This is a genomic window from Terrabacter sp. FW104-15G4B, assembly GCF_058790095.1.
Genome location: NZ_JBYTCI010000005.1, coordinates 45820 through 101551, shown reverse-complemented (window position 1 = coordinate 101551; position 55732 = coordinate 45820). Strand labels below are relative to the sequence as shown.

General features: G+C 72.0%; 57 protein-coding genes and 1 riboswitch (1 of these 58 cut by a window edge). Of the genes, 24 read left to right on the top strand and 33 right to left on the bottom strand.

Going from position 1 to position 55732, the window contains the following annotated elements; all coding sequences use genetic code 11:
* The 3 genes from AC3WRT_RS06250 to AC3WRT_RS06240 all read left to right on the top strand — a co-directional run.
* Positions 1-550, top strand: partial view of a TetR/AcrR family transcriptional regulator gene (locus AC3WRT_RS06250; protein ID WP_492720420.1) — the 3' portion only. It extends 221 nt beyond the left edge of the window; only the last 550 of its 771 coding nucleotides appear in the window; its start codon lies beyond the left edge, outside the window; its stop codon occupies positions 548-550.
* A 9-nt stretch (positions 551-559) separates the two neighbouring features.
* Positions 560-1384: a thioesterase family protein gene (locus AC3WRT_RS06245; protein ID WP_492720418.1), complete on the top strand. Its 825-nt coding sequence runs from the start codon at positions 560-562 to the stop codon at positions 1382-1384.
* Between the two features lie 159 nt (positions 1385-1543).
* Positions 1544-2971 (top strand): L,D-transpeptidase family protein, encoded by a 1428-nt coding sequence (locus AC3WRT_RS06240; protein WP_492720415.1) that lies wholly within the window; start codon positions 1544-1546, stop codon positions 2969-2971.
* A 111-nt stretch (positions 2972-3082) separates the two neighbouring features.
* On the opposite strand, the gene AC3WRT_RS06235 is transcribed toward AC3WRT_RS06240, so the two are convergent.
* The 4 genes from AC3WRT_RS06235 to AC3WRT_RS06220 all read right to left on the bottom strand — a co-directional run bounded on the left by AC3WRT_RS06235 (position 3083) and on the right by AC3WRT_RS06220 (position 6080).
* Positions 3083-3508, bottom strand: coding sequence for an OsmC family protein (locus AC3WRT_RS06235; protein WP_492720413.1), 426 nt, complete (start codon positions 3506-3508; stop codon positions 3083-3085).
* A gap of 69 nt (positions 3509-3577) precedes the next feature.
* A complete protein-coding gene (locus AC3WRT_RS06230) occupies positions 3578-4591 on the bottom strand; it encodes an LLM class flavin-dependent oxidoreductase (protein ID WP_492720411.1) in 1014 nt (337 codons plus the stop codon).
* Between the two features lie 87 nt (positions 4592-4678).
* Positions 4679-5311 carry an MBL fold metallo-hydrolase gene (locus AC3WRT_RS06225; protein ID WP_492720409.1) on the bottom strand — a complete coding sequence of 211 codons (633 nt, stop codon included), beginning with the start codon at positions 5309-5311 and terminating at the stop codon, positions 4679-4681.
* Between the two features lie 127 nt (positions 5312-5438).
* Positions 5439-6080: a hemerythrin domain-containing protein gene (locus tag AC3WRT_RS06220; RefSeq protein WP_492720407.1), complete on the bottom strand. Its 642-nt coding sequence runs from the start codon at positions 6078-6080 to the stop codon at positions 5439-5441.
* Positions 6081-6593: 513 nt separating this feature from the next.
* On the opposite strand from AC3WRT_RS06220, the gene AC3WRT_RS06215 reads away from it, so the two are divergent.
* On the top strand, positions 6594-7577 hold the full coding sequence (locus tag AC3WRT_RS06215; RefSeq protein WP_492720405.1) for a M48 family metallopeptidase: 984 nt from the start codon (positions 6594-6596) through the stop codon (positions 7575-7577).
* Positions 7578-7591: 14 nt separating this feature from the next.
* On the opposite strand, the gene AC3WRT_RS06210 is transcribed toward AC3WRT_RS06215, so the two are convergent.
* The 7 genes from AC3WRT_RS06210 to AC3WRT_RS06180 all read right to left on the bottom strand — a co-directional run bounded on the left by AC3WRT_RS06210 (position 7592) and on the right by AC3WRT_RS06180 (position 13934).
* Positions 7592-7714: a hypothetical protein gene (locus AC3WRT_RS06210; protein ID WP_492720403.1), complete on the bottom strand. Its 123-nt coding sequence runs from the start codon at positions 7712-7714 to the stop codon at positions 7592-7594.
* A complete protein-coding gene (locus AC3WRT_RS06205) occupies positions 7711-8364 on the bottom strand; it encodes an O-methyltransferase (RefSeq protein ID WP_492720400.1) in 654 nt (217 codons plus the stop codon). Before AC3WRT_RS06205 ends, AC3WRT_RS06210 begins: the two co-directional genes overlap by 4 nt.
* Positions 8365-8468: 104 nt before the next feature.
* The gene (locus AC3WRT_RS06200) at positions 8469-9425 is read right to left on the bottom strand and encodes a proline iminopeptidase-family hydrolase (protein WP_492720396.1); all 957 of its coding nucleotides are present in this window, start codon (positions 9423-9425) and stop codon (positions 8469-8471) included.
* 142 nt (positions 9426-9567) lie between these two features.
* Positions 9568-10317, bottom strand: coding sequence for an alkaline phosphatase family protein (locus AC3WRT_RS06195; protein ID WP_492720394.1), 750 nt, complete (start codon positions 10315-10317; stop codon positions 9568-9570).
* Between the two features lie 272 nt (positions 10318-10589).
* Positions 10590-11522, bottom strand: coding sequence for an acetamidase/formamidase family protein (locus AC3WRT_RS06190; RefSeq protein WP_492720392.1), 933 nt, complete (start codon positions 11520-11522; stop codon positions 10590-10592).
* Positions 11519-12970 (bottom strand): APC family permease, encoded by a 1452-nt coding sequence (locus tag AC3WRT_RS06185; RefSeq protein WP_492720390.1) that lies wholly within the window; start codon positions 12968-12970, stop codon positions 11519-11521. Before AC3WRT_RS06185 ends, AC3WRT_RS06190 begins: the two co-directional genes overlap by 4 nt.
* Positions 12971-13007: 37 nt before the next feature.
* Positions 13008-13934, bottom strand: a complete 927-nt coding sequence (locus AC3WRT_RS06180) for a proline iminopeptidase-family hydrolase (RefSeq protein WP_492720388.1) — start codon at positions 13932-13934, stop codon at positions 13008-13010.
* Positions 13935-14022: 88 nt separating this feature from the next.
* Here AC3WRT_RS06180 and AC3WRT_RS06175 point away from each other — a divergent pair, with 88 nt between their 5' ends.
* Entirely contained in the window at positions 14023-14778 is a 756-nt protein-coding gene (locus AC3WRT_RS06175; protein WP_492720386.1) for a FadR/GntR family transcriptional regulator, read from the top strand.
* A 59-nt stretch (positions 14779-14837) separates the two neighbouring features.
* Here the strand turns inward: AC3WRT_RS06175 and AC3WRT_RS06170 are convergent, their stop codons facing one another.
* A complete protein-coding gene (locus AC3WRT_RS06170; RefSeq protein WP_492720384.1) occupies positions 14838-15287 on the bottom strand; it encodes a hypothetical protein in 450 nt (149 codons plus the stop codon).
* Between the two features lie 15 nt (positions 15288-15302).
* Here AC3WRT_RS06170 and AC3WRT_RS06165 point away from each other — a divergent pair, with 15 nt between their 5' ends.
* On the top strand, positions 15303-15584 hold the full coding sequence (locus AC3WRT_RS06165) for a hypothetical protein (RefSeq protein WP_492720382.1): 282 nt from the start codon (positions 15303-15305) through the stop codon (positions 15582-15584).
* A 12-nt stretch (positions 15585-15596) separates the two neighbouring features.
* Here AC3WRT_RS06165 and AC3WRT_RS06160 read toward each other — a convergent pair whose 3' ends face one another.
* The 7 genes from AC3WRT_RS06160 to AC3WRT_RS06130 all read right to left on the bottom strand — a co-directional run bounded on the left by AC3WRT_RS06160 (position 15597) and on the right by AC3WRT_RS06130 (position 23289).
* Complete coding sequence (locus AC3WRT_RS06160; protein WP_492720655.1) at positions 15597-16811, bottom strand: pyridoxal phosphate-dependent aminotransferase; 1215 nt, start codon at positions 16809-16811, stop codon at positions 15597-15599.
* Between the two features lie 112 nt (positions 16812-16923).
* A complete protein-coding gene (locus AC3WRT_RS06155) occupies positions 16924-17502 on the bottom strand; it encodes a hypothetical protein (RefSeq protein WP_492720380.1) in 579 nt (192 codons plus the stop codon).
* 12 nt (positions 17503-17514) lie between these two features.
* Positions 17515-19116: a polyprenol phosphomannose-dependent alpha 1,6 mannosyltransferase MptB gene (gene mptB / locus AC3WRT_RS06150; protein WP_492720378.1), complete on the bottom strand. Its 1602-nt coding sequence runs from the start codon at positions 19114-19116 to the stop codon at positions 17515-17517.
* Positions 19109-19705, bottom strand: coding sequence for a histidine phosphatase family protein (locus AC3WRT_RS06145; RefSeq protein ID WP_492720376.1), 597 nt, complete (start codon positions 19703-19705; stop codon positions 19109-19111). Before AC3WRT_RS06145 ends, mptB begins: the two co-directional genes overlap by 8 nt.
* Positions 19706-19707: 2 nt before the next feature.
* Positions 19708-20262 (bottom strand): hypothetical protein, encoded by a 555-nt coding sequence (locus AC3WRT_RS06140; protein WP_492720374.1) that lies wholly within the window; start codon positions 20260-20262, stop codon positions 19708-19710.
* A 56-nt stretch (positions 20263-20318) separates the two neighbouring features.
* Positions 20319-22652, bottom strand: a complete 2334-nt coding sequence (locus tag AC3WRT_RS06135) for an ATP-binding cassette domain-containing protein (RefSeq protein WP_492720372.1) — start codon at positions 22650-22652, stop codon at positions 20319-20321.
* Between the two features lie 22 nt (positions 22653-22674).
* Positions 22675-23289, bottom strand: coding sequence for an ECF transporter S component (locus AC3WRT_RS06130; protein ID WP_492720368.1), 615 nt, complete (start codon positions 23287-23289; stop codon positions 22675-22677).
* Positions 23290-23378: 89 nt separating this feature from the next.
* A riboswitch (TPP riboswitch) is annotated at positions 23379-23494 on the bottom strand.
* Positions 23495-23557: 63 nt separating this feature from the next.
* Here AC3WRT_RS06130 and AC3WRT_RS06125 point away from each other — a divergent pair.
* The 4 genes from AC3WRT_RS06125 (at position 23558) to AC3WRT_RS06110 (ending at position 26177) form a co-directional block, all read left to right on the top strand.
* Positions 23558-24010, top strand: coding sequence for a DUF4235 domain-containing protein (locus tag AC3WRT_RS06125; protein WP_492720366.1), 453 nt, complete (start codon positions 23558-23560; stop codon positions 24008-24010).
* A gap of 316 nt (positions 24011-24326) precedes the next feature.
* On the top strand, positions 24327-25181 hold the full coding sequence (locus AC3WRT_RS06120) for a hypothetical protein (protein WP_492720364.1): 855 nt from the start codon (positions 24327-24329) through the stop codon (positions 25179-25181).
* Positions 25182-25211: 30 nt separating this feature from the next.
* Complete coding sequence (locus AC3WRT_RS06115) at positions 25212-25664, top strand: HNH endonuclease signature motif containing protein (RefSeq protein WP_492720362.1); 453 nt, start codon at positions 25212-25214, stop codon at positions 25662-25664.
* 300 nt (positions 25665-25964) lie between these two features.
* Positions 25965-26177 (top strand): DUF1918 domain-containing protein, encoded by a 213-nt coding sequence (locus tag AC3WRT_RS06110; protein WP_492720360.1) that lies wholly within the window; start codon positions 25965-25967, stop codon positions 26175-26177.
* A gap of 43 nt (positions 26178-26220) precedes the next feature.
* Here the strand turns inward: AC3WRT_RS06110 and AC3WRT_RS06105 are convergent, their stop codons facing one another.
* The 4 genes from AC3WRT_RS06105 to AC3WRT_RS06090 form a co-directional block, all read right to left on the bottom strand.
* Complete coding sequence (locus tag AC3WRT_RS06105) at positions 26221-27243, bottom strand: zinc-dependent alcohol dehydrogenase family protein (protein WP_492720358.1); 1023 nt, start codon at positions 27241-27243, stop codon at positions 26221-26223.
* Positions 27244-27349: 106 nt separating this feature from the next.
* Positions 27350-28546, bottom strand: coding sequence for an imidazolonepropionase (gene hutI / locus AC3WRT_RS06100; RefSeq protein ID WP_492720356.1), 1197 nt, complete (start codon positions 28544-28546; stop codon positions 27350-27352).
* A complete protein-coding gene (locus AC3WRT_RS06095) occupies positions 28543-29877 on the bottom strand; it encodes a formimidoylglutamate deiminase (RefSeq protein WP_492720354.1) in 1335 nt (444 codons plus the stop codon). The genes hutI and AC3WRT_RS06095 overlap by 4 nt, the downstream gene beginning before the upstream one ends.
* A complete protein-coding gene (locus tag AC3WRT_RS06090) occupies positions 29874-31127 on the bottom strand; it encodes an allantoate amidohydrolase (protein WP_492720352.1) in 1254 nt (417 codons plus the stop codon). Before AC3WRT_RS06090 ends, AC3WRT_RS06095 begins: the two co-directional genes overlap by 4 nt.
* Positions 31128-31188: 61 nt before the next feature.
* On the opposite strand from AC3WRT_RS06090, the gene AC3WRT_RS06085 reads away from it, so the two are divergent.
* The gene (locus AC3WRT_RS06085; RefSeq protein WP_492720350.1) at positions 31189-31755 is read left to right on the top strand and encodes an aminoacyl-tRNA deacylase; all 567 of its coding nucleotides are present in this window, start codon (positions 31189-31191) and stop codon (positions 31753-31755) included.
* Between the two features lie 130 nt (positions 31756-31885).
* Entirely contained in the window at positions 31886-32263 is a 378-nt protein-coding gene (locus AC3WRT_RS06080; protein WP_492720347.1) for a DUF3253 domain-containing protein, read from the top strand.
* A 30-nt stretch (positions 32264-32293) separates the two neighbouring features.
* On the opposite strand, the gene hutU is transcribed toward AC3WRT_RS06080, so the two are convergent.
* Both hutU and hutH read right to left on the bottom strand, forming a co-directional pair.
* Positions 32294-33949 (bottom strand): urocanate hydratase, encoded by a 1656-nt coding sequence (gene hutU / locus AC3WRT_RS06075; protein ID WP_492720345.1) that lies wholly within the window; start codon positions 33947-33949, stop codon positions 32294-32296.
* A gap of 42 nt (positions 33950-33991) precedes the next feature.
* Positions 33992-35605, bottom strand: coding sequence for a histidine ammonia-lyase (gene hutH / locus AC3WRT_RS06070; RefSeq protein WP_492720342.1), 1614 nt, complete (start codon positions 35603-35605; stop codon positions 33992-33994).
* 100 nt (positions 35606-35705) lie between these two features.
* On the opposite strand from hutH, the gene AC3WRT_RS06065 reads away from it, so the two are divergent.
* From AC3WRT_RS06065 to AC3WRT_RS06040, 6 genes are all read left to right on the top strand, one after another.
* On the top strand, positions 35706-36476 hold the full coding sequence (locus tag AC3WRT_RS06065; protein ID WP_492720340.1) for an IclR family transcriptional regulator: 771 nt from the start codon (positions 35706-35708) through the stop codon (positions 36474-36476).
* A 49-nt stretch (positions 36477-36525) separates the two neighbouring features.
* On the top strand, positions 36526-37242 hold the full coding sequence (locus tag AC3WRT_RS06060) for a Type 1 glutamine amidotransferase-like domain-containing protein (protein WP_492720338.1): 717 nt from the start codon (positions 36526-36528) through the stop codon (positions 37240-37242).
* A 10-nt stretch (positions 37243-37252) separates the two neighbouring features.
* Positions 37253-38230 carry an NAD(P)H-quinone oxidoreductase gene (locus AC3WRT_RS06055; protein WP_492720336.1) on the top strand — a complete coding sequence of 326 codons (978 nt, stop codon included), beginning with the start codon at positions 37253-37255 and terminating at the stop codon, positions 38228-38230.
* A 130-nt stretch (positions 38231-38360) separates the two neighbouring features.
* Positions 38361-38972: a hypothetical protein gene (locus AC3WRT_RS06050; protein WP_492720333.1), complete on the top strand. Its 612-nt coding sequence runs from the start codon at positions 38361-38363 to the stop codon at positions 38970-38972.
* A gap of 92 nt (positions 38973-39064) precedes the next feature.
* Positions 39065-39733, top strand: a complete 669-nt coding sequence (locus AC3WRT_RS06045) for a bacterial proteasome activator family protein (RefSeq protein WP_492720331.1) — start codon at positions 39065-39067, stop codon at positions 39731-39733.
* Positions 39730-40755 (top strand): alcohol dehydrogenase catalytic domain-containing protein, encoded by a 1026-nt coding sequence (locus AC3WRT_RS06040; protein ID WP_492720326.1) that lies wholly within the window; start codon positions 39730-39732, stop codon positions 40753-40755. Before AC3WRT_RS06045 ends, AC3WRT_RS06040 begins: the two co-directional genes overlap by 4 nt.
* Positions 40756-40781: 26 nt before the next feature.
* Here the strand turns inward: AC3WRT_RS06040 and AC3WRT_RS06035 are convergent, their stop codons facing one another.
* Both AC3WRT_RS06035 and AC3WRT_RS06030 read right to left on the bottom strand, forming a co-directional pair.
* Entirely contained in the window at positions 40782-41465 is a 684-nt protein-coding gene (locus AC3WRT_RS06035) for a histidine phosphatase family protein (protein WP_492720322.1), read from the bottom strand.
* Positions 41462-41665: a hypothetical protein gene (locus AC3WRT_RS06030; RefSeq protein WP_492720320.1), complete on the bottom strand. Its 204-nt coding sequence runs from the start codon at positions 41663-41665 to the stop codon at positions 41462-41464. Before AC3WRT_RS06030 ends, AC3WRT_RS06035 begins: the two co-directional genes overlap by 4 nt.
* 103 nt (positions 41666-41768) lie before the next feature.
* Here AC3WRT_RS06030 and AC3WRT_RS06025 point away from each other — a divergent pair, with 103 nt between their 5' ends.
* Complete coding sequence (locus AC3WRT_RS06025; protein ID WP_492720318.1) at positions 41769-43484, top strand: metallophosphoesterase family protein; 1716 nt, start codon at positions 41769-41771, stop codon at positions 43482-43484.
* Here AC3WRT_RS06025 and AC3WRT_RS06020 read toward each other — a convergent pair.
* A complete protein-coding gene (locus AC3WRT_RS06020; RefSeq protein WP_492720316.1) occupies positions 43474-45237 on the bottom strand; it encodes an AMP-binding protein in 1764 nt (587 codons plus the stop codon). The genes AC3WRT_RS06025 and AC3WRT_RS06020 overlap by 11 nt on opposite strands.
* Positions 45238-45256: 19 nt before the next feature.
* Positions 45257-45886 carry a PH domain-containing protein gene (locus AC3WRT_RS06015; protein ID WP_492720314.1) on the bottom strand — a complete coding sequence of 210 codons (630 nt, stop codon included), beginning with the start codon at positions 45884-45886 and terminating at the stop codon, positions 45257-45259.
* A gap of 225 nt (positions 45887-46111) precedes the next feature.
* Here AC3WRT_RS06015 and AC3WRT_RS06010 point away from each other — a divergent pair, with 225 nt between their 5' ends.
* Together AC3WRT_RS06010 and AC3WRT_RS06005 are read left to right on the top strand one after the other, a co-directional pair.
* Positions 46112-47185, top strand: a complete 1074-nt coding sequence (locus AC3WRT_RS06010) for an SGNH/GDSL hydrolase family protein (protein WP_492720311.1) — start codon at positions 46112-46114, stop codon at positions 47183-47185.
* Positions 47186-47285: 100 nt separating this feature from the next.
* Positions 47286-48842, top strand: a complete 1557-nt coding sequence (locus AC3WRT_RS06005; protein WP_492720308.1) for a phytoene desaturase family protein — start codon at positions 47286-47288, stop codon at positions 48840-48842.
* A 6-nt stretch (positions 48843-48848) separates the two neighbouring features.
* Here the strand turns inward: AC3WRT_RS06005 and AC3WRT_RS06000 are convergent, their stop codons facing one another.
* On the bottom strand, positions 48849-49436 hold the full coding sequence (locus AC3WRT_RS06000) for a DNA-3-methyladenine glycosylase I (RefSeq protein ID WP_492720304.1): 588 nt from the start codon (positions 49434-49436) through the stop codon (positions 48849-48851).
* Between the two features lie 51 nt (positions 49437-49487).
* Here AC3WRT_RS06000 and AC3WRT_RS05995 point away from each other — a divergent pair, with 51 nt between their 5' ends.
* On the top strand, positions 49488-50201 hold the full coding sequence (locus tag AC3WRT_RS05995) for a hypothetical protein (protein ID WP_492720301.1): 714 nt from the start codon (positions 49488-49490) through the stop codon (positions 50199-50201).
* Between the two features lie 21 nt (positions 50202-50222).
* Here the strand turns inward: AC3WRT_RS05995 and AC3WRT_RS05990 are convergent, their stop codons facing one another.
* From AC3WRT_RS05990 to AC3WRT_RS05980, 3 genes are all read right to left on the bottom strand, one after another.
* A complete protein-coding gene (locus tag AC3WRT_RS05990; RefSeq protein ID WP_492720298.1) occupies positions 50223-50603 on the bottom strand; it encodes a hypothetical protein in 381 nt (126 codons plus the stop codon).
* A gap of 17 nt (positions 50604-50620) precedes the next feature.
* Positions 50621-50848 carry a hypothetical protein gene (locus AC3WRT_RS05985; RefSeq protein WP_492720296.1) on the bottom strand — a complete coding sequence of 76 codons (228 nt, stop codon included), beginning with the start codon at positions 50846-50848 and terminating at the stop codon, positions 50621-50623.
* Positions 50849-50995: 147 nt separating this feature from the next.
* Positions 50996-53200: a glycogen debranching N-terminal domain-containing protein gene (locus AC3WRT_RS05980; RefSeq protein WP_492720294.1), complete on the bottom strand. Its 2205-nt coding sequence runs from the start codon at positions 53198-53200 to the stop codon at positions 50996-50998.
* Positions 53201-53367: 167 nt separating this feature from the next.
* Here AC3WRT_RS05980 and AC3WRT_RS05975 point away from each other — a divergent pair, with 167 nt between their 5' ends.
* A complete protein-coding gene (locus AC3WRT_RS05975) occupies positions 53368-54438 on the top strand; it encodes a LacI family DNA-binding transcriptional regulator (RefSeq protein ID WP_492720292.1) in 1071 nt (356 codons plus the stop codon).
* The gene (locus AC3WRT_RS05970) at positions 54425-55684 is read left to right on the top strand and encodes a sugar ABC transporter substrate-binding protein (RefSeq protein WP_492720289.1); all 1260 of its coding nucleotides are present in this window, start codon (positions 54425-54427) and stop codon (positions 55682-55684) included. Before AC3WRT_RS05975 ends, AC3WRT_RS05970 begins: the two co-directional genes overlap by 14 nt.
* Positions 55685-55732 lie beyond the last annotated feature (48 nt).

The following is a 55732-nucleotide window of genomic DNA, read 5'->3' as shown; positions in this document are numbered from 1 at the left end:
ACGGGCCGGGGTCTCGGCCAACGCGGCCTACCGTCACTTCGCGGACCGCGACGCACTTCTCGGTGCGGTCGTCTCCCGGGCCCAGGCCGCCGCAGCCGACGTCATCATCGCGACGATGGACGCCGTCCCGGAGAACCTCCACGCAGGGCTTCGGGCGCGCGCCCGCTTCCGTGCCGTCGGGGTCGGCTACCTGCGCTTCGCCATGGAGGAGCCGGGCCTGTTCCGGGCGGCCTTCGCGGTGCCCGTCGACCTCAGCCGCGCGGCGTCGAGCGACGCGGCCGGCGCGGCCGGGCGCACTCCCTTCCAGCTGCTCTCCGACTCGCTCGACGCCATGGTCGACGCCGGTGTCATGTCCGATGACGAGCGCCCGGGTGCCGAGCTGCTCGCGTGGTCGGCCGTGCACGGCCTGGCGATGCTCGCCCTCGAGGGCCCGCTGCGCGACCTCCCCCCCGGCGCTGTCGGTGAGCTCGCACCACGCCTGGTCCGCATGGTCGACCTCGGGCTCGGCCTCTCCGACGGCGCCGGCCAGCCGGAGCGCGAGCAGAACTAAGGTGTCCCGGTGACCAGCCAGACCCGCGACAGCACCGCCCACGACCTCGACCGCGAGACGCCTGCCTTCTACCGGCGGCTCGGGCCCGGGCTCTACGCCCCGACGGTGCACGTGCAGGGCGCCTGGCGCGACGACGAGCAGCACATGGCGCCGGTCAGTGGGATCCTGGCCCACGAGATCGATCTCCACGAGCCGCGCGAGGGCATGCAGCTCGCCCGCCTCTCCTTCGACATCCTCGGCATGATCCCCGCCCGAGAGAGCCGGGTCGAGGTCCGCACGAGGCGGCCAGGCCGCACCATCGAGCTCGTCGAGGCGACGATGCTGGTCGACGACCGCGCGGTCGTGCGCGCCCACGCGTGGCGTCTCGCCTCGCACGACTCCGAGCCGGTCGCCGGCGTCGAGCTCGAGCCGATCCCCGGGCCGGACGAGCTGCAGCCGTGGGTCGGCACCGACACCTGGCAGGGCGGCTACATCGAGGGGCTCGAGTTCCGGGTGGACCGCGAGCGACGGCCCGGGCGCACCCGCGCCTGGATCCGCGCGCTCAACCCCTTGGTGGACGGCGAGACATGCTCTCCCACAGCCGATCTCGTGCGCCTCGCCGACACCGCGAACGGCATCGCCGTGCGGGTGTCACCGCGCGAGTGGATGTTCCCCAACGTCGACCTGAGCGTGCACCTCTTCCGCGAACCGGTCCGTGGCTGGGTGGGCTTCGACACTCGCGTGACGATGGGACCGACCGGTCTCGGGCTCACGTCGACGACGTTGCACGACGAGGTCGGTCCCGTCGGGCGCGCCGAGCAGATTCTCACGGTGCGGCGCCTCGCGGGAGCCTGACAAGGCCGTCCTGCGCCGACCGACAATTTCTCCACCCGACGACGCGTCCAAAGGGTGTCGGTACGCCGCGCCGAAGCGGCGTCCGCCTGCCACACTGAAGCGGCGCGACCGCGCCGACTCGACACCCGCCGCAGCGCGGTCCGGACACAGGGGAACACCATGAGGACCATCCGCATGGACAGGCATCGCACCGTCGGCTCCGTCGCCACGGGTCTCGTCATTGCCGCGCTCGTCGCCACCGGGTCGGCGGCCCACGCCGACACGGTCACGGGCACGCCGACGCCGCCGGGCACCTCGACCGCGGGCACCGGTGCCGCCATGGGCGATTCGACCGACCCGACCTCCACCACGACGACGTCCACCACGACGACCTCGACGGGGACCGCGAGCACGACCACCGTCCCCACCACGACCGCTGCGACGACGTCCCCGACGACGACTCCGACGACCACGACTCCGACGACGACGCCGAGCCCGACCACCTCGACGATCCCCCCGAGCCCGATCGTCCTCGCGGCCGGCACGATCTCGGACCGGGTCAAGGACGTCCAGGTGCGGCTCCGGCTCGTCAAGCCGGCCTACTGGATCTACGCGATCAACGGCCGCTACGGCATCCTGCTCGGGCAGAGCGTGAAGGCGTTCCAGCGGGACCAGAAGCTGCCGCTGTCGGGCGTGCTCGACCAGCGCACGTGGAACCGGCTCGTCTCGCTGACGGCGACGCGCACCCTGCTCGAGCGCGACGACTCCGGCAACGCCGTCAAGGACCTCCAGTCACGTCTGCGGATGCTCAGGCCGACCTACTGGACGTATGCCGTCAACGGCTATTTCGGCTGGACCGTGGGTCAGTGCGTCCGCACCTTCCAGCGCGACCAGAACCTGCCGCAGTCGGGCGTGCTCGACCAGCGCACGTGGAGCCGGCTGCTGGCCCTCACCGGCTCGCCGGTCGTGCTGAGCGCCACCTCGCCCAAGGCCAACATCCAGGAGCTCCAGCGGCGCCTTCGGGCCAAGGGCCTCTGGCCGTACGCCTACTCCGGCTCCTACGGCGTCACCCTCGGCCAGAAGGTGCTCGCCTTCCAGCGGGCCTACGACGTGCCGCAGTCCGGACGCGTCGACCAGCGCACGTGGGCGCGGCTCGTGTCGCTCACCTACACGCCCGGCACCTTCGACAAGCACCGCTTCTACGCCGGCCTGCGCCCGCTCATGCCCCCGGCGTCCTCCCTCGACAAGCGCTGCCGCACCGGGCGGGTCATGTGTGTGGACAAGAGCACCCGCACGCTGACGTGGGTCGTCGACGGCAAGCCGCTCATGGTGATGTGGGCCCGCTTCGGCGGCCCCGGGCGCGAGACGCGAGAGGGCACCTTCCATGTCTCCCGCAAGTACGAGTACGTCATCTCGAACCTGTACTTCACGCCGATGCCCTACTCGATGTTCTTCTCCGGCGGGCAGGCCGTTCACTACTCGTCGAACTTCGCGCGGCTCGGCTACGCGAGCTCCAGCCACGGCTGCGTCAACATCGCCGACCACGCCCAGGTCAAGTCACTCTTCTTCAAGGTGCGTGTCGGCGACAAGGTCGTCGTCCACCCCTGACGGTGACCGGGCGACCGGACCGCGACCCTCGCTCGAGGAGCACGAGTCGCTGACGTCGGTGAGACGGCGCCCACCGCGCCTGACGGCATACGCCATCGGTCTGTCGGTCGGTCACTCGACCTTCGCGGTGACCTTCGCGCCGAGCTCGATGGTGCGGCTCACGGTGCACCACTCGTCGTGGGAGCGCTGCACCAGCTTCGGCAGCATGTCGCGGGCAGCGTCGCCGCCCTTACCCTCCGGGAAGCGCACGTGGAAAGTCACCGTGATGTCCTGCAGGTGGTTGCCGTTCTCGTCCTTGACCTTGTCGGCGGTGACCTCGACCTCGAAGTCGTCGGGCTCGGCGCGGCGGGTCGTCACGGTGTCGACGTCGACGGCCGTGCAGGCGGCGATGCCGGCCAGCAGCAGCTCGACGGGTGAGAGCTCGTCGGTGCCGGAACTGGTGGTGATGGAGCCGCCACGACGGTTGCGGGCGGTGTAGCGGCCCACGCTGTCGCGGGTCAGCGTGATGGAGCGCAGGTCGGGGGCGTCGGTGCTCATGGAGGCAGCCTTCCAGAGGTGGTGGGTGTGGCGATGGGGCGGCCCAGCCGGCGGTCGGCCGGGGCCCCGTCAGCTCCAGGCGTCGGCGAGCAGCTCGTAGGAGCGCAGCCGCGCCTCGTGGTCGTGGGCGCCGCAGGTGACGATGACCTCGTCGACGCCCGTGGCCTCGACGAAGCCGGCGAGGCCGTCGCGCACCTGGTCGGGTGTGCCGACGAGCGAGACGCGCGTCATCTCCGAGACGGCCTGGCGCTCGGCCGGGGACCACTGGGCCATGAGGCTGTCGATGTCGCCCTCCGGCTCGGGCAGGCCGGTGCGGCGTCCGGTGACGATGCCGTGGAAGCGCTGGAGCACGCTGGTGAAGAGACGCTCGGCCTCGGCGGTCGTGTCGGCGACCATGACGTTGACGCCGGCCATCGAGCGCGGGGCGTCGAGGCCGCCGGGCTCGGTCGACGGTGTGAAGCGCGAGCGGTAGACCTCGAGGGCGCTCATCAGCGCGGCCGGCGCGAAGTGCGACGCGAAGGAGTAGGGCAGGCCCAGCGCGGCTGCCACCTGGGCGCCGCCGTGGCTGGAGCCGAGGATCCAGATCGGCACGTGGGTGCCCTCACCGGGGATCGCGCGCACCTTGGCGTCGGGGTCCGGGTCCCCGAGGTAGCCGATGAGCTCCTCGACCTCGCCGGCGAAGTTCATCGCGGCGGCCTCGTTGCGGCGCAGCGCGCGCGTCGTGAACGGGTCGGTGCCAGGGGCGCGGCCGAGCCCGAGGTCGATGCGGCCGGGGTGGATCGTGGCGAGGGTGCCGAACTGCTCGGCGACGACGTACGGGGCGTGGTTGGGCAGCATGATGCCGCCCGCGCCGACCCGGATCGTGTCGGTCTGGTCGGCGACGTGCCCGATGAGCACTGCCGTCGAGCTGGAGGCGACGCCTCGCATGTTGTGGTGCTCGGCCATCCAGTAGCGGCCGTAGCCCCACTTCTCGGCGTGCCGGGCGATGTCGACGGTCGAGGCGATGGCCTCACCGGCGGTGCCCCCGTCGAGGACGGGCACGAGGTCGAGGATGTTCAGCTGGGCTCTGGCGGCAGGACTCACGCAGGTGCCAACGGGACAGGCGCGTCGCGATATTCCATCGGGCCGCTTCGTCCTGGTGGAGGGTCCTGACTCGAGCGAGGACCTTGGCTACTCCGTCCAGGGGCGCCGATGGTCGCTCGACGGGCGCCACGGCTCGTGCTGGTGCGAGAGCCAGACCTCGCGGGGAGCGAGTGCCCGGATCAGCCGCTGACCCTCGGTGCGTGGATCGTCGAGCTCGTCGAAGAAGACGGCCGTGTCACCGGCGATGACGACTGAGTGGCCGCCCGTCTCAACCACCACGACCTGCGAGCCTCGGGTGTGACCTGGCGTCGGAACGAGCCGGATGCCCGGCAGCAGCTCTAGTGTGCCGTCGACGGGGACGTACTGCACTCCGGGAGCCTCGACCCATTCGCGGATCGTGTAGTCGTCCTCGCTCCGCGCGTCGTTGAGCTCTGCCCGTTGGACGTAGACCGGTTTGTCGGTGAAGAGGTGGTTGCCGCCGCAGTGGTCGAAGTGCAGGTGCGTGTTGACCACGACGTCGATCCCGGCCAGGTCGAAGTCGGTCTGCGCGCTCAGTGGGGTCAGGTGAGGATCCATGTCGGCAACCGCTGGGTGCAGCTGCGTCATGCCGGTGTCGACCAGCACGCGTGCATCTGGATGGTCGATGACGTGCACGTAGACCGGCATCCGTTCGCCCTCGGCGAGCAGCTCGGCGACGAGCACTGGCGTGATGGTCAGCATCGAGACCTCGCTTCCCGGTCCCTCGCTCTTTCGAGGGTCGTGCGGTTCGGAGCTGACGCACTGCCTGAGCCGCCAGCTCGATGGGCATGCCGGACGGGTCTCCGACCGGTTCTCGGCGGCGGGACTCCTACCCGGTGGGCTGCCAGGCGGGCGCGACGTCGCGGTAGTACGACCTGCCGGCAAGTCTGCTGAGCAGGAAGGTCACCGGCGCTGGAATCGTCGAGCGAAGGTAGGCACGCTCCTGCTCGGGCATCCCGTCCTGGACCCAGGCCATGAACCGGCCCGACTCGGCGAGGGATGCGGGTCGCAGCTGCTTCTCGACAGCCTTCCACTCGGGCGTCTCGAGGTGCGGCAGCATGAGCGGCTCGAGGTCGTTCTCCTCGTGATGCAGGTGCCGCTCGACGACCTCGTTCGCTCTCACGACGGCGTCCCTGGCGGCGTGGGCGTCGCCGGCAGTCCCGGTCGCGGCGTAGGTGTCCATCGCAGCGCGCGCACCGGCGAGTGCGTCAGCCATGGCCTGATGCTCTGTCTCCATGACCCCGACCAGCTCCGTGGCCCCTTCCACCCTGGCCAGGAACGGGAACACGAGCGTGTCCTCCCCCTCGTGGTGGTGCTTGAGCTGGTCGTGGAGGTTGGCGTAGGCAACCTGAAGCTGCCTGGCGCGGGCCCGGTCACCGTCGGGAGCGGTTGCGAGGGCAGACTCGAGGCGAACGAGGTCGCGACGCACTGCCGCATGGATGACGCGGTTCATCGTCATGGGGCCTGTCATGGCCGAGACGATATCCGTCCGAGCCCGTGGCAAGGGCCGGAATCGGCGCGGTTGCGGTCAGGCCCGGGGACCAGCCTGCTGCGACGAGCGGCATACCGACGTCAGCCGATCGACCACCCGGACGCCGGAATGTGCGGGTGATCTAGCTGGATCCGCCTGATCGCCAGCGCTGCGCGTAGCCTGTACGGGTCACGGCCGGGCGGGTTTCGATCAGGCAGTGTCAGGTGCAGGGGAAGGGGCGGCCGTGACCCCGAGAGGGTGGGCCCTTGCGGCGCTGATCGCGCTGGCCGTCGCGCTGGCTGTCGCAGCGATCACGCTGGTGCCGTGGCGGGTTCCCCGGCCGTGCCCGGCTGACCGGGCGGCGGCGCTGCGCGACGTACCCGCTGACGTGGTGACCAGAGGTCAGTCCCTGCACGCCGCGCTGCGGCCGAGCTCGTATGGTTCCTTGCTGGCCGGACTGGCGGCCCCTTGTTGCTCGGTTTCACACCGGCCGGTGCCCGCATCGTCACCTGGGTGAACCAGCCGTTCGGCGGCCACTGGCTGGCAGAGGCGGTGCTGGGAGGCCTGGTCATCCTGATGCTGCTGTGGTTGGTGTCCTTGCCGTTCGGCGCCTGGCGCCACACCGTGCTCCGCGAGTACGGGCTGTCCACCCAGAGCTGGCAGGCCTGGGCGGTGGACCGGTTCAAGGGCTGTGCCGTCGGCGCCGTGACCGGCGCCGTCGTGCTCGGCGGGTTCTACACGGTGACCCGGTTTGCGCCGGACTGGTGGTGGGCGTTCGGTGCGGCGGGGGCCGCCGCCGTGGTGCTGGTCGTGTCTTTCGTCTTCCCGGTCCTGGTCGAGCCGGTGTTCAACCGATTCACCCCGATGCCGGCTGGGCCGCTGCGTGACGAGCTGGTCATATTGGCGGGCCGGGACGGCATGCCGGTACGGGAGGTGCTCGTCGCGGACGCGTCGCGGCGTACCACCGGACTCAACGCGTACGTATCCGGATTCGGGGCCACCCGACGGATCGTCGTGTACGACACGCTGCTGCGTGAGGCGGCTGCCGGTGAGGTGCGCAGTGTCGTCGCGCACGAGCTGGGCCACGCCAAGGACCGCGATCCCGAGGCGGGCACGCTGCTGGGGGCGATCGGCGCCGCGGCGACGGTCGTGGCGCTCTACCTGTTGGGGCAGTGGGAGACCCTCCTGCGCCGAGCCGGGGTGGACTCCATCGGCTCGCCCAGGGCGATCGGGCTGGTCCTCGCCGTGATGGCGGTGGCGGGCCTGGTCACCGGCCCGCTGGAGAACCTCGTCTCCCGCCGGGTCGAGGCCCGTGCCGACCGGCATGCGCTACGGCTGACCGGTGACTCCGCCGAGTTCGCCGCGATGCAGCTGCGTCTGGCCGAGGTCAACATCGCCGATGTCCATCCGCCCCGGCTCGAGTACGTGCTCTTTGCCACCCACCCCGACACCGTCGAACGCCTGGCCGCAGCACGGGAGTTCGCCGCGAGCCCCTGAGGCGTTCACCACGTTCAGATGCCGGTGAGCACCGAGATCACGAGGGATGGCCAAGCGACTCGGTCGAAGGCATTGGCCGCGGCCTTGGGCACGTCGGCGCCGGCCTCGCTCCGCCGGATCTCGGCAGCACGGGTCACTGCCGTCGAGCGATCGTCAGCCCATCGAAGGCGGTCAGGACCACGGTCTCGACGCGATCATCGGCGGCCACCATGTCGTTGAAGGCGCGCAGCGCGGTGGTGTTCGCATCAGCGGCCTCGGGGTCGGCGATCCGGCCGCTCCACAGGACGTTGTCGGCAAGCAACAGGCCCCCGGGACGAACCCGCGGCACCAGCTCTGCCCAGTAGGCGGCATACCCGGGCTTGTCGGCATCGATGAAGACCAGGTCGATGTCTGCCACCTCGGGCAGGGCCCGCAGGGTGTCCAGCGCTGGGGCGATACGCAACTCGATCCGGTCGGCCAGACCGGCCGCCTCCCAAGCGCGTCGGCCGACCTCGGTCCACTCTTCGCTGATGTCGCAACACAGCAGCGAACCTCCCTCGACGAGGCCGCGGGCGATGCACATGCTCGAGTAGCCGGTGAACGTCCCGACCTCGACGGCATGGCGCGCGCCGATCAGCCGCGCGAGCATGGTCAGCAGCTGCCCCTGGTCGTCGCCGATCTGCATGCCTGCCGCGTCCCCGAGCGTGGCTGTCTCAGCTTGAAGTCCACTCACCACACGGTCGGGGCGCCAACTTCCATGAGCAACGGCGTAGGAGCGAATCACGTCCGTCACCGGGAAGCTGCGCATCCTTGGACGCTACGCCGCCGGCCTCCTCTCGCGGGACCTCACGCACGAAGCCGGCCTCAAGCCCACGACTCGTCAGGCAGCATGACGGCGGTCCGGCGGGGCCACTACAAGGACTGCAGGAATCGGATCAGCCCCGGGAAGTAGTGCTGCGGATCGTCGAACTGCGAGAGGTGGCTCCCATCGGGGCAGTGCAGGTAGCTCCCTTCGGGAAGCTGCTCAGCCATCCACTTCATGTGCGCCGGATCCATCGTGTCGTGAGTCGCGCCGATGACGAGGGTCGGCACGTTGATGTCCTTGAGGTCCGCCGAGCGGTCCCAGTCTTCGAGAGTGCCGCTGAGGCCGAGCTCGCTCGGCCCCTGCATGGGCACGTAGATCGCCGAGTTGATGTGAGCGAGTGAACGAAAAACCGGTTCCGGCCACTCCTCGACCGGAAGCCGACAGACGTGCAGGACGTAGTGGTGCTCCATGAGCAGCTGCTCGTACAGCGGGTCATCGGTGCGCCCGTCGGCCTCGAACCGCTTGATCTGAGCAAGAACCGACGGGTCCATGGTGGGCATGAGGACGTCGTGGGCATACGCGTTGTAGAGCGGGGCGCTCGACATCATGTTGGAGATCACCAGACCCTTGAGGTGCTCCTGGTGGTGGACCGCGTACTCCATGGCGAGGATCCCGCCCCATGACTGCCCGAGGAGAACGAAGTTGCTCGCGTCCAACCCGAGGGCCTCACGGACCTGCTCGACCTCGTCGACGAACCTGCCGAGGTCCCACAACGCCGGGTCGTCGGGCTGATCGCTGCGGAACGAGCCCAGCTGGTCGTAGTAGTAGTACTCGATCCCGGCACCGGGGAACCAGGTGTCGAAGCACTCGTACAGCTCGTCAGTCGCCCCGGGTCCCCCGTGCAGGAGGAGCACCTTCACGTCGGGGTTGGTGCCCACGCGCTTGGTCCACACGCGGAACTCGCCACTCGGTGTGCTGACCGGCACCATCCGCGACCCGCCGGAACGCACGTCACGAGGATCCCAACCGGACGTGTCGAAGTAGGACCCGGGCGGCGCACTCATCGACGGAATCTACCAACGGAGGGTCCTTGGCCGCAGGTAGCGCCGCGACGTCGCCACGAATACGAGAAGTTGCCACGACGTCGCGAGGCCGTGACGTTCCCCCGCGTGACGCGGACGATGCAGGGCCGACATGCGGCGCGCTTCAGTCCCAGATGCCGCTGATCGGGGTCGCGTCGCCGCTGTTGGCGATGCGCGGCAGCCGGTACATGTCCTCGATCAGCCGCAGCAGCGAGTACAGGCTGTAGCGCTGTGCGTACTGCCCCGCCTTCACACCCGCTCCCGAGATGATCGCCGGGATCCGGTTGTCACCGCGCTCGTCGTCCTCGTCGGCGGCGACGATCAGCAGGCTGTTGTGGGCCTGCGCCCAGCTTGCGTATCCCGACAGGTGCTGCTGCAGCCAGTCGTCCGCCTGCGCCACACTTCCGTCGTGCATGTCGTGCTGCAGGTTCGGGATGACGAACGAGACGGTCGGCAGCGAGGCGTAGTCGCTCGGGAAGGAGCTCATCGGCTGGCTCAGTTGCGGCGGCACGTTGGTGAAGTCGATCCACGGGGAGTGCCTCCGGGCGTAGTCCCCACTCCGGCAACCAGTGAACCCGGACTGCGGTAGGTCCTCCGCGAATCCGGTGAACGACTTGCCGGCGTCCAGGAGCGAGCTGGCCAGGTTCGCACCGGCGTAGCGCACCGGGCACGCGTCGCTGGACAGGCCCTGCGTCGAGCCGGAGAACAGGGCCAGGTAGTTCGGCTCGCTCGGATGGGTGATCGCGTAGAGCTGCGTGAAGGTGGCTCCGCGGCCGGCGAGGCCGTTCAGGAACGGAGCGCTCGAGTTGCCCAGCACCTCGCCGACGGCGTGGTTCTCGATCACGACCACCACGACGTGCGCAGGCTGCGGCATCCCCGACACGACGGGGGCGCTCGAACCGGACGCCGAGGCCCCGGACGACTGCGGCGACGACGCAGGCGGCGGGGACCGGACCATCGCTGCGGACGCCGCGGTGGCTGCCGTGGAGGCCCCCGGAGGCGTGGAACTGCTGCAGCCGCCGAGGACCAAGGCGATGACAAGACCGACAGCCGGCGCAATCATCCGCATGGGTCAAGCATGCCGCGAGGCGACCTCCCGCGCGGGCAGTGGCTTCCGCCCAGAGCCGCTCACCCACCCAGCTCGGTTCAGGCCAGCTCGAGGATGTCCTTGGCGATGCGCGCCAGCGTCACCTGCCCGATGGCCCGGAACGGGTGCAGCGGGTCGGGCGTCACCGACCCCGTGGGACCGCCGAGCTCGGTGTGCGCGAGGGCACTCATGACCGTGTAGGCATCCCCGCGACTGAACCCGTGCTCGTCCGTCAGCACCGCGAAGAGGTCCTCGTACGCGTTGTCGATCGAGTCCTGGACGGGGTCGCCCAGACCAACGCAGACGAGCTCGTCGCCCGTGTCGATCCGCGGCGCCCGCAGCTGCTTGCCCTTGACGAGATCGACGCTGACCGTTGCGCGCCCGGCGATCTCGATGGCGACGAAGGAGCTCTCACCGCGGCTCATCACGGCGTGCAGGTCCCCGATGGCGAGTCTGGCGCCCTCGACCTCGACCGGGAGGTAGACGGTGCTGCCCGGCTTGGCGTCGGTGAGGTCCATGTTCCCGCCGGTCGGATACGACGGCATGACCGTCGACATCGCGCCCGCCGCGGGGGCCACGCCGATGCAACCGATCATCGGCGCGACCGCGCAGCTCACGCGGTCCGTGAGCTGCGCCATGCCCTCACGAACGGGCACGCGGCGTACGTACCACTCCTCCCCCATGGGACGAGCGAGCGCGCCGGCGCCCGGGATGTAGACGGACCAGCCGTGCTCCGCCATCTCGATGTCGTGGATCGTCACCGCCAGCGCGTCGCCGGGCTCGGCTCCCGTCACGTGAACCGGTCCGGTGACGGGGTTGATCGTCGCGGTGACCTTCGCGAGGTCGCGCAGCTCCTCCATCTGGGCGTATGCCCCGTCGTCCGTCTCGAAGGTGATGCGCTGGCCCGTGCCGGGCTCGATGGTGAGCACCGGCTTGTGGCCCGCCGAGTAGTCGGCGTGCGCGTGGTCCTTGGTGATGAGGTGAGTGGTCATGCTCGACCCTTCCGCTCGCCGGTGGTCTGGAGCTCCGTGGCCACACCCGGTGAGACGTCGGAGGCATCCGCCCGGTGCTCCGGCAGGATGCCGATTCCTCTGCGGCTGTAGTAGATCAGCACGAGGACGCCGATGACGAGCCAGGCCACGCCGCCGATCTTCGCGGCGGGCTCGGCGTTCCAGAGCACGAAGCCGATGATGAGGAAGCCGATGATCGGTCCCACCCAGTGCAGGAGGATGTTGGACGACTTGCGGCGCACACCGTAGTAGGTCATGACCGACAGGTGCAGCAGCAGGAACGAGGTCAGGGCGCCGAAGTTCACCAGCGAGCTGATGAGCCCGATCTGGCCGACGAAGAAGAGGCCCAGCACCAGCGTGATGCCGGCGACGAGCAGGATCGCGCGCTCGGGGACCTTGCTGCGGCTGTTGATGTGCGCCAGGAAACGCGGGAGCTGGCCGTCGCGGCTCATCGAGAAGAGCAGGCGGGACGTGGCGCTCTGTGCCGCAATGGCATTCGCGATGCCGACGGCGAGCGCGTTCATGGCAAGGAACGCGATCTGCCACCCGTTGTTGCTGATCCGACCGACGATGTCGAAGAACGCGTTGCCCGCTTCGTCCTCCGGGAAGGAGGTGGTGTTGGGGATGAGCATGCCCGCGAGCCAGGTCTGGCTGACGAAGAAGATCGCGACGAGGAAGAGGCCGCCGATCATGGCGATCCCGGCCGAGCGGTGCCCGCCCTTGCTCTCCTCGGAGAGGGTGGCGATGCCGTCGAAGCCGAGGAACGACAGCACCGCGATGGACAGTGCCGTGCCGACGAGCGGTGCCGAGAAGTTCGCGGCGTCGAAGATCGGCTTCGTCGTCACGTGAGCCCCGCCGGTGCCGTGGGCGATGGCGACGATCGCCATGACGGCGAAGATGACGATGAAGAGGATCTCCGCGGTGAGGAAGATCCGGTTCACGACCGCCGTGAAGGAGATGCCGACGTAGTTGATCGCGGTGTTGACGGCCAGGAAGAGCAGGATCCAGGCCCACTTCGGCACCGCCGGGAAGATGCCCGACATCGACTCGGCCGCGAAGACGTAGAGCAGCGTCGGCACGAGCAGGTAGTCGAGCAGGATCGTCCAGCCGGCGATGAAGCCGAGCTTCGGGTGCATCCCGCGCCCGACGTAGGAGTAGACGGACCCGGCGATCGGGAACGCCCGGCTCATCTGCGCATACGACAGGGCGGTGAAGATCATCGCGACGAGGCCGATGAGATAGACCAGCGGCACCATGCCCTTGGCCTCGTTGTACACCGTGCCGTAGATCGCCCACGGCGCGATCGGCACCATGAAGACGAGGCCGTAGATGAGCAGGTCGGCCGTGGAGAGGCCCCGGCTCAGCTCCTGCTTGTAGCCGAACTGGGTGAGGTCTCCCTCACCGATGGTGTGACGGTCGTACGAGGACATGCGTGACCTCCGGTCGGGTGGGCGTTGTGACGCAGGATCAGTCGTGCTGGCGCAGGAAGGACTCGACGACCTCGAGGAAGGCGTCAGGCTCCTCGACGTGCGGCATGTGGCTGGACTCGGGGAAGACGTGCGAGCGCACGTGCGGGATGCGGTCGACAAAGGGCTCCCACACCATCGGCAGCGCCTCGTCGTGCGCGCCGGCGATGACGAGCGTCGGGGTGCGTATGCCGTCGAGCCGGTCCACGACCGACCAGTCCTTGAGCGACCCGACGACGTGGAACTCCGAGGGCCCGTTCATGGTGTGGTAGACCGTCGGCTCCTGCTCGATCTGGGCGAAAGAGTCGGTCACCTCGGGCGGGTTGGGCACCACACGGCATACGTGCCGGTCGTAGAAGACCTTCTCTGCCTGCGCGTACTCAGCGGAATCCGTCGTGCCGGCCTTCTCGTGCTCGAGCAGGGTGTGCTGCACGGCGTCCGGCAGCTTCGCGCGCAGGCTGTTGGCCGCCTCCAGCCACAGCGCCATGGATGCCGGGGAGTCGCAGATCGTCAGGCTGCGGATCCCGGAGTCGTCGGCGAGGACCACCTCGGGGCCGAGCATCCCGCCCCACGACTGGCCCAGGAGGTGGAAGCGCTCGTCGATTCCGAGGGTGCGCACGAGGGTGCGCAGCTCCTCGACGAACAGGTCCGGCGTCCAGAAGTCCGCCGGGGCGTCGGGGAGGTGGGTGCTGCCCCCGCAGCCGAGCTGGTCGTAGTGGATGACGGCCCGCCCGTGCCGGACGAGATTGGCCATCATCAGCGTGTAGTTGTGCGCCGCGCCGGGGCCGCCGTGGAGCACGACGAGGGGCGCCTGCTCGGCCTCCGAGTCGAGGTCACCGGTGATCCGGTACCACGTGCGGTGGCCGCGGAAGTCGACCTCGCCCTCCGTGGTGGGGTCGGGAAAGCGCGCGTCGCGCGTGGTTGCCATGCGTCCTCCTCGGTGAATCGGACCAAAGTGGACCATGTAAATGGTCTGCTGACAAGACCTTTCTCGCCGCGACGCCTAGACTGCCCGCGTGCAGAACGATCGGGAGGTGACGGACGACGCGGAGGCGGCCGACCTCCTCGGTGGCGTACCCCGCACCAAGGCGACGACGCTGACCGACCGGCTCGTCACCGCCATCGCGGTGGGCGAGTACTCACCGGGCGAGCGCCTACCCCCCGAGAGGGAGCTGGCCGCTTCCCTGGGTGTGAGCCGGGCGACGGTGCGCCAGGCGCTGCAGCAGGTGACCGACCTCGGCCTCCTCGAGACGCGCCGGGGCCGCTCCGGCGGCGCCTTCGTCGCCCTCGCGTCCTGGGAGGACGTCGCGCCGGACGTCGCGCGCCGAACGCTCGAGACCGAGATCCCACGGCTGCTCGATCTCTACGACTACCGCTGCATGGTCGAGGGCATGATCGCCCGCGCGGCAGCGCAACGTCGCACCGGCGACGACGTGGCCGCGCTGGAGACGGCGCTCGAGGAGTTCCGCGCTGCCACGTCGATGACGGAGGCGCGCAACGCCGACCGCCGGCTGCACGGGCTCATCACGGCGGCCGCCCGCAACCCGCACCTCACGTCACTGAGCGCCCACCTGACGGCCGCGGCCACCCTCGGCTTCGGTGTCGAGCCCTACACCCAGGAGTTCTACGACGAGGCGCTGGCCCAGCACACCGAGCTGGTCGGCCACGTCGTCCGCCACGAGGCCGACGCCGCCAACCGCAGCGCCCAGGCGCACTTCGCCCTGACGCTCGAGACGATGCAGGCCGGCCTCCGCCGGGCGCGCGGCGACTGACGGCCGCACGACCACCTCGCCGGGTCAGGGCTCCGGCCCGACGCGCGGGCCGCAGCGCGTCACGGCAGGTGCAGCTGGGACACCTGGTCGTCGTAGTCGGGGCAGAAGCTCTGGACGCCGGCGGCCATGAGCTGCTTGGTGCGCAGCGCCTCACCGGTGTTCGGCAGCGGCTTGTCGTCCTCGTCGACCGCGATCTGGGCCAGGTCGACCCCGCCGTTCTTGAGCGCCCAGCACGTCGTCGTCCCGGTCTCGATGTCGTCGTTCACCGTCTCGCCGGTGACCGTCGCCCCGAGCTTGTGCGCGGCGAGCACGAAGTCAGCCTCCTCGGCTGAGATCGTCGGCCGCGCGCTCGCCACCCCCGACGGCAGGTCGGACATCGTCGGCTCCGAGCCACCACAGGCAGCCAGCGAGAGCACGACGAGGAGACCGGCCCCGGCAACGAGCGCTCGGCGCGGAGCCCGCCGGACGGCATACGCGATCGGAGCAGCCGCCCCATTGGTCACCTTCATCGTTACGCTGAACGCGTGAGCGAACCCGATCGTCCCCGCGACGCCGCGTCCACGCAGCTCGCCATCGAGGCGCCGCTCGCGCGGGGCGCCGTGGTCGCGTCGCTGTCGGCCGTCGTCTTCGGGTTCGTCCTCCTGCCGCAGCTGCTCGGGCTGGCGCTGGCCGGGCTGAGCCTGGCGCGCCGGGAGACGGGCGGGCGCCGGCCGGCGTTCCTCGCCGTCGCCATCAGCCTGGGCCTCACCGTCGCGTGGGGCATCGTGCTCGCCCTGCTCCTCAAGTGGTGGGCCACCTCCCGCTGAGCCCCGCGCCACCTACTGGGAGTACGTCGACAGGAACTTCTCGAGGCGGCCGACGGCGTCCTCGAGGTCCTCGACGCGGGGCAGGAAGACGAGCCGGAAGTGGTCGGGGGTGGCCCAGTTGAAGCCGGTGCCGTGCACGACGAGCAGCTTCTGGTCCCGCAGCAGGTCGAGGGCGAAGCGCTCGTCGTCGCGGATGTCGTGGACCTTCGGGTCGAGCCGCGGGAAGAGGTAGAGCGCCCCCTCGGGCTTGGTCACGGACAGCCCGGGGATCTGGTTGAGCATCTCCCAGGCGACGTTGCGCTGCTCGAGCAGCCGCCCGCCGGGAAGGATCAGCTCGTTGATCGACTGGTAGCCGCCGAGCGCGACCTGGATGGCGTGCTGCGCCGGTACGTTGGCGCACAGCCGCATGTTGGCGAGGATCTCCAGGCCCTCGAGGTAGTTGCGCGCGTGCTCCTTGGGCCCGGTGATGACGAGCCATCCGGAGCGGAAGCCGGCCACCCGGTACGCCTTGGAGAGACCGTTGAAGGTCAGGCACAGCAGGTCGGGCGCGAGCGAGGCGATCGAGGTGTGCGTCGCGCCGTCGTAGAGGATCTTGTCGTAGATCTCGTCGGCCATGACGATCAGCTCGTGCTCTCGGGCGACCTGCGCGATGGCCTCGAGGACCTCGCGCGGGTAGACCGCGCCGGTCGGGTTGTTGGGGTTGATGACGACGATGGCGCGCGTGCGGTCGGTGACCTTGCTGCGGATGTCGTCGAGGTCGGGCGCCCAGCCGGCCTGCTCGTCGCAGACGTAGTGGACGGCGTTCCCGCCGGCGAGGCTCGCGGCAGCCGTCCACAGCGGGTAGTCGGGCGCCGGGACGAGCACCTCGTCGCCGTTGTCGAGCAGCCCCTGCATGGCCATGACGATGAGCTCGCTGACGCCGTTGCCGAGGTAGATGTCCTCGACTCCGAGCGGGGGGAAGTCGCGGACCTCGTAGTGCTGCTTGACCGCACGCCGCGCCGAGAGGATCCCCTTGCTGTCGCTGTAGCCCTGCGCCGTCGGCAGCTCCTGGATGACGTCGACGAGGATGTCCTCCGGCGCCTCGAAGCCGAACGGCGCCGGGTTGCCGATGTTGAGCTTGAGGATGCGGTGTCCCTCGTCCTCGAGCCGCTTGGCCTCGGCCAGCACGGGTCCACGGATCTCGTAGCAGACGTTCTGCAGCTTCTTGCTCTGGGTCACCGCGCGCATGTCCACCAGCGTCCCACTTGCGTACGCCGTGGGCCGCGCCATTCCCACCATGTGGCCCGTCGCGTCGCTCACGTCCCAGGCCTCGCGCCCGCAGCGCGGGCAGCGGGCCGGGTCAGCGGCCGAGACAGCCGAAGGCGCTGGCCTCGCTCGTGGCGGTGATGGACTCGGCCAGCGAGCTGGCCGTCCGCGCGACGACGTCGAGCGTCAGGACGTGGTCGCCCTCGGTGCGGGTCAGGCGCAGCAAGGTCGGCGGCGTGGCCGGCGATGGCGTCCAGCCCTGCTGCTGGAGGTGGCCGACCAGCTCGGCGGCCTGCGGGCCGGTCGTCGGCGGGTAGGTCCGCGTGACCCGGCCGCCGTCCGAGTCACGGCAGGGCGAGATCTCGCTGTGCCCGAGCGGCGTCAGGGTCCGGTCCATCACCGTGACCTCCTGGGCGAGGGCCCCGTAGGCGGCGACGTCGCCGGCGTGGACGCGGCCGGCCCAGGCCCACCCGGCGAAGCCGAGCAGCGCGGCGACGAGCAGGACGAAGACGGCGGCGATCGCGCCGCCTCGGCGGCGACCGGCACCGGGCGGCGTCCCTCCCCCGTCGGCCGGGATCCCCGGAAGGTCGGTGGAGGACTGGCTGTCCGAGGGGGCTCGCGGAGGTCGCGCCCGTCCCGACGGGGCCTCGTCCACGAAGCCGGAGTCACTCACCGGCTCAGTGTGTCAGCCGCTCGTGCGCCGCAGGTCCTCGTCCGCCACTGTCGCGGCTCCGTGTGCGCCGCGTTGCACGAGCGCACGGTCGAGGTCGAGCAGGTGGCGCCAGTCGGTCCTCCCCGCCGTGCGCAGACCGCGGCGCAGCAGCAGGACGAGGACGACGAGAGCGACCGGCACGCCCACGGCGGTGGTCGTCAGGCCCAGGCTGTAGCCCTCGGGCAGGGTCGCGAAGCACACGACGGCGGCGACCGCTGCGAGCGGCAGTTCGAGACGGCCCTGCCAGAGTGCGCCCATCGAGACGGCGAAGACGGGCAGCATCCAGAGGTAGTACCACCCGAGGAAGACCGGCGACAGCACGACGACGGCGAGCAGCGCCCAGGCCAGACCGCGGACGGGACGCAGGCGCGCCTCGGCGGCGAGGGTCGCGTCGTCGAGGCCACGCGGGTCGACCGGCTTGAGGGCGGCCAGCCAGACGAGCACGAGCAGCAGGGCCAGCACGACGAGGGCGATCGCGCGCGCCGCAGCGATGCCCGTCTCCCGCCAGTCGTCATGACCGACGAGGTGCCCGACGGCGCCGACGGCCACGCCGACGGCCGTGGGCAGCGACGTCCACTGTTCGTTCTTGCCGGGCGTCGAAGCCGGGTTGAGCCACGCGAAGCCCAACCCGGTGACGAGCCCGCCGACCGCCATCGGCACCCCCGCGGAGACGACGGTGAGGGCGCCACCGCGCAGCACGTCCGACCAGCGTGCGTATGCCGTCCCGTCCCTCCCCGTGCCGCGCGCGGACGCGAGGTGGCGGGCCCAGAGGATGGCGACGAACGGCAGGGCGACGACGGCGGTCACCTTCACCATGGCGCCCACGGCGATCACGACGCAGGCGATGACGAACCGGCCGCGCAGGGCCAGGGCCAGGCCGGCCAGCATCGCACCGATCATCAGGGCGTCGTTGTGCGCACCCCCGACGAGGTGGGCGCCGACGAGGGGCACGGCGACCCCGAGCCAGAGGGCGCGCACAGGTGACCAGCCGAGCCGCCGGGCCACGTCGGGCACGGCCCACGCCAGAACGACGCACCCGACGACGGCGAGCAGGCGCAGCAGCAGCAACGCCACCCAGAGCTCACCGGACACCGAGGCGACGGCGCGGGCCAGCAGCAGCCAGACCGGGCCGTACGGCGTCGTGGTGTCCAGCCACGTCGGCGCCGTCGACGCGCGCCACGGCGAGTCCAGCTCGCGCACGACGTGGTCGTAGGGACTCAGGCCCTGGTCCCAGAGCAGGCCCTGTGCGGCATACGAGTACAGGTCGCGGCTGTAGAGCGGCATCGCGGCGACGAGTGGGGCGAACCACAGCGCGATCGTCGCCCACCACCAGCGCACCGAGACGTCGGCGTCGCGCAGCCGCCACCAGGCGAGCACGAGCGCCGCCATCGCGAGCACCGACACGGTGGCCAGCAGGGGCGAGCCGCCCCTGGGCGACCACGCGGCCACGCCCGGCCAGAGCACGCCGACGTGGAGGCGGGGCAGCGCGCCCGAGCCCCAGGAGGCTGCCGCCAGGACGACGCCGGCAGCGCACCCGGCCCAGCGCCACCTGCCGGCAGGGTGCGCCTCAGCCATGGGTGACCGGCTCGTCACCCCACGCCAGCAGGCGCCAGCCGGAGTGCGGCTCGCCCTCCATGGTGACGACGTGCGCGTTGTCGAGGCGGCGCCCGTCGAAGAAGTCGGCGGGAAGCCCGAGGGAGGCGGTGCACCAGACCCGCATGGCCGCGCCGTGGCTCACCGCGACGGCGGACTCGTGCCCGTCGGAGGCGATGCGCGCGATCGCCGCGTCGTAGCGCTGCATGAAGGCAGCGCCGCTGTCGCCGCCGGGGATCGTGTGACCCGGCTCGTCGCGCCAGCGGATCACCGCGTCGATGTAGGGCTGCCAGTCGGTCGACATCTCGTAGTCGCCGGCCTGGATCTCGCGCAGCCCGGGCAGCACGACCATCTCGAGGCCGAGCAGGTCCGCCAGTGGCGCCGCGGTCTGCTGGGTGCGCACGAGGTCGGAGGTGTAGATCGCCCCGAGGTCCTCGCCGCCGAGCCGCTCGGCCAGCGCTCGGGCCTGCGCCCGTCCCTCCTCGGTGAGGTCGAGCCCGGGGACGGCAGTGTCGAGCTGCCGGGCGACGTTGGCGTGCGTCTGCCCGTGCCGGACGAGGAAGAGCCGCACGGTCAGAGGCCCTTGACCGTGACGCCGCTCAGGCACTCGACGCCAGCCTTGGGACCGGTGTGGAAGCCCTTGATGGACACCGGAGTGGTCGCCCCGGCTGCCAGCTTGACGTCGACCTCCTTGCCGGCGACGTCGGACCCGTCCGAGGTCTTGACGAGAAAGACGGCCACGGTGAAGGTGTGCTCCTGCGTGTCGGAGTTGGTCAGGGTGCCGGTGAAGCTCCACGACTCGCCCGCCGGCTCGCAGGTGGTGCCGGTGAGGCTCGAGGAGGCGTCGAAGAGGCTGCCGTCGCTCGCGTTCGTCGTGTCCGCCGGGTCGGGCACGGCGTCGCTCGGCGTCTCCGGCGTGATCGTGGGCTGCACCGGCACGCTGACCGTCGGGGCGACCGAGTCGTCGTTCGACGGCGCCGGCTGGCCACACGCGGCGAGCGCGAGGACGAGCGAGGCGGGCACGGCCATCGCGAGGGACGGCACGGCATACGCCCGCTTGGCGTCGCGGCGCACGCCGGTGGTGCGGCTGGTGCGGCAGGCGGCGCGGGGTCGGCCTGGCATGGGCACGGGCGGCCCCTTCCTTGTCGGCAGGTGTGCGCCGCCCATTGTGCCCCGCCGGCAGGTCAGGGCAGCAGCAGCCGGGCCGCGACGGCCGCGCCGACCACGAGCAGCCCGGCGAGGAGGGCCAGCGTGTCGGGCAGCCGCCACGGCGCGGGGCCGGCCCATGTGCGTCGCCGCGCCTGGGCGAAGCCGCGCGCGTCCATCGCGAGCGCGAGTGCCGAGGCCTGCCCGAGGGCGCCGATGAGCAGCCCGCCGGTGACGACGACCGCCTCGCGGCCCCTGGCGACCGGGCCCCGGTCGGCCCGGACACCGCGCACCCGGCGCGTCGTCATGAGCTCGGTCCAGAGCGTGCCGAAGGACTGCACCCGCTGGAGCGCCGCAGTGGCCGCGACGATCGCGCGGGCGGGCAGCCACAGCCGCTGCGCGAGGTGGTCACCGAGCCCTTCCGGGTCGAGGAAGCCGACGACGAAGGCCGACGGCACGAGCAGGCAGAGCACGCGCACGGCAGCTCCGGCCGCGATCTCGAGGTCGTGGCCGCCGAGCAGCCACGCCGACCATCCGACCCCGACGACGGCGAGCGCCGCGGGGGCGAGCCGCGCGAGGACTCCGCGCAGCCGACCACGTGGCCTTCGACCGCGGCCGGGGGCGAGCAGGCCGACGAGCCCCAGCAGGACCTCGACGGTAAGGACGGCGAGGCCCTGGCGCCACGTGTCGAGCAGGGCGGGCAGCGGCAGCACGCACAGGGCCGCGGCGAGCAGGGCGAGCGGCCCGACGCGGGCGAGCAGCGGTCGGCGCTCGGGCTCCGGGTCGGGCTCTGGCTGCACCGGGGCGGACAGCCGGACCACCCGGTCGGCGTCGTCGACCACCCCGGCGTCGTGGGTGGTCACCACGACGGCCGCCCCCTCGGCGCGCGCGGCGGCGAGCACGCCCGAGACGGCCGCCCACGTGAGACGGTCCTGCCCGACGGTCGGCTCGTCGGCGAGGACGAGGGCCGGCCCGTGGGCCACTGCGGACGCCATGGCGAGGCGACGCTGCTCCCCGCCGGAGAGCTGGCGCGGGTCGGCGTCGGCGAGGTGGCCGAGGCCCAGGGCCTCCAGCAGGGCGTCGGCCCGGCGGCCCGCGACGACGGGGTCGTGCCCGAGCGCGAGCGGCGTGGTGAGGACGTCGTCGCGAACCGTTCGCCCGACGAGGCTCGTGGCGGCGCGCTGCGGCACCCACGCCGTGACCCGGGCGAGATCCCGCGAGGACCACTCGTGCGGTGGCGCCAGCCGGTCGCGCGCCGTCGCGCGGGGCGCGGTCTCGGCAGGCGTCAGGGCCAGGGCCACCTCGATGCTCCCCCGTGCCGGTGCGACCAGACCGCCGAGGACGGTCATGAGCGAGGACTTGCCCGCGCCGCTCGGCCCGACGAGGGCGACGGCCTGGCCGGCTCGGGCCTCGAGGTCCGCGCCGTCGACGGCCAGGGTCGTGCGCGAGGGCTGGCCGAGGCGCCGGCTGCGGTGCTCGACGCGGACCCCGGAGGCGGCGGCCACGAGCCGCCCCTGCTGCACGCGTCCGGCCGCGGCGTCCGGGGCCGGCTCGAGCTTGAGCCGGAGCGGCTCGGGGCCGGGCAGCCCCGGGACCCAGATGCCTTGGGCGGCAAGCGCCCCCGCGCGCTGCGCGAGGACCTGGTGCGGCTCGCCGTCGGCGACGACGGCACCAGAGGCATCGAGGACGACGAGGCGGTCGACGAGGTCGACCCAGCCCTCGAGCCGGTGCTCGACGACGACCAGCGTCAGCGAGCGACGCTCGACGACGTCGTCGACGACCGCCGTGACCTGCGCGGCCGTGGACGCGTCGAGCATCGCCGTCGGCTCGTCGAGCAGCAGCACGGACGGCTCCATCGCGAGGGCCCCGGCGAGCGCCAGCCGCTGCGACTCACCGCCGCTGAGGGTGGCCGGCGAGCTGTCGGGCGACATGGCGAGCCCCACCTCGCCCAGCGCGGCCCGCACGCGGGAGGGCATCTCCTCACGGGGCAGCGAGACGTTCTCCAGGCCGAAGGCGACGTCGCGCCCGATGCTCGACGCGACGACGCCCGCGCCGGGGTCCTGCAGCACCAGGCCCACCGAGCCCGGTGCGTCCTGCGGCTCCCGGCCGCCCACCGTCACCGTGCCCGACAGGTCGCCGGCATCGGCGGTCAGCAGCAGACCGGCCACGGCTCGCAGCAGCGTCGACTTGCCGGAGCCGCTCGGCCCGGCGAGCAGCACGCGCTCGCCGGGCCCGACGGTGAGGTCGAGGCCGTGCAGGACCGGACGCGCGCGCCCGAACGGTCGCCACGTCAGGTTCCGCACCTGAACCTCGGCGCCGCCCCCGGTCCGGGCCGCGTCCCGGCGTGGGTCGTCGTGGGTCCGCGTCGTCACCGGAGTGTCCGCGTGCACGGGGTCAGACGGCGCGCTGCTCACGGACCTCCTGGCCCGGCGGGAACGGGTTGAGCGCCCCGGCGCCTGCGAGCAGTCGCGTCAGGCCGACCGCGAGGAGCGAGCCGAAGACGGCCACGGACCCGCCGAGCAGGAACAGGTAGGCGATCTTGTAGCCCCATCCCCAGTCGGTCCAGTAGGAGTACCACTCGTAGACGGCCTCGAAGGCCCCGCCGAGGAAGCCACCGAGCAGCAGCGGCGCCCAGCGGTAGACGGCATACCCGAAGACTGCGAAGCCGAGCTCGACGCCGAGCCCCTGCACGAAGCCGGACACGAGGGTTGCCAGGCCCCACTGGGTCCCGATCAGCGCCGACACGATCGCGGCGAGCAGCTCGGTGAAGACCGCCGCGCCGGGTCGGCGGATGATCAGCATGCCGACGATGCCGGCCACGAGCCAGGGCCAGTTGAAGAGGGCGCCCAGCGGGGGGAAGCCCGCCGAGACAGCGGCCGAGGGGACGGCGTAGACGAGCCCCCAAGCCCAGTAGGCGACGCCGAAGGCGACCCCGAGGAAGGCGCAGGTGAGCAGGTCGATGGTGCGCCAGCGGGTCAGCGGCCCGCTCGCGGTGATGGACGTGGACATGGTGGTGTCTCCCGGGTTCCAGTGGATACGTGTGGATACCTGGGGGAAGCCGCCCGGACGGACACGTCGCTGACGTATGCCGTGCGGTGGCCTGAGAAATACCGACTTCCTTCGCCGGTGCTAACCGGAGCAGGTTCGAGGGTCTGCGGCTCGGCCCGTGGGCTGCCGCACTCTCAGCGCGTGTCGCGCTCCCCTGTCGTGATGGGTGGGTGGTGCTCTTCAGTTGTCCGGTCGACTCTACCTCCGGCCGCGTGGGTACGGTCACTGCATGGGTTCCAAGAACACGAAGAAGGCCTTGGCGCAGGCCAAGGCCGAGGTCACCACCCCACCGCGCACCCCGGTGGGCGGTCCGATCTGGAAGATCCTCAGCATCGGCACGACGATCATCGCGACGAAGGTCGCGACCGACGCCACCCAGAAGGGCTGGAAGCTCGCCACCGGCCGCAACGTCCCGGTCAAGGGGGACTTCGAGCGGGAACGCAACCGCGACGTCATCCTCTTCACCGCGCTGTCCTCGATGGCCGTGGCCGCGGCCCGCGTCGCCGCCGAACGCGGCGCTGCCGCCTACTACCGGCACTCCACCGGCCGCCTGCCCAAGGCGCTCGAGGACGAGCAGGTGTCGCCCACCGACAAGAAGGCGGCGCGCAAGCTCGCCAAGGCGCAGGCGAAGGCCGACAAGGCGACGCAGAAGGCGATCGACAAGGCCACCGGCCACCGCTGACGGCAGAGCCGGGCACCATCCGGTGTGCTCCCTCCGGATGGTGCCCCTTCACGACCACCACGAGGTGGGAGAAGGCCGATCTCACTCAGATTCTCGGCCCCGCTACCACCTCCGTTGGTTGAAACCCTTGCCTTTCGTTCGAACAGGTGTTCTACTACAGGTAGTCGGCGTTCCGGGTGAGGGGAGTGAGTTCGTGCCATTCCTCGAAGCCGGGCGCCCGTCCGATGCGGATGGCCAGGGCGGTCACCTCAACCCGCGGATCGTCGCGGTGCTTCGCCGTGGCGGCGTCGGGACCGCCGGCGCCGCAGGTTCTGGGGTGCAGCGTCCACCTGTCTCGCTGGAGGACGAGGCTGACGGCGTGCTGTCGCAGATCGAGCGGCTCGAGGTCGACAAGGCGCGCCTCGAGGGCCGGCTCATCGACGCGTATGCCGCGCTGCACTGCGTCGAGGAGCAGCTGCTGGCCCGGCTGACGACGACCTCGCCGGTCCCGATCACGGCCGAGCAGGTCACCGGGCAGGAGATCGCCTGCGCCACCGGCGTCGGCGCCGCCGAGGTGGCCCGCCGCCTCGAGCTGGCCACCGCCCCGCGGCGGCACCGCGTGCTGCGCCAGCGCCTGCGGGCCGGCGCGGTCAGCCTGCAGCGAGCCCTGCGGGTCGTTGTCGAGACCAGGACGCTCGGCGACGAGGTCATCGCCGACCTCGAGACCACCGTGCTCGCCCCGGCCCCGGACGGCACGGTCGCCTCCCAGCGGCTCTTCGCGACCCGGCTGCAACGCTGCGTCCGCTCGGCCGACTCCCGCGGCAGCGAGCAGCGGCGCCACGCGGCCCGGCTGCGCCGCACTGCCTACGGGCGGGTCGTCGAGGACGGCATGGGCACGTTCACCGTCGTGGCCCCTGCCGAACGCGTCGTCGCCGCCCTGGACCGGGTCGAGGCCCTGGCCCGCGCAGCCCGGGCCGGCGGCGATGACCGGTCCCTGGACCAGCTGCGCAGCGACCTGCTCTGCGACCTCGCCCTCTTCGGGGTGCTCGCCCCAGCCTCCGGCGACACCCACGGCAGGCATGGCATGCCCGACGGGCCCACCTGCGCCGCGATCCTGACCGGCGCGGCGCCGGCCGCGGTGCGGATCGTCGTGCCGTTCGAGGTGGCCGTTGGGCTGTCCGACGCGGCCTGAGAGCTGCCCGGCCACGGCTGGGTCACCGCCGTGCACGCCCGCGAGATCATCACCGCGCCCGGCTCGGTGTGGCAGCGCCTGGCGGTCGACGTCGACACCGGCCGGGCCCTGGAGCTGTCCAGCGACCGCTACACCCCGACCCGCGAGATGCTCGAGCACGTCCGGGCCGTCGACGGCGTCTGCCGCGGGCCGGGCTGCCAGGTCCCGGCCGAGCGGTGCGACCTCGACCACCTCGTGCCCTGGCCGGCCGGCCCGACCCACGTCTCCAACGCCGAGTCCCTCAGCCGCGGCTGCCACAACGGCAAGACCGCCCGGATCTGGGACGTGCGCCGCACCGACCACCAGGGCATCCACTGGACCTCGCCGCCCGGACGCGACTACGTCACCTACCCCAAGGACTGGCGCGAAGCACTCCACGACCCCCGCTCCGGGCCCCCGGATCCCGGACCAGCCCAACCGGCCGACGACCCACCACCCTTCTGAACCCCGCCCTCCGGGTGCGAGACCGGGATCATCATGCCGCCGCCCCGCGCAGGGTCGAGACGGACTACCTCGTGGACGCCCGGCCCGACGCGGCATACGCCCTCGCCGGGCGGATCTGCCGCGAGCATGACAGCACGGTGGTCGTCCCCTGGCTGAGCGAGCGGGCGCTGCTCGACTCACGGCGACCGGAGCCGCTCGGTGACGCACCGAACGGGCGGAAGCCTTTCGCGCAGCGGCTCGTGGTGGTGTGCTGGAGGGAGCGGGCGAGGCCTCGCACCGCGAAGCGTGAGGAGGTGTGCCATGGAGGCACAGGTCGGTGACCGCATCACGATGGCGGCGGAGCACGTCGGGCAGAGCACGCGCGAAGGGACCATCGTCGAGGTGATGGGTGAGGCCGGTGGGCCGCCCTACGTCGTCCGGTGGGCAGACGGCCACACCGGGATGATCCATCCGGGCCCCGGTTCGGTGCTGCGCTGCGACCATGCGGAGAAGGCCGAGGACACGGGCTCGTAGCGCCAGCCACGCGACGGCGCGGGTCGCGGCCGGTCGCGGCCGGTCAGGGGCCCGAGAAGTCGGGCACCAGGACCGCGGCGCCGCGGACGCGTCCTGCCTCCAGGTCGGCCAGGGCGCGGTCCGCCTCGGCCATCGGCACCGGGGTGGTCGTCACCCGAAGGCCCAGCCGCTCGGCGAGCAGCAGGAACTCCTCACCGTCCTGCCGGGTGTTGCTGGTGACGCTGCGCAGGCTGCGTTCCCGGAAGAGATGGCGCTCGTAGTCCAGCACGGGCACGTCGCTCAGGTGGATGCCCGCGACGCTGAGGGTGCCACCGGGGCCCAGCGCCTCGAGGGCCAACGGCACGAGCTCGCCCGCGGGTGCGAAGAGGATGGCTGCGTCGAGCGGCACCGGGGGCGCGTCGTGCGCACCACCGACGGAGGTCGCCCCGAGCTCTGCCGCGAGCTCCCGCGCGCCCCCTCCGCGCGTCAGCACGTGCACCTCCGCGCCCTGGGCGACCGCGAGCTGCGCCGTGAGGTGCGCGCTCGCGCCGAAACCGTAGATGCCGAGCCGCCCGCCCGGCGGCAGCTCCGCCCGGCGGAGCGCCCGGTAGCCGATGATGCCCGCGCAGAGCAGCGGCGCGGCCTCGACGTCGGAGAACGAGGTGGGCAGCCGGTAGGCGAACGCCTCCGGGGCGACGGTCCACGGCGCGTAGCCGCCGTTGGCGTCCCAACCCGTGTACCTCGATGTGGCACATAGGTTCTCACGCCCTGCGCGGCACCAGCGGCACAAGCCGCACGTGCTCCGCAGCCAGGCCACGCCGACGCGGTCGCCGGGGGCGAAGCGGTGCGCCCCCTCGCCGAGCAGCGCGACCTCGCCCACGACCTCGTGACCGGGCACGACGCGGTGACGGTGCCGGGGCAGGTCGCCGGTCACGACGTGCAGGTCGGTGCGGCACACCCCGCAGGCCGACACCCGGACCAGGACCTCCCCGGGGCCCGGCTCCGGCACATCGATCTCGACGTGGACGAGTGGGTGACCGCGGAGCGGCCCCGGCTCGTCGACGACCCAGGCGCGCATGCTGCCCATTCGCGCCTCCTCCGCCGTCGACGAGCGGGACCCGCTCCCTCGGCTGAGTTCACTCCCGCCGAGCGGCTCCGACAAGGGACGAAGGTCCCATAGGGGTCCCGTGGGCTCAGAGGTCGAGGGCCCGCACGATCGGCACTCCAGCGCGGTAGGCGAGGTGCAGGTGGCTCGGGCCGTCGATGATGGCGAGCTCGGCCGGCTGCCCCGGCGCGATGCTGCGGTCCAGTCCGAGCGACCGCGCGGAGCCGGCCGTCGCGGCGTGCAGCGCCTCGGCCGGGGTCAGGCCCATCTCCCGCACCGCGAGCGCGATCGCGAAGGGCATCGACGACGAGTAGCAGGTGCCGGGGTTGCAGTCGCTGGCCAGCGCGACGTCGACGCCGGCGTCGACGAGCCGGCGCGCGTCGGGGTAGGGCGACCGGGTGGAGAACTCCACGCCCGGCAGCAGGGTCGCGACCGTCGTGCCACGTGCGCCGGCGAGCGCCTCCACGTCGGCGTCGTCGAGGAAGGTGCAGTGGTCGACGCTGCGGGCGCCCAGCTCGCACGCCAGCCGCACGCCCGGGCCGTGGCCGAGCTGGTTGCCGTGGACGCGCAGGGCGAGGCCCGCCGCGCGCCCGGCCTCGAGGACCGTACGCGCCTCGTCGCCGTCGAAGGCGTGGGCGGAGTGCGGCTCGCAGAAGACGTCGATGCTCTCGGCCAGCGTGGTGGCGCCGTTCGCCACGACTGCGTCCAGCATGGGGCCCGTCACGAGCCCGACGTATGCCGCGCGGTCGCTCGCGTACTCCCCTGGCACCACGTGCGCCCCCAGGAAGGTCGTGTGTGGGGTGAGCTCACGCGCGATGTGCAGGCTGCGCAGCTCGTCGTCGAGGGTGAGGCCGTAGCCGCTCTTGATCTCGACCGTGGTCGTGCCCTGCGCCCGCATCTCGGCCACGCGGGCCGCGACGAGCCGCCGCAGCTCGTCGTCGCTCGCGGCGCGGGTCGCGGCGACCGAGACGGCGATGCCGCCGCCGTCGTAGGGCGTGCCCGACATGCGTGCCGCGAACTCCGCGGAGCGGTCACCGGCGAAGACGAGGTGGGTGTGCGAGTCGACGAAGCCCGGGATGACGGCGCGGCCGCCGAGGTCGCGGCGCTCGTCGGCGGCGGGGGCGTCGGCGGCGGCACCCACCCACTCGACGACGCCCTCCGGGGACACGACGAGCGCGGCGTCGCGGACGATGCCGAGCAGGGCGTCGCCCGGGTCGCCGGCGCCATCACCGCGCGAGGGGTCGTTCGTGGTCAGCTCTGCGATGCCCGTGAGGAGCAGGCTCACGCCGGGACCCCTCCGGCCACCCGGTCGATCGCGCCGACGAGCAACCGCCCGACGTCGCCCATGCGGTGGTGGCCGTCGCTGACGACGACCTCGCCGCCGACGACGACGGTCGAGACGTCGGACGCGACGCAGGCGTAGATGATCTGGTCGTAGGCGGCGCCGGCGGTGTTGACCGTGTCGGTGCGGACGGTCACGAAGTCGGCGAGCGCGCCCTTGCTGAGGTGGCCGCCGTCGGACCAGCCGAGGGAGCGGTAGCCGTTGAAGGACGCCGCGAGGAGCAGGTCGTTGGCGGAGAAGCGGTCTCGCTCGTTGGTGAGGAGCCGCTCGTGCATCTCGAGGCCGCGCAGCTCCTCGAACGGGTCGATCACGACGTGCTGGTCGGAGCCGAGCGAGAGTGGGCTGCCGGCGTCGTGCAGCGCCCGCGCCGGGCCGATGCCGTCGGCGAGGTCGCGCTCGGTCGTGGGGCAGAAGCACGCGCCGGTGCCGGTGCCACCGAGCAGGTCGATGTCGCGGTCCTCCAGGTGCGTGGCGTGCACGGCCGTCGAGTGGGCCCCGAGGGCGCCCGCCTCGTCGAGCAGCTGGGTCGGGCTGGCGCCGTAGAACATCTGGCACGCGAGGTTCTCGCCCGGCTGCTCCGAGAGGTGCACGTGCAGCGGAAGATCCCCGACGGCCTCGACGACCTTGGGCAGGTCCTCTCGCTTCACGGCGCGCACCGAGTGGATCGCCGCACCGAGACGCACCCGGTCGGTCCCCGTCCGACGGACCGACATGCGCTCCGCCCACGCATCGACCGTGCCGTCGCTGAACCGGCGCTGGCCAGGGTGCAGCTCGACGTGGCCGCCGCCGTTGAGGCCGCCCTCGAGGTAGCAGGTGTCGAGCAGCGTGAGCCGGATGCCGGCCTCGTCGGCGGCCTGGCGCACGGCCAGGCCCATGGCGTTCGGGTCGCCGTAGGGCTGCCCGCCGGGGCGGTGGTGGACGTAGTGGAACTCCCCGACGAGCGTGATGCCGGCCTCCACCATCTCGGCGAACACCGCCCGCGCCAGCGCGAAGTACGTGTCGGGGTTCAGCTGCTCCGCGGCGGCGTACATCTGCTCGCGCCAGCTCCAGAAGTTGCCTCCGCCACCGTTGACCCGGCCGCGCAGCGCGCGGTGGAACGCATGGCTGTGCGCGTTCGCCATGCCGGGCAGCGTCACGCCGGGGAGGCGCACGTCGTCGGGCTCCGGATCCGCGTCGACGAGGACCTCCTTGAACAGGCCGTCCTGCGTGACGAGGCGAACCCGGCTCGCGAATCCGCCTGTCAACCAAGCACTCTCACACCAGAAGGCAGTCATCGCAGCTCGCTCATCGTCTGGGGATCCTTCCTCGTGCACAGCTCGGTCACGACGGCGGTGAGGGCCGCGACGCCGTGGTGGCAGTCGTCGGCGCTCGCGAACTCGGCAGGTGAGTGTGAGACCCCGGTGGGGTTGCGGACGAAGAGCATGGCGCTGGGCAGGCCGTGTGTTGCGAGGATACCCGCGTCGTGCCCGGCCCCCGTGCCGAGCAGCGGCGCGTCCGGGAGTATGCCGTGAAGGCGCTTCACGAGGTCCGCGTCGAACGTCGTCGTGGGAGTCCACGACTCCGACGTCGTCGTCGCACCGACGCGGCTGGCCTCCGACACGACAGCGTCCACGGCCGCGTGCACGACGTGCTCGCTCGAGCCGCGCGCGTCGAGCCACGCGGTGACGTGGCTCGGGATCGCGTTGACGCCGCCCGGGATGACGTTGACCTTGCCCACCGTGGCCACGCAGCCGAGGGCGACGGCATACGACCGGGCTGCCTGCACGACGGCGGCGAGGCCGAGCATCGCGTCCCGGCGGTCGGCGATGCGGGTCGTGCCCGCATGGTTGGCCTCGCCGGGGATGTCGATGCGCCACCGGCCGTGCGGCCAGATGTCGGTGCCGATCGCGACGGCGCGCGAGGGGTCGGTGAGGTCGTCGCCGCCGTCCGGTGCGAGGGCGAGCGCCTTGCCCTGCTCGACGTGCAGCTCGACGAAGCGGGCCACCCGGCGCACCGCCTCGTCGTCGCGCCCGAGCGCCTCGGGGTCGCGCCCGGCCTGCGCCCAGGCCTGCGCCATCGACACGCCGTCGCCATCGGTGAGCGATCGCGCCCGGTCCGCGTCGAGGGCGCCCGTGATGATGCGCGAGCCCGCACAGGCGATCCCGAACCGGGCGCCCTCCTCGTCGACGAAGTTCACCACTCCGAGCGGCACGTCCGGCTCCACGCCGGCCTCGCGCAGCGCGTCGACGGTCGCCAGCGCGCTCACGACGCCGAGCGGGCCGTCGAAGGCGCCCCCGTCGGGCACGGAGTCGAGGTGCGAGCCAATGACGACGCCCGGGGTCGTGTCGGGATCGCCCCACCAGCCCCACTGGTTGCCGGCACGGTCCTCCACGAGGTCGAGGCCGCGGGACGCGCACTCGCCCGCGAACCACTCGCGCAGCTCGTGGTCGGTCCGTGTCCAGGCGTAGCGGCGGTAGCCACCGGTCTCCGGGGCGCGACCGACGGGTGCGAGGTCGGCCCACATCCGGTCGAAGGTCGTCGTCACCTGCTCACCACTCCTCGTCCGGCCCGGGACTGCGGCCGGTTCGGTCACTAGGCTCTGCCACATGTCCCTCGCAGACGACGCGGATGCACCCGACGGCGACGGCAAGCCCGAGCGTAGTGAGTCCGGGTCTGTCCAGCAGGGCGACGAGCCCGTCCGCACGCCGGCCGTCGACGCGGCGGTCGCGGCCGGGATCGAGCACGCGGTGACCCGGCACGGACGCGTCTCCAGCCTCGAGGAGGCGGCCGCAGCGCGGGGCATCGAGCCCCGTGACCTCATCAAGACGCTCGTCGTGCGCCGCGCGGAGGATGACCATGTCTTCGTCCTCGTACCCGGTGACCGCACCTTCTCGTGGGCCAAGGTGAGGGCTCTGCTCGGCACCAACCGGATCTCGATGCCCGACGCCGAGGCGGCCAAGGCCGTAACCGGCTACGAGCGGGGCACGATCACGCCCTTCGGCTCGGCCACGCGCCTCCCGGTCATCGCCGACAGCCACCTCGTCGGGCGCCTCGTCTCCCTCGGCGGCGGCGGTCACGGGATCGGCCTGACCGTCAACGGCGACGACGTCATCCGCCTCTTCGACGCGACCGTCGCCGACATCTCCGACGAGGAGGTCCGCAAGACCCCCTGACGTCGAGAGGCCACATCTCGCGCCTTCACACTCGTCGAGAGGCCACGTTTCGCGCCCTCCGACCCGTCGAAGCGCCACCTTTCGCGCCCCGCGAACCGTCGAGAGGTCACGGTGGCGCAGACTGGTGGCCATGCCCCGCTCCCAGCTGCCCACCAAGCCGTGCGACCGGTGCGGCCGCACCATCACGTGGCGCAAGGCGTGGGAGCGCGACTGGGAGTCGGTTCGCTGGTGCTCGGACAGCTGCCGCAAGCACGGCCTGACCCAGGTCGACCTGAAGCTGCAGGACTCCCTGGAGTCTCTCCTCGACTCCCGGGCCCGAGACGCGTCCGTCTGCCCGAGCGAGGCCGCCCGCGAGGTGGGCGCCGACGAATGGCGTGACCTCATGGAGCCCGCGCGCTCGGCGGCGCGGCGGCTCGTGGCGGCAGGGCGCGCCGAGATCACGCAGGGTGGGCGGGTCATCGACCCCGACCACGCCAAGGGCCCGATCCGGGTGCGGCGTCCCCGCTGACCGGCAGCCCGACCCCCGGCATACGCGATCTCAGCCCTCCTGCATGGGGATGCGGACGCCGCGCTCGTGCGCGACCCGGTCGGCGATGTCGTAGCCGGCGTCGACGTGCCGGATGACCCCCATGCCGGGGTCGTTGGTCAGCACGCGCGCGAGCTTCTGCGCGGCGAGGTCGGTGCCGTCGGCGAGCGAGACCTGGCCGGCGTGGAGGCTGCGGCCGATGCCGACACCCCCGCCGTGGTGGATCGAGACCCAGCTCGCGCCCGAGCTCGTGTTGACGAGGGCGTTGAGCAGCGGCCAGTCGGCGATGGCGTCGGATCCGTCGGCCATCGACTCGGTCTCGCGGTACGGGGAGGCGACCGAGCCGGAGTCAAGGTGGTCGCGGCCGATGACGATGGGGGCGCTGACCTCACCGGTGCGGACGAGCTCGTTGAAGGCGAGCCCCGCCTTGTCGCGCTCACCGTAGCCGAGCCAGCAGATACGGGCCGGCAGGCCCTGGAAGGCAATCCGCTCCTGCGCCCCGCGGATCCACTTGTGCAGGCGGTCGTTGTCGGGGAAGAGGTCGAGCACGGCCTTGTCCGTCGCGGCGATGTCACGCGGGTCGCCTGACAGGGCCGCCCAGCGGAACGGGCCCTTGCCCTCGCAGAAGAGCGGGCGGATGTAGGCGGGCACGAAGCCGGGGAACTCGAAGGCGCGGTCGTAGCCGCCCTGGCGGGCCTCGTCGCGGATCGAGTTGCCGTAGTCGAAGACCTCGGCGCCGGCGTCCTGGTACTCGACCATCGCCTTGACGTGCTTGGCCATGGAGGCGCGGGCGCGGTCGGTGAAGTCCTCGGGCTTCTTCTCGGCGTACTCGGCCCAGTCCTCCAGCGCCACCCCCTCGGGCAGGTAGCTGAGCGGGTCGTGTGCCGACGTCTGGTCCGTGACGATGTCGATCTCGACGCCGCGCCGGAGCAGCTCGGGGAAGATCTCGGCCGCGTTGCCGACGACGCCGACCGACCAGCCGCGGCGCTCACGCTTGGCCGCGAGCGCCTTCTCGATCGCGTCGTCGAGGTCGGTCGCGACCTCGTCGAGGTAGCGGTGCTCGACGCGGCGGTGCAGACGGGCCGGGTCGACGTCGACGATGAGGCAGGCGCCGTCGTTCATGGTGACGGCGAGCGGCTGAGCCCCGCCCATGCCGCCGCAGCCGCCGGTCAGGGTCAGGGTGCCGGCGAGGGTGCCGCCGAAGCGCTTCTCGGCGACGGCTGCGAAGGTCTCGTAGGTGCCCTGGACGATGCCCTGGGTGCCGATGTAGATCCATGACCCGGCCGTCATCTGGCCGTACATCGTCAGCCCGAGGTGCTCGAGCCGGCGGAACTCGGGCCACGTCGCCCAGTCGCCGACGAGGTTGCTGTTGGCGATGAGCACCCGCGGCGCCCACTCGTGGGTCTGCATGACCCCGACTGGACGACCGGACTGGACGAGCATCGTCTCGTCCTGCTTGAGCGTGGTCAGGGTGCGGACCATGGCGTCGAAGGACTTCCAGTCGCGTGCCGCGCGCCCGGTGCCGCCGTAGACGACGAGGTCGTCGGGGCGCTCGGCCACCTCGGGGTCGAGGTTGTTCATGAGCATCCGCAGCGGGGCCTCGGTGGCCCACGACTGCGCCGTCAGGGTCGTCCCCCGTGCAGCGCGGACGGGTCGTGCACCTTCCATGTCACTCTCCTTCGAGTGGAAACCGTTGGTATGCCGTGTGGTTCAGAGCAGCGGGCCCGTGACGGACTCGGCGGCGGCGAGCACGTCGCCGTCCGTCACGGCCGCGCACGCGCCCTCGATGTCGGGGGCGAGGAAGCGGTCGGGCCCGGGCGCGGCGTTGGTCCGCGCGTCGAGCGCCGCGATGACGGCACCCGTGGCCGGAGCCGGCTCGAGCGGCGCCCGCAGCTGGATGCCGCGCGCCGCGGTCAGCAGCTCGATGGCCAGGACCCGGCCCAGCGCGTCGACCGAGCGGCGCAGCTTGCGGGCGCCCGACCAGCCCATCGACACGTGGTCCTCCTGCATGGCCGAGCTCGGGATCGAGTCGACCGACGCGGGCACGGCGAGCCGCTTCAGCTCCGAGACCATCGCGGCCTGGGTGTACTGCGCGATCATCAGGCCGGAGTCGACGCCGGGGTCGTGGGCGAGGAAGGGCGGCAGGCCCTGGTTGCGGGCCTGGTCGAGGAAGCGGTCGGTGCGCCGTTCGGCCATCGAGGCGACGTCGGCCGCGACGATGGCAAGGAAGTCGAGGACGTAGGCGACGGGTGCACCGTGGAAGTTGCCGTTGGACTCGACCCGGCCGTCGAGGGTCACGACGGGGTTGTCGACGGCTGAGGCGAGCTCGGCGGCGGCCACGCGCGCGGCGTGCTCCACGGTGTCGCGGGCGCCGCCGTGCACCTGTGGCGCGCAGCGCAGGGAGTAGGCGTCCTGCACCCTCGTGCACTCCTCCGTGCGGTGCGACTCCCGGATCGGCGAATCAGCCATCACTGCAAGGATGTTCGCCGCGGACGCCGCCTGCCCGGGATGGGGCCGCAGTGCCTGCAGGTCGGCGGCGAAGACGTCGTCGGTGCCGAGCAGGCCCTCGACGCTCATCGCAGCCGACACGTCGGCGACCTTGAGCAGGTGGCGCAGGTCGTGGATGGCGAGGGCCAGCATGCCGAGCATGCCGTCGGTCCCGTTGATGAGGGCCAGGCCCTCCTTCTCAGCGAGCACGACCGGCTCGATCCCGTTGTCCTGCAAGGCGGTTGCCGCGTCGGTGAGTGTGCCGTCGGCGAGGCGGACTGGACCCTCGCCCATGACTGCGAGCGCGCAGTGCGAGAGTGGTGCGAGGTCGCCGGAGCAGCCGAGAGAGCCGTACTCGTGCACGACGGGGGTGATCCCGGCACTCAGCACGGCGGCATACGCCCTCGCGGTCGCGAGGCGCACGCCGGTGCGGCCGGTCGCCAGGGTGGACAAGCGCAGCAGCATGAGGGCGCGAACGACCTCGTGCTCGACCTCGGGTCCGGCGCCGGCGGCGTGCGAACGCACGAGGGAGCGCTGCAGCTGCGCTCGCAGGGCGGTGGGGATGTGCCGGGTGGCGAGAGCGCCGAAGCCGGTGGAGACGCCGTAGTGGGCGACGGTGTCGTCGGCGAGCGCCTCGATGACGGCCCGGCTGCGTGCGATCTCCGCCTCGGCCTCGGCGGACAGCACGACCCGGGCGCCGTGGCGCGCGACGGCGACGACGTCGTCGATCGAGAGCGGCCCGGTGCCGACCGTGACGGTGGTCCCGGTCCCAGGGGCCCCAGCCGTCCCATCGGTGGCGACGTCGGCGACGGTGTTCGAGAGTGGTGCTGGGTTCATGCCTCCCATCGAACAGCCCGACGGCTGGCGCGACGGCCCATCGAGGAGGACAATTGTCTCGGATGCGAGACGTCGCCGATCTCGAGGCAGGAGGTGGAGGGTGTCCAACGCCCCGGCCGCTGCCAACGCGCTCGACGTCCTCGAGCACCTCTCCCGCCATGCCGAGCCGGTGCCCGCCGCGTCCATCGCCCGCGACCTCGGGCTGCCGCGCAGCTCCGTCTACCACCTGCTCAAGGTGCTGCACGCCCGCGGCTACGTCACCCACTACGTCGAGGAGCGCCGCTTCGGCCTGGGCCAGGCGGCATACGAGCTGGGGTCGGCCTACCAGCGGCAGGCTCCCCTGGCTCGCGTCGCGCGCGCCCCGATGCGCCGGCTCGTCGACCACTGCGGCCGCAACGCCCACTTCGCCACGCTCGACGGACGCGACGTCATCTACCTGCTCGAGGAGCGCGCGCCCGGACAGCCGATGCTCGTCACCGACGTCGGCGTGCGCCTGCCCGCGCACCTCACCGCTAGCGGGCTGGCGATGCTGTCGGCGCTGCCCGCGACGCAGGTCCGCGCCCTCTACCCCGACCGTGAGTCCTTCGTGCTACGCAGCGGTGGGGGTCCGCGGTCGCTCGCCGAGCTGCGCAGCGTTCTCGCCCGCACCCGCACCGACGGCCACGCGCGGGAGGAGGGGACGGTCACGCCGGACCTGTCGTCGGTCGCCGTGCCCGTCCTCGACCGGGCGGGCCGCCCCCTGGCCGCCATCGCGGTGACGCTTCGCACGTCCGACGCGACGGGCCAGCACGTCGACGAGCTGGTCGCCCGGGCCCGCATGGCCGCCGACGACATCGCACGCCGCCTCAGCCCGGCCGCCCTCCGCCGCTGAGTCGCGCTCGAGGGCCACACGGGGACCGCGCCTTCCCTAGGGTGCCTCCATGGACGTCCACCTCATCGGCGGCGGCTGGGACGACAGCCTGGCGCCCGACCTCTACGGCGACTTCGTCGAGGCAGCCCGCCGTCGCGCCGGGCGCAACCCACGGATCCTTCTCGTCGTGATGGGGACCGACGATGAGTCGCTCGCCTACCACGACAAGTACCTCCACACCCTCGGCCTGGTGGGCGGGCACGAGCTCGTCGTGGAGCGCGTCGCGGAGGGGACGCCGTTCGACGCCGCGGCCCTCGACGGCGTCGACGGGTTGTTCGTCGGTGGCGGCCCCACACCGGAGTACCACGCGTCGCTGGGGGCGTCCTACGCCCGGATCCGCTCGCTGGTCAGCGGTGGTATGCCGTATGCCGGGTTCTCCGCGGGCGCGGCGATCGCGGGCTCCCACGCGGTCATCGGCGGGTGGCGCATCGACGGCGTTCCGGTCTGCCCGGAGGACAGCAACGAGGACCTCGACGCGGTGACCGTGGTCGAGGGCATCGGTCTGGTTCGCGGCGCGGTGGACGTGCACGCCGCCCAGTGGGGCAACGTGTCGAGGCTCCTCGCCGTGGTCGCGGCCGGCCTGGCGCCGAGCGGCGTCGCCATCGACGAGGGAACCCGGCTGGGGCCGGACGGACGGGTCGTCGGCGCCGGGCGCGTGTGGCGCGCGAGCCCTGACCCGACGACCCCCGGCGGGGCCGTCCTGCGCACCGAGGCAGCCGGTCAATAGGCTCGGACCCATGCGCGCCATCACGATCCCCGAGCCCGGAGACGCCGACAGCCTGGTCCTCGACGAGGTGCCCGACCCCGAGCTCCGCCCCGGGCAGGCCCTCATCGACGTCGCGGCGGCGGGCGTCAACCGCGCCGACGTCATGCAGCGGCTGGGCCACTACCCGCCCCCAGAGGGGGCGTCGGAGTACCCGGGGCTCGAGGTCAGCGGCCGCGTCTCCGCACTCGGCGAGGGCGTCGAGGGCTGGCAGGTCGGTGACGAGGTCTGTGCGCTCCTCGACGGTGGGGGCTACGCCGAACGGGTGGCCGCGCCCGCCGACCAGCTCCTCCCGGTTCCCCGCGGGGTCTCCCTGGTCGATGCCGCCGGCCTCCCCGAGGTCGCGTGCACCGTCTGGTCCAACGTCTTCCTCGTGGCGAACATCCAGCCCGGACAGGTGCTCCTCGTCCACGGCGGCAGCTCCGGCATCGGCACCATGGCGATCCAGCTCGCCAAGGCGGTCGGCGCCCACGTCGCCGTGACGGCGGGCAGCCAGGCCAAGCTCGACGTGTGCCGCGACCTCGGCGCCGAGTTCCTCGTCAACTACCGCGAGGAGGACTTCGTCGAGCGGGTGCGCGAGCTGACCAAGTGCCACGGCGCCGACGTCATCCTCGACAACATGGGCGCGAAGTACCTCGCCCGCAACGTCGACGTGCTCGCGACGAACGGCCGGCTCGTCACCATCGGCCTGATGGGCGGCCGCACGGGGGAGCTCGACATGGGCAAGCTCCTCGCCAAGCGCGGCGCCGTCATCGCGACGTCGCTGCGGGCCCGACCGGCCCCCGAGAAGGCCGCCATCGTCGCCGCCGTGCGCGAGCACGTGTGGCCGCTCATCGAGGCCGGCGCCGTCCGGCCCGTTATCCAGTCCCGCCACCCGCTGGAGCACGCCGCCGAGGCGCACCGCGAGATGGAGGCCTCGGGCCACATCGGAAAGATCCTGCTCACCACCTGAATTGCCCTGTCAGACGGGACGTTCGGACCGGTGTCGGACTCGTCCGGTGACGAGGTGGCCTCGTCGGCGTACGGTCGATCGATGGACCACTTCGGCTTGAAGCGGCCCCCGATCACAAGGGAGGTTCACCGTGTTCATCCAGGTCATCCAAGGTCGGTGCACCGACGCCGACGCCCTCCACCAGCAGATGGACCGCTGGCGTGAGGAGCTCGAGCCGGGAGCGACCGGCTGGCTCGGCGGCACGTACGGCCTGACCGACGACGGCGAGTTCGTCGCCGTCGTCCGCTTCGACTCACGCGCCTCGGCGGAGGCCAACTCGGCGCGACCGGAGCAGGGGAAGTGGTGGGAGGAGGCCTCGCGGCTCTTCGACGGCGAGGTGAGCTTCCACGACTGCGACGACGTGACGATGATGCTCGACGGCGGCAGCGACGACGCCGGCTTCGTCCAGGTCATCCAGGGCCGGCTCAGCGACCCCGAGCGCTTCCGGCACATGATGGAAGGCCCGATGGACACGCTGCACGAGGCCCGGCCCGACATCATCGGCGGCACCATCGCGATCGGCCCGGACGGTTTCTTCACCCAGACGATGGCCTTCCGTACCGAGTCGGAGGCGCGCGACGGCGAGCAGCAGGCGCCACCGGCCGATGCGCAGCGTGAGATGGACGAGATGAGCGCCATGATGAGCGACGTCAGCTACCACGACCTCCACCACCCGTGGTTCGCCTCGGCCGGGACACGCTGACGCCACCCGACGGCATACCCCACGAACGCGGGGCCTGTGCGACCTGACGGGGGACGCACGGGCCCCGACCCCGGTGGGGCAGGATGGAGGGCATGAGTGACGACGCGAGCCGACAGGACCAGCGCCCCGACATCGCCGCCACCGGCGACGACTCCCGCATCGTGGTCGTGACCCCGGACGGGATGGGCGTCGCGAACGCGGACCAGCGGCAGGACGGCGGTCGAGGCCGGGACGACCGCCAGGACGACGGCCGCACCGGCGGAGGCGATCACCCCGACAGCCGCCACCGTGAGGAGCCACGGGAGCGCACCAACCCGGCGGACCTCGTCGAGGAGCCGGCCAAGGTCATGCGCATCGGCTCGATGATCAAGCAGCTGCTCGAGGAGGTGCGGAACGCGCCGCTCGACGAGGCAGGCCGGCGCCGCCTCGCCGACGTCCACCACCGCTCCATCGAGGAGCTCAAGGACGGCCTGGCGCCCGAGCTCGTGGCCGAGCTGGACCGGATCGCCCTGCCCTTCCGCGACGACTCCCCCAGCGACGCCGAGCTGCGGATCGCCCAGGCCCAGCTCGTCGGGTGGCTGGAGGGCCTCTTCCACGGCATCCAGACGGCCCTGGTCGCCCAGCAGATGGCTGCCCAGCAGCAGCTCCAGCAGATGCGCGCACTGCCGGCCGGCCCGGGGACGTCGTACGGCACTCCCCCCGGTATGCAGCCCGGCGACCACCGCCCGGGCGAGCCCGGACCCACCGGCCAGTACCTGTGACGCGGGCCGTCGTCTACGACGCGCCACGCAGCTTCGAGGTGCGGGAGGTCCTGACCCCCACCGCCGCGGCCGGCGAGGTCGTCGTGGATGTCGAGCTCGCCGGGGTCTGCGGCACCGACCTGCACCTGCATGAGGGCGGCTTCTTCGCCAGCTTCCCGCTGACGCCGGGGCACGAGAGCGTCGGGTCGGTGCGCGAGGTCGGCGAGGGCGTCGACCACGTGCGCATCGGTCAGCGCGTCGTCGTCGACAACGCGTCCGCCTGCGGCCGGTGCGCCGCCTGCTCACGCGGCGACGCGCTCTTCTGCGAGCGCTTCCACTCCCTCGGCGTCAACGCCCCCGGCGGCTTCGCCGGCTCGCTCGTCAGCCCCGCCCACAAGGTGTATGCCGCCGACGACCTGCCGCTCGACGTAGCCGTCTTCGCCGAGCCCCTTGCGTGCGCCGTGCACGGCATGGACGTCCTGGGCCCACGACCCGGTGCCGACGTGCTCGTCGTCGGTTCGGGCACCACCGGCCTGCTGCTGACCCAGTTGCTGGTCCACGGCGGCGCGGGCCGCGTCACCGTGGCCGCCCCGACCGAGTTCAAGCTCGAGCTGGCCCGCTCCTACGGCGCCGACCGGGTCGTGCGTGTCACCCGGGACGCCGCCGAGACAGCCCGCACCCTCGCGGACCTGCAGCCGCAAGGCTTCGACGTGACCGTTGACGTCACGGGCGCCGCCTCCGTCGTCGAGGCACTGCCCCCGCTCACCGCCGCCAACGGCACCGTCTTCGTCTACGGCATGTGCGACGAGCCCGACCGGATCGCCCTGAGCCCCTACGACGTCTTTCGCCGTCAGCTGACCCTCAAGGGCTCCTTCGCCCAGGTCAACTGCATGGACCGCTCCCTCGCGATGCTCCGCTCCGGACGGGTGCGCACCGACGGCCTCATCACGCACCGCTTCCCGCTCGCGGACTACGGCGCGGCCCTCGACACCCTCACGCACGACCCCGCCAGCCTAAAGGTCGTCGTCGAGCCGCAGCGCTGACGCCCCGTCTGCCTTCCCTGGTCGCGTCAGAGCCAGCTGGAGCGTTCCCGCTCGCTGGGCACCACGCCCTCGTCCCATTGCGAGAAGGGCGCCTCGAGCTTGTAGTGGAAGTCCTCCTGCCGCAGCAGCACGACGGGTTGCGCGTTCTCCGGGTTGTCGAGCGACTCGAAGTAGTCGACGCTCCAGTGGAACCAGCGCATGCAGAAGAGGCGCATCGTCAGGCCGTGCGTCACGATGACGACGTTGCGCGGCGCGTCGGGCGTCTCGAAGTTGCGGTGCATCGACTCGAGGAAGGTCGACACCCGGTCGTAGACGTCGGAGCCGGACTCACCGTGGGTGAAGCGGTAGTAGAAGTGGCCGTAGCGGTTGCGCAGCACCCGTTGGTCGGCGATGTCGGCAGCGTCCTGGAAGTTGGCCCAGTCCTGCTCGCGCAGACGCGGTTCGACGCGGACGTCCCGCTCGGCGACAGGAAGAGCAAGCGCCTCGAGCGTCTCCCGAGCGCGGACGTAGGGCGAGGCGTACACCTCGACCGACTCGCCGTCCAGGACCTGACGGAGCCACTCGCCCGTCTGCCGTGCCTGCTCGAAGCCCTTCGCGCTCAGACTGATCCGGTGGTCGGGCACTCGTTCGTAGATGGTGTCGTCGAGGTTGCCCTCGGACTCGCCATGGCGCACGAGGATGATCCGGCGCGGTCGGTGCTCGAGGGTCACCGCCTCAGGGTACGGTCCCGACCATGCGCGGCCCACGGCGCGACGACCAGCACCAGCGACGCGAAACCGACCGCGAAGCTCGCCACGAGGGTGACACCACCGCACCACGCGCCGAGCAGGCGCGGCCCCAGGACGAGCAGGACGGCATACGCCATCAGGGAGATGACGACGATGACCTTGCGGCGGCGTGCCGACGCCATTGGTCCTCCTCGATGCGGCGCACTGACCGGGCCATCCCAGCACGACGACGTGAACGGATGACGCCCTCCGGGTGTCGCGTCCACGTCCGGTTAGGGTGAGGCGATGCGACAGCTGGGCAACCTGCTGGCCGGCGACAGCCCGTGGCTGCGCCGCGGCTCGCACGTGCTCAAGTGGCTCGCGGTGCTCGCCGCCTGCTACGTCGGGGGCGTCGCCGCGACCAACCTGGCCCCGACCGTCGCGGAGACGTCGCAGTACCGCGCCGTCCTGCGCCTCGACCCCGTGCCCCGGCACCTCCCCGTGCTGCACGCGCCGACCATCGTCGGGGACGTCGACGTCCAGTTCGTCTCCCCGATCGTCGCGCCCGGCCTCGACGTGCAGGTCGCGGTGCGCGAGGAGATCACCAACCTGTTCACCCGACCCAACGTCGACATCAAGGCACTGCAGCCGTCTGCCGACGAGATCTCCTCGGCCATCTCGCAGGCCGCGGTGGGGGTCGGCCTCCGCTTCCTGGTCGGCGCCACCGCGATCGCGGTGCTGCTCGCCCTCGCCTCGCACTACATCCGCCAGCGCAGCACCCGCCGCCACCAGGTGCTCTTCGTCGCATCGGCCATGGTGGTCACGACCGCGGTCACCTTCGGCGGCATCGCCCTGACCTACCAGCCGAGCCGCTTCGCGGAGTACCGCACGAGCGGTGTCCTCGGCGTCGTCCAGCGCAACGCCGGCCTGCTCGCCGACGTCGAGGCGCGCGCCACCCAGGTGACCCCCTACTTCCGCAACCTGCTGGCGGTCACCCAGGCGCTGCAGCAGAAGTACGTCGCCGGCAACGTCAACGAACCCGTCTCGGCCCGCATCCTGCTCGTCTCGGACATCCACGGCGCGAACCAGTACGCCCTGATGCGCACGATCATCAAGGAGGAGGACATCGACGCCGTCATCGACAGCGGCGACCTCCTCAACTTCGGCCGCGTCCAGGAGGGCGACGCCGCCGGCCTCTACGCGTCGATCCAGTCCCTGGGCGTGCCCTACATCTTCACGAGCGGCAACCACGACCAGTCCTCCCCCACTGACCGCGCCGTCCTCGACCGGCTCCGCCGCGTCCCCAACGTCGTCCTGCTGGAGGACCCGTCGGGCCCGCTACGGGAGTTGAGCTTCCACGGCCTGCGCATCACCGGCTTCAACGACCCGCGCTACTTCGGCGACGACAACGCCGACCCCGTCGCGAAGGAGAAGCCGGCGGTGGACCGCTACAACGCCGCCGCCGCGGACCAGCCGGAGCCCGACATCGTCGTGACGCACGAGCCGTACGCCGCCGAGGCCATCGAGCGCGGACGCCTGCTCGTGAACGGGCACATGCACACGCCGGCCCTCGAGGGCAACCGGATCCAGGTCGGCACCTTCACCGGCGGTGGAGTCGTCGGGCACTACTCCGAGGGGGCTGGTCAGGAGCTCAACGGCCAGCCGTACTCCTTCGACATCGCGCAGTTCGGCACCTCGTGCGAGCTGACCTCACTCAGCCGCTACTCGTTCCGCAACCTGCTCGAGGGACGTCCTGCCTACGACACCGTGCAGGTCGTCAGCGGTGCGCGCATCGACCCATACCGTCCCCCCTCGACCACCGCGCAGCAGCCGGGTCAGGACCAGCCCGACCCGGCCAAGCGCATCTGCAGCCGCATCGACGAGACGAGCGTGCGGGACCTGCCGCTTCCCTCGGACGACCCGGCCGCGCCGCCGACGGGCACGACGGGCACGACGGGCACGACGGGCACGACGGGCTCCACCGGCTCCACGGCCGTCACCACCTCGCCGCTCAGCCCTTGAGCTCCGGGAATTGGTCGTCGCGCCACTCGGTCTCCGGCTGACCCCCGCCCGAGGCTTCCAGCTCGTTCTCGCGGCCGCGCAGCTCGACCCGCCGGATCTTGCCCGAGATCGTCTTGGGCAGCTCGTAGAACTCGATGCGGCGCACCCGCTGCCACGGCGCGAGCTTGTCGCGCGCGTGGGCGAGGATCGAGCGGGCCACCTCCTCGCCGGGCTCGTGCCCGGGGGCGAGCGCGATGTACGCCTTGGGCACCGCGAGGCGCACCGGATCCGGGGCGGGCACGACGGCGGCCTCGGCCACGGCGGGGTGCTCGATGAGCACCGACTCGACCTCGAAGGGGCTGATCTTGTAGTCGCTGGCCTTGAAGACGTCGTCGGTGCGCCCGACGAAGGAGATGTAGCCGTCGGCGTCGACCGAGGCCACGTCTCCGGTGTGGTAGAAACCGCCCGCCATGGCGTCGGCGTTGCGCTGCTCGTCGCCCTGGTAGCCGGTCATGAGCGGCACCGGGTGCTGCGACAGGTCGAGGCAGATCTCGCCCTCGCGGTTGCCCTCGGCGTCGGCCTCGGTGACGAGCTCGTTGGTGACGGGATCGACGACGACGACGGGGCACCCGGGCAGGGGCCGTCCCATCGACCCAGGCTTGACGGTCGAGCCGGGCGTGTTGCCGACGGCCGCCGTCATCTCGGTCTGGCCGTAGCCGTCCCGGATGGTCAGGCCCCACGCCTTCTCGACCTGGGTGATGACCTCCGGGTTGAGGGGCTCGCCCGCGCCGACGACCTCGCGCAGCGAGCCCGGCCCGCCGGACAGGTCGCTGTTGATGAGCATGCGCCACACGGTCGGTGGCGCGCAGAGCGAGGTGACCTCATGGGTACGCAGGACCCGCAGCAAGGCGGCGGGGTCGAAGCGGGTGTAGTTGTAGACGAAGGCCGTCGCCTCCGCCGCCCACGGCGCGAAGAACGATGACCACGCGTGCTTCGCCCAGCCCGGGCTGCTGATGTTGAGGTGGACGTCGCCGGGCTGCAGGCCGATCCAGTACATCGTCGACAGGTGCCCGACCGGGTAGGAGCGCTGCGTGTGCTCGACGAGCTTCGGCCGGCTCGTCGTGCCCGACGTGAAGTAGAGCAGCATCCGGTCCTCAGGCCCCGTGCCCGGGTGCTCGGCGGGTCCGACATCGATTCGGAATGCCGCGTCGTACTCCTCCCAGCCGTCCGTGGCTGTCCCGGCAGGGTCGGCGCCACCGACGGCGACGCGGACGTAGTCGTCCGGCAGGGCGTCGAACTTGTGCACCTCGGAGGCGTTGGTGATGACGGCTCGCGCGGCGCCGCGCTCCATGCGGTCGGCGAGGTCGCCCGGGCCCACGGCGGTCGTGGTCGGCATGACGACGGCGCCGAGCTTGATGACGGCGAGCATCGACTCCCAGAGCTCGACCTGGTTGCCGAGCATCAGGATGACGGAGTCTCCCCGCCGGACGCCGAGTCGGGCGAGGTGGGCGGCCACCTGGTCGGAGCGGCGGGCCATCTCGTCGTAGGAGTACGACCGCGACGACTCGTCCTGCTCGACGATCGTCACGCAGGCGCGGTCGTTGCCGCGCCCTACCGCGTCGAACCAGTCGACGCCCCAGTTCCATTGGTCCCCGACGTCGGGGAAGGTGAACTCCCTGAGGGCGCGGGCGTGGTCACCGCGCAGGGCGAGGAGCGAGTCACGGGCTGCTCGGTAGGACGCGGTCGCACCGGCTTCGTCGACAGTGGAGGTCATGCCCCCGAGAATCGCATACTCAGAGCGGCTGGTCGCTGCCGTCCCCCAGGGTGCGGGAGCGGCGTCGCTCCTCGGCGAGCTCGGGACGCTCGGGGCGCTCGGGGATCGGGAGGTCCGGGTCGGCGGCATCCGGCATACCTCGTCCGACCGTGCGGCGACGCAGGTCGTCCTCGTCGATGAGGCGGTTGATGAGCTGCTGGACGTCGTTGCTGCGCGGGATGTTGCGGAGGTCCTCGTCGGGGCTGTCGCCGGCCGACTCGATGTGCAGCGACCCGGCGCGGATGAGGCGGTCGAGCACCGTCTGCTCGAAGCTCACGTCGGTGATCTTGGACAGGGTGATGTCCTTGCCGTTCTTCGTGAGGATGCCGCGACGCACCATGACCCGGTGGCTCGTGATGACGTAGTGCGTGGTGCGCCACCGCGCGTAGGGCACGAAGACCGCCGGCACCGCGACGAGGACGAGGACGGCCACGGCGATCCACTGGATACGGTTGCCGGTGTCGTCGTCCGGCGTGGCGACGGCCACGCCGATGCAGGCGGCCGCCAGCAGCAGCCCGAAGAGGGTCGGCGCCACGACGGTGAGCCAGTGCGGGTGCAGGTCGCGCTCGACCCTCTCTCCCTTGGCCAGCACGTTCTCGGGGAAGCCCACGGTCGTCCTCCTGTCGTCAGGTCCGAGCGGACCACGAGTCGACACCCACCCTAGGCCGACGTCGAGACCTGGCCCGGGGACATTTCGGCTCGCGGCCCGTCCGCCCCGGCCCTACTGTCCGGCGGGGGACGTGGGACGCCCGGCAGCTCGTGGTGGTCGGCGGACGCAGCCCCAGGCGCTGGAGTGCGCGGCGTCCTCAGCCTTCCATCCACGAAGGAGTGCGTTGTGAAGAGCAAGACCCTCATGTCCTCCGGTCGCCGGCGTGCCCTCGGTGCCGGCCTGTCCGCGCTCATCGGCCTCGGTGCCGCGCTCGCGCTCGGCTCCCCAGCCGTCGCGGTCGGCACCACCTACGTCGCCCTCGGCGACTCGTACTCCTCCGGCACCGGGACCCGCACCTACCTCAGCGACGGCACGAGCTGCCAGCGCTCCGTCTACGCCTACCCCTCCCTCGACGCCTCGGCGCTCGGCCTGGCGCTCACCTTCCGCGCCTGCTCCGGCGCGACGGTCGCCGACGTGACGAACACCCAGCTGTCGGCGCTGACGAGCACGACGGCATACGTCAGCATCTCGGTGGGCGGCAACGACGCCGGCTTCTCGAGCGTGCTGACCACGTGCGCGCAGCCGAGCTGGGCCAGCAACTGCAACGGCGCCATCGACACGGCGCAGGCCACCATCACCAACACCGTCCCGGGCCGCCTCGCGACCCTCTACTCCTCGATCCGCAGCAAGGCGCCGAACGCCCGCGTCATCGTCGTCGGCTACCCGCGGATCTTCAACGGCGAGGACTGCAACGCCTTCACGTGGTTCTCCCCCACCGAGGAGTCGCGCCTCAACGCGACGGCCGACCTGCTCAACTCGAAGACGGCCGGGGCGGCCACGAACGCCGGCTTCACCTTCGTCAACCCGACGTCGACGTTCGTCGGGCACGCGGTCTGCGACGACGTCGAGTGGCTCAACGGGCTCTCCAGCCCGACGACCGAGAGCTACCACCCGAACATCGCCGGGCACCGTGACGGCTACGCCGTCGTGACGAAGCCCGCCTTCGGACTGAGCGCCACCCTCTCGCCCGGCACGGCCGAGGCGAAGGCCGTCGCGTCGGCCGGCTCGCTGGCCCGCGACGCGAGGCGGTATGCCGCCGCCGACCGCACGATCACGCCGGAGCGTTTCGTCGCTCCCGACCTCACGTCGCCCGAGGTGCGCGCCGCCGCGGCCCGTGCCGGGGGGGACCTGAGCAGCCGCGCCAGCATCGACGCGGCCGACCGGCGCTACGCGGCACGGCAGGACGCCGCGCGTCACTGACCGCCGTGGGGAGGTGCCCACTCGACCGTCGAGTGGGCACTTTCCCACGGTCCGGTGAGGTCGTCGGACGCCACCCGCACACGGCACCTAGTCTGACCGGGTGCGCTACGACGACATCATCATCGGGGCCGGTCACAACGGCCTCACGGCCGCCGCCTACCTGGCCCGCGCGGGAAGGACCGTCCTCCTCCTCGAGCGTTCGGACCGGGTGGGCGGCGCAGCCGTCTCCGCGCGGGCGTTCGCGGGCATCGACGCGCGGCTGTCGCGCTACTCCTACCTCGTGTCGCTGCTGCCGCGCCAGGTCCTCACCGACCTCGACCTCGACCTGCGGCTCATCCGTCGCCGCTACTCCTCGTACACCCCGGTGCCCTCGAACCCCGACCACGGCCTGCTCGTCGACAACGCCGACGAGGCAGCGACCCGCGCGGCCTTCCGGGCGCTGACCGGCGGCGACGACGCGTATGCCGGCTGGACCGACTTCTACGGTCGCATGGCGCGCGTGGCCGAGCGGGTCTTCCCGACGGTGCTCGAGCCGCTGCGCTCGCGTGACGCCGTGCGGTCGTTGTCCGGCGACGCCGACCTCTTCGACGCCCTGACGACACGGCCCCTCGCCGAGCTGATCGAGTCCATCACCGACGACGACACCCTGCGCGGCATCATCGCCACCGACGCGCTCATCGGGACCTTCGCCTCCCTCGGCGAGACCGACCTGCGGCAGAACGTCTGCTTCCTCTACCACCTCGTCGGCGGCGGCACCGGCGACTGGGACGTCCCTGTCGGCGGCATGGGTGCGCTCACGGACTCCCTTGCGGCGGCGGCGGTCTCGGCCGGGGCAACGATCGTCACCGGGGCCGACGTCACCTCCGTCGACCCCTCGACGGGTGAGGTGGTGTGGGCCGGCGGGAGCGCCGGGACCGGCAGCGCGGTGGGCGGAACCCTCGTCGCCGGCTGCGCGCCCGCGGTGCTCAACCGGCTGCTCACCGCTGCCGGGGCCGCGCCGGTCGACACCGAGCCGGACGTCGAGGGCGCCCAGCTCAAGGTCAACATGCTGCTGACCCGGCTGCCCCGGTTGCGCGACGCCTCCGTCGACCCGACCGCCGCCTTCGCGGGCACCTTCCACATCAACGAGGGCTACGGCCAGCTCGAGCAGACGTATGCCGCCGCGCGCGACGGGCGCATCCCCGACCTGCCGCCGTGCGAGATCTACTGCCACACCCTTTCGGACCGCTCGATCCTCGGGGCTGAGCTCGCCGCGAGCGACGCGCAGACGCTGACCCTCTTCGGGCTGCACCTGCCCGCAAGGCTTTTCCGCGCCGACAACGCGGGGACGACCGAGCAGGCCCTGGCCGCGACACTGCGGTCCCTCGACTCGGTGCTCGGCGAGCCCATCCAGTCGGTGCTGGCGCGCGACGCCGACGGCAACCCCTGCATCGAGGTCAAGAGCCCCGTCGATCTCGAGCAGTCGGTCGGTCTGCCGGGCGGCAACATCTTCCACCGCTCGCTGCAGTGGCCCTGGGCCGAGCGCGACTCGGAGGTGGGCACCTGGGGCGTCGAGACGGCATACGACAACGTGCTGCTCGGCGGCGCCGGGGCGCGGCGCGGCGGAGGGGTCAGCTCGATCCCCGGCCACAACGCTGCGAGGGCGATCCTCGGCTGACGTGGCTCAGGCCGTCCAGACGCCCGAGCTGCCGCGCCGGTGGCTGCCGAGCAGGTGCGTGTCGACGATGCCGACGGCCTCCATCAGCGCGTACATCGTCGTGGGCCCGACGAAGGCGAAACCCCTCTTGCGCAACGCTTTCGACAGGGCCTTGCTCTCCTCGGACACCGTGGGCACCTCGGCGTGGTCGCGTGGGCGTGGGGTGTCGCTCGGCTGGAAGCTCCAGACGAAGTCGACGAGCCCGCCCTCATCGCGCAGCGCGATCGTGGCGCGGGCGTTGGTGATGGTGGCCTGGATCTTGCCGCGGTGGCGGATGATGCCGGCGTCGCCGAGGAGGCGCTCGACGTCGGCGTCGGTGTAGGTCGCGACGACGTCGGGCTCGAAGTCGGCGAAGGCAGCCCGGAAGTTCGGGCGCTTGCGCAGGATGGTCGCCCACGACAGGCCCGACTGGAAGCCCTCGAGGCAGATGCGCTCGTAGAGCCCGCGCTCGTCGCGCACGGGCACGCCCCACTCGGTGTCGTAGTACTCCATCAGCAGCGGGTCGACCGAGGCCCAGGCGGGGCGGGCGAGACCGTCAGCACCGACAACCGTCATGGCGCCACCGTAACGGCGCCCACCGACGTCCTTCTCCCCTAGGGTCGGCCCATGACGGAACCAGCCGGGCTCGTGCGCCCACCGGCGGGCGCTCCCTCCCGGGCCGCTGAAGGGTTCCGCTGGACGCTGCTGGCGGTGGTCGTCCTCGTGGCGGTGGCCTTTCCCGTGGTCGCGGTCCACCAGGTGTCTCTGGGCGACCTTCGGGAGGCCGTCGCGTCGGGGGCGGTGCGGGAGCTCGGGATCTCCGGCGGGCTGCCGCCGGGCGCCGTCGGCTCCGCGACCGTCCGGGTCCGCTGGGAGCGCGGCGGCATCGCCTCGGAGACGAGCCTCGTCCAGGCCAGCGACCCGAACGTGGCCGACTCCTCCTCGGAGACGGGCGAGGACCCTGTGATCGGGGACCTGCGGCAGTACCTGCGCGACCTCCCGGGCGGCCAGTCGGTGCAGGTGACCCCCGACGACTCTCCGCGCCCGGGCGGCTCGATGCTGGGGTGGGACGTCCCGCCGTGGATGTCCGCCATGGCAGTGCTGCTGTGGGTGCTCACCCTGGGACTGCTCATCGCGGGTCCGGAGCCACGTCGGGCGACCCGGTGGGCGTGGTTCTGGCTCCTCGTCAACCCGGTCGGCATCCTCGGCGTGCCGGCCTTCCTCGCCCTCGGTGGCCGGCTGCCACGGCAGCGGACCAGACCAGCCGGACGACGCCTCACCGGCGGTTGGGCCTTCCTCATCTCGTCGCTCCTGACGGGAATCTCCTCCCAGCCCGGCTAGCACGGATCCCGCGCCCCGCACTCACACCCGGCAGTCGACCGCCACGACCTCGGGCCCGCTGCCGACGTCCCCCTGGTCGACGGGCACGGTGGCGAAGCGGACCGGCACCTGCTGCGCGCGGTCCGGATGCTGCTCGGTCGGCGGCATCAGGCAGTCCGGCCAGCCGCCGGCGTGGTCGACGCCCTGGGCGTCGACCCAGCGGGGCACCGAGCCACTGGCGCCGTAGGTCCAGTCGTCGTTGCTCAGCCGGGCGGAGAACTGGGGCGACGACTCGTCGCCGCCCAGCACTGCGGTCCCGCTGCGCCACGTGACGTCGTCACCCGTGGCGCGACCCAGTGCGAAGAACACGGAGGCAACGAGCCCGGATGCCAGCACGGCGACCGACGTGAGAGTTGCGCGCATGACAGGTCTCCACTCGGTCAGGGGCCCTCGTCGTTGGCGAGCTCCTCGATCCAGTCGATCGCCGCGTCGGACAGGTAGAAGCCGTTGGGGCCGTTCTCGCCGAACCACCAGGCGTCACGCGTCACCGGGCCGGCGAGGCGCGTGATCTCGGCCAGGACCGGTCCCGGGACGACGTCGCCGTTGTTGGCGACGAGCCAGTCTCGAGTGCCCGGCTCCAGCAGGGGCCACCACGTCTCGATGGACACGGCTCGATCGTCCCAGAGGAGCGGGACGCCGTCAGGGCTTTGGCCCGGCCCTCCTGACACATCATCACCGCCCCGGCACTCCGGCACGAGCCTGAGCCGGCGGCGCGCGACCGACTTGATGTGTCATGAGGGCCGTCGCCCCGTCGCCTACACCGGCCTGGAGGTGGCGAGTTCGGCGCGCGCCGTGCCGGACGGGGCGTCCAGCTCGAAGTCGCCGGGTAGCCCCTCGACCGTGACCCCGCCGGAGGCGTCGACCGCGACCGACACCACGGCGTCCCCGATGCGCACGCCCTTGACGGACAGCGCTCCGAACGGCATCGGCGACGGCGGCCGCAGCCTCATCCGGCGGCCCGGCACGTCGACCGAGAGCCCGAGGGCCACCGTGAGCATGGCCACGGCGGAGGCGGCAGCCCACGCCTGGGGTCGGCAGGAGGCGGGATAGGGGGCGGGCTGCCCGAAGGCCGCCGAGTCGGCGAAGAGCTCGGGCAGGCGGTAGCCGAAGGCCTCGCCCACGTCGAGGAGCTTGCGCGCCACCACGCCGGCCTGAGCCTCGTGACCCTCACGGACCATCCCGAGCGCACAGATGGCGGTGTCATGCACCCACACCGAACCGGTGTGGTAGCCGATCGGGTTGAAACCGCCGTTGTCCGTGGCCAGGGTGACGATGCCGAAGTCGCCGAGCATCGTGGCGCCCATCAGGGTGGCGGTGACCCGGCCTGCCTCCGCCGGTGTCAGCGAGCCGGTGCCGAGGGCGTGCCCCATGTTGGACCCGAGCCCGTCCACGGGGCGGCCCAGCTTGTCGATGGCCATGGCGAGATACCCGCCGTCGGGCGCGCCGACCCAGAACCGCGACCGGATCCGCTCGCGCAGGACGCCTGCCCACTGCTCCAGCTCGTCGGCCCGGTCCGTGTCCCGGGGGTCGTCACCGAGGGCGCGCAGGAGGACAGCGGCGTCGGCAGCGGCCTCGACGGCATACGCCTGGGCCTCGATGAGCGCGATGGGCGCGGTGGCCAGCGAGCCGTCGCGGAAGCGCATCGAGTCGCCGGAGTCCTTCCACCCCTGGTTGACCAGTCCGTGGCCGCTCTCGTCGACGTACTTGATGAGGCCGTCCTCGTCCGGCGCGGCCAGCTCGGTCAACCAGCCGGCTGCAGCCCGAAGTGCCGGCAGCAGGGCGCGCACCTCGTCGGTCGGCAGCCCCCACCGCCACGCGTCGTGCAGGAGGCAGACCCACAGGGCCGTGGCATCGACCGTGCCCCAGTAGACGGGCGGCAGGTTGAAGGCCGCCGAGGCGTGCTCTGTGACCGTGCGGCGCAGCTCGTGCGCGATCTTGCCCGGCGCCTCGGCCGTGGCTGCGTCGTGGCGGGTGCCCTGGCGGCGCGCGAGCGCCCGGAGGGTGCCGCCCGCGAGCGCCGTGCCCAGCGGGAGGGCCATGCGTGCGGCCCAGATCGAATCGCGTCCGAAGAGCGTCAGGTACCAAGGGGTTCCGGCTGCCGCGAAGACGTCGGACGGGTACGCGGGGTCCTTGAGCAACAGGCTGCGAAGGTCGGTGAGCGAGGCGTCGACGAGCTTCGCCAACCGCGGGTCGCCCGCCTCGACGCGCAGGCTCTCCGGCCAGTCGACGGCGCCGGAGCCGGCGTCGGCCGGGAACTGGCTCTCGCTGCGACGCTCCGTCTCCACGAGCACCTCGACCGCGCTCTCGGACCCGGGCGCGACGGCAAGGGAGAAGGTCGCCACGGCGCCCTCCGGGCCGACCTCCAGGGCGGTCGGGGCCGGGCGAAAGCTCACCACGGTCGACAGCGCGTCGGTCGCCCACTCAGCCCGGCAGGGCGGCAGAGACCCGTCGCCAGGGCTGCGGCGCACGCGGGCCTCGAGCAGCGAGCCCGCCGCGGTGCCGGACTTGACCGTGCTGATGCCGGCGCCGTCGCCGCCGATCGCGATCACGAGCGGGGCCTCGACCACGTCCGATGCCCGCGAGGTGACGACCACCTGCTCGAGCAGCGTGCCGCCCGCCAGCCGGCGCCGACGGTGGACCTCGACCGTCGGGTCCGGGCCGAGGTCACCGAGGGCGCGCACCGAGGTGAAGAACTCACTGCGCGAGCCACGGCTCGCGTGCGCCACCTGGGACGGGCGCGCGCCGTCCAGCATCACGGTGAAGCGGGAGACGACGCGCTCGTCGTCCACGAAGAAGCCATGCGCTCCCTCGCCGTCCATCGCCCCGTCGGAACCGCTGAGCGCCGTGCCGTTGCCGTCCACGCAGATGGCGAGGTCGTGCAGCCAGGGCTGCTGCGCCACGGGTTCGGGAGTCTCCGAGGTCCCGGCCCTCTCGTCGTCCTCGGTGCGGTGCCTGCTCATCGGCTCTCCTGCTCGTGGTGCTGGTCCTGGTGCTGATGCGATGCCGTCGGGAAAAAGAACACCCGCCCCTTGACACTCTCGCGCCGAGGGCACAGTATCCGGATGCGGTATATGAACGTTCAAATCGTAGGGTTTGACCGTTCCACTCCCACAGGACGGCGTCAAGGGTGACCACGAGTTCTTCCGCTACGCGGCGGGCGACGATCAACGATGTCGCACGCGCGGCCTCGGTGTCCCGCCAGACCGTGAGCAACGTGGTCAACGCTCCCGAGCGCGTCGCGCCGGACACCCTCGCGCGGGTGCAGGCGCAGATCGACCGCCTGGGCTTCCGCCCGAGCCGCGCGGCCCAGACGCTCAAGCAGGAGCGGGCCGGGGCCTGGGGCGTCGAGCTCAACTCCGCTGGCTTCGGACGTCTCGGCGCCATCCTCGACACCTTCCTCATCGAGCTGACGACGGGGGCCTCCGCGCGCGGGTCGCACGTCGTCCCCTTCACGGCGGCCGACCCCGCCGCACCCACCCCCGCCTACGAACGGCTCATCGCCAGCCGGGTCGCCGACGGCTTCGTCCTCACCGACACCCGCCCGCAGGACCCGCGCCCGGCATGGCTCGACGAGCACCACATTCCGTATGCCGCGTTCGGCCGCGTCTGGGACGACCCCGGCATCACCGCCTGGGTCGACGTCGACGGCGCCGCGGGCGTCGATGCGGCCGTCCGCCACCTCGCTGCCCAGGGCTACGAGCGCATCGGCTTCCTCGGCTGGCCACAGGGCAGCCCCGTGGGCGACGACCGCCGGTCCGGGTGGATACGAGCCACCTCCGAGCTCGGCATCGCGCACCCCGAGTGGCAGGCCACGAGCTCCCAGGACTTCCCGTCCGCCTCCGCCGCGGCCGCCGGGCTCGCCGACGTCCTCGGGCGGGGCAGCGCCATCGTCTGTGCCTCGGACGCGCTCGCCCTCGGCGCGTGGCGGGTCCTCGTGGAGCGAGGGCTCGAACCCGGCGTTGACGTCGGCCTCGTCGGTTTCGACGACACCGACATCGCGCACGCCCTCGACCTCAGTAGCCTCCACCAGCCCCTCGACCAGGTCGCCGACCGCGTGCTCCACGTGCTCGGCACCGGTGCGGGCCCCCGCGATCCCGCGGGCGGCCTCCTCCTTCCCCCCGAGCTTGTCGTCAGGTCCAGCTCGAAACCTGCGGGCGACCGCACGAAACGGAAAGTGAAGTCACATGAGAGCACGTAGCACCCGTGGCGCAGCCGCCCTCGCCCTTGCCGCCACCGGGGCGCTCGTCCTGAGCGCCTGCGGTGGAGGCGGGTTCAGCGGCGGGGCCGACAAGGCCCCCCAGAGCACGGCGAAGGGCCCGGTCAAGCTGACGATCATGATCGGCAGCTCCGGCGACGCCGAGACGGCGGCGGTCAAGACGGCGGCGGACGCCTGGGCGAAGAAGTCGGGCAACACCGTCGAGGTCATCGCCGCCGCGGACCTCGGGCAGCAGCTGGGCCAGGCCTTCGCCTCGACGACCCCGCCGGACGTCTTCTACACCGACGCCTCCAAGGTCGGCACCTTCGCCAAGGCGGGCAACCTCTACGCCTATGGCGACCAGGTCAAGGACGCGGGCTTCCTCCCCGCCCTCGTGCAGGCCTTCACCTACGACAACAAGTTCTACTGCGCGCCGAAGGACTACTCGACGCTCGCCCTCGAGATCAACACCGACCTGTGGGCCAAGGCAGGGCTCACGGACGCGGACATCCCCAAGGACTGGGCCGGCCTCGAGGCCGTCGCCAAGAAGCTGACGTCCGGCAAGGTCACCGGCCTCGTCCTCGGCAACGACATCAACCGCAGCGGCGCGTTCATCAAGCAGGCCGGCGGCTGGATCGTGTCGCCGGACGGCAAGGCGATGACGGCCGACAGCGCGCCCGCCAAGGCGGGGCTCGCGGAGGTCCAGAAGATGATGAAGGACGGCGTCCTCAAGTTCAGCTCCGACACCTCTCCCGCCACCGGCTGGGGCGGCGAGGCGCTCGGCAAGGGTGTCGCCGCGATGACCATCGAGGGCAACTGGATCAGCGGCGCCAAGAAGGACTTCCCGAACCTCAAGTACAAGGTCGTCGAGCTGCCTGCCGGTCCTGCGGGCAAGGGCACGCTGCTCTTCAGCAACTGCTGGGGCATCGCCGCCAAGTCGCCCAACCAGGCGCAGTCCGTCGACCTCGTGAAGTCGCTCATCAGCACCGACCAGCAGATGGCCTTCGCCGACGCGTTCGGCGTCATGCCCTCCACCGAGGCAGGCGCCAAGGCGTTCGCCGAGAAGTACCCGGAGTCGCAGGCCTTCGTGACCGGCGGCCAGTACGCCCAAGGCCCGGTCAACCTGCCCGGCTTCGACGAGGTCATGGCGAAGTTCAACTCGCAGCTGGCCACCCTGGCCAAGGGCGGCAACCCGGACGCGTGGCTCGAGGAGCTCCAGAAGAACGGCACGGCGGCCCTCACCGACTGATCCCCCGGGGGTGGGGGGGGGGGGGGGGGGGGGGGGGGGGGGGGGGGG

Excerpts from the sequence above, each read along its gene's own strand:
- AC3WRT_RS06180 (WP_492720388.1), bottom strand. The coding sequence starts at position 13,934 with ATGGCAACCACGCGCGACGCGCGCTTTCCCGACCCCACCACGGAGGGC.
- AC3WRT_RS06025 (WP_492720318.1), top strand. The coding sequence starts at position 41,769 with ATGCGACAGCTGGGCAACCTGCTGGCCGGCGACAGCCCGTGGCTGCGC.
- AC3WRT_RS06235 (WP_492720413.1), bottom strand. The coding sequence starts at position 3,508 with ATGAGCACCGACGCCCCCGACCTGCGCTCCATCACGCTGACCCGCGAC.
- AC3WRT_RS06125 (WP_492720366.1), top strand. The coding sequence starts at position 23,558 with ATGGGTTCCAAGAACACGAAGAAGGCCTTGGCGCAGGCCAAGGCCGAG.
- AC3WRT_RS06105 (WP_492720358.1), bottom strand. The coding sequence starts at position 27,243 with ATGGGCAGCATGCGCGCCTGGGTCGTCGACGAGCCGGGGCCGCTCCGC.
- AC3WRT_RS06170 (WP_492720384.1), bottom strand. The coding sequence starts at position 15,287 with ATGAAGGTGACCAATGGGGCGGCTGCTCCGATCGCGTATGCCGTCCGG.
- AC3WRT_RS06030 (WP_492720320.1), bottom strand. The coding sequence starts at position 41,665 with ATGGCGTCGGCACGCCGCCGCAAGGTCATCGTCGTCATCTCCCTGATG.
- AC3WRT_RS05970 (WP_492720289.1), top strand. The coding sequence starts at position 54,425 with ATGAGAGCACGTAGCACCCGTGGCGCAGCCGCCCTCGCCCTTGCCGCC.
- AC3WRT_RS06080 (WP_492720347.1), top strand. The coding sequence starts at position 31,886 with ATGCCCCGCTCCCAGCTGCCCACCAAGCCGTGCGACCGGTGCGGCCGC.
- AC3WRT_RS06195 (WP_492720394.1), bottom strand. The coding sequence starts at position 10,317 with ATGCCGCAGCCTGCGCACGTCGTGGTGGTCGTGATCGAGAACCACGCC.
- AC3WRT_RS06000 (WP_492720304.1), bottom strand. The coding sequence starts at position 49,436 with ATGACGGTTGTCGGTGCTGACGGTCTCGCCCGCCCCGCCTGGGCCTCG.
- hutU (WP_492720345.1), bottom strand. The coding sequence starts at position 33,949 with ATGGAAGGTGCACGACCCGTCCGCGCTGCACGGGGGACGACCCTGACG.
- AC3WRT_RS06110 (WP_492720360.1), top strand. The coding sequence starts at position 25,965 with ATGGAGGCACAGGTCGGTGACCGCATCACGATGGCGGCGGAGCACGTC.
- AC3WRT_RS06205 (WP_492720400.1), bottom strand. The coding sequence starts at position 8,364 with ATGCGCAGCTTCCCGGTGACGGACGTGATTCGCTCCTACGCCGTTGCT.
- AC3WRT_RS06095 (WP_492720354.1), bottom strand. The coding sequence starts at position 29,877 with ATGACTGCCTTCTGGTGTGAGAGTGCTTGGTTGACAGGCGGATTCGCG.
- AC3WRT_RS06190 (WP_492720392.1), bottom strand. The coding sequence starts at position 11,522 with ATGACCACTCACCTCATCACCAAGGACCACGCGCACGCCGACTACTCG.
- AC3WRT_RS06200 (WP_492720396.1), bottom strand. The coding sequence starts at position 9,425 with ATGAGTGCGCCGCCCGGGTCCTACTTCGACACGTCCGGTTGGGATCCT.
- AC3WRT_RS06020 (WP_492720316.1), bottom strand. The coding sequence starts at position 45,237 with ATGACCTCCACTGTCGACGAAGCCGGTGCGACCGCGTCCTACCGAGCA.
- AC3WRT_RS06185 (WP_492720390.1), bottom strand. The coding sequence starts at position 12,970 with ATGTCCTCGTACGACCGTCACACCATCGGTGAGGGAGACCTCACCCAG.
- AC3WRT_RS06220 (WP_492720407.1), bottom strand. The coding sequence starts at position 6,080 with ATGACAGGCCCCATGACGATGAACCGCGTCATCCATGCGGCAGTGCGT.
- AC3WRT_RS05990 (WP_492720298.1), bottom strand. The coding sequence starts at position 50,603 with ATGCGCGCAACTCTCACGTCGGTCGCCGTGCTGGCATCCGGGCTCGTT.
- AC3WRT_RS05980 (WP_492720294.1), bottom strand. The coding sequence starts at position 53,200 with ATGAGCAGGCACCGCACCGAGGACGACGAGAGGGCCGGGACCTCGGAG.
- mptB (WP_492720378.1), bottom strand. The coding sequence starts at position 19,116 with ATGGCTGAGGCGCACCCTGCCGGCAGGTGGCGCTGGGCCGGGTGCGCT.
- AC3WRT_RS06060 (WP_492720338.1), top strand. The coding sequence starts at position 36,526 with ATGGACGTCCACCTCATCGGCGGCGGCTGGGACGACAGCCTGGCGCCC.
- AC3WRT_RS05995 (WP_492720301.1), top strand. The coding sequence starts at position 49,488 with ATGACGGAACCAGCCGGGCTCGTGCGCCCACCGGCGGGCGCTCCCTCC.
- AC3WRT_RS06130 (WP_492720368.1), bottom strand. The coding sequence starts at position 23,289 with ATGTCCACGTCCATCACCGCGAGCGGGCCGCTGACCCGCTGGCGCACC.
- AC3WRT_RS06225 (WP_492720409.1), bottom strand. The coding sequence starts at position 5,311 with ATGCTGACCATCACGCCAGTGCTCGTCGCCGAGCTGCTCGCCGAGGGC.
- AC3WRT_RS06045 (WP_492720331.1), top strand. The coding sequence starts at position 39,065 with ATGAGTGACGACGCGAGCCGACAGGACCAGCGCCCCGACATCGCCGCC.
- AC3WRT_RS06055 (WP_492720336.1), top strand. The coding sequence starts at position 37,253 with ATGCGCGCCATCACGATCCCCGAGCCCGGAGACGCCGACAGCCTGGTC.
- AC3WRT_RS06240 (WP_492720415.1), top strand. The coding sequence starts at position 1,544 with ATGAGGACCATCCGCATGGACAGGCATCGCACCGTCGGCTCCGTCGCC.
- AC3WRT_RS06160 (WP_492720655.1), bottom strand. The coding sequence starts at position 16,811 with ATGCGCGCGGTGACCCAGAGCAAGAAGCTGCAGAACGTCTGCTACGAG.
- hutH (WP_492720342.1), bottom strand. The coding sequence starts at position 35,605 with ATGAACCCAGCACCACTCTCGAACACCGTCGCCGACGTCGCCACCGAT.
- AC3WRT_RS06085 (WP_492720350.1), top strand. The coding sequence starts at position 31,189 with ATGTCCCTCGCAGACGACGCGGATGCACCCGACGGCGACGGCAAGCCC.